This is a genomic window from Paenalcaligenes sp. DL 463 (assembly GCF_057475185.1).
In genome coordinates, this window is sequence record NZ_JBYBKX010000001.1 from 113,544 (window position 1) to 171,214 (window position 57,671).

Below are 57,671 nucleotides of genomic sequence, written 5' to 3' on the forward strand. Positions count from 1 at the left end.
CCCTTCTGATGCCTCAGCCCCCACTACCGACTCATCCGAAGGCAGCAAGCCCTCTGGTGGCGCTAAACCTTCACACTTAAAAATCATTAAATAAGACGGTGTAGTTGTTTCAAAAAGAAACCCAGTAGCATCCTAATGTTACTGGGTTTTTGTTGTCCTTTTGTTTGCCTATACGTCATTTTGTCTCCATACTGGTGTTTACACCTAGTAGACACAGCATTATCGCTGTAGGTAATATATTAGTGTTTTACTTTGAATGTTAATTTTGGCAGATGCATATGAGTACGATTGAGGACCTGAAACGTCTTCTAGAGCGCAATAACATTGATCCCGCGCATTTTGACCTAGAAGGTTTTCGTAATGACCAGCTCAACTTTGCGCAAAGCGTGGAGAAGATGCGTGCGTTGAATCCTGCCCAGACCCTAGCTCCCGTATTGTCAGTACACCAAGTGTTGAAAGGAAAGGCGTCATGAGCACACTTGACCTTTTGAAACTCAACATTTCAGAGCTAAGCCAACTTATTCAAAGCAAAAAAATCTCGCCAGTTGAGTTAACCAGCGCGACATTACAGCATATCGAAGCCTTAAACCCTGAGCACAATGCCTACGTAACCGTGATGGCTGAGCAGGCAATGCAAACCGCTCACAGCGCCGAGAAAGCGATCCTAGCGGGTGATTACAAAGGGCCGTTGCACGGGGTACCTCTTAGCCTGAAGGACGCTATTTTTACTAAAGGCGTGCGCACCACCTTTGGTTCAGAAACGCATAAAGACTTTGTGCCAGATCATGACGCCCACGTGGTGACGCGACTGTATGAGGCCGGTGCCATCATCCTTGGCAAAACGAATATGCAGTCTTTTGCCTTAGGCCCCACGGGCGACAAGTCCTGCTTCGGCCCCGTTCGCAACCCTCGCAGCCCGGGAAAAATCACGGCTGGTTCCAGCTCAGGGTCGGCCGGCGCCTTAGCGTCTTATCAATGTTTCGGCTCCATCGGTACAGATACGGGCGGTTCGGTTCGGATGCCCGCCTCGGCCTGCGCCGTAGTCGGCATGAAACCCACCTTCGGAAAAGTTAGCAAGCACGGCTCTCTGCCTTTATGTTGGACGCTTGATCACCTCGGCCCCATGACTCGCACCGTTGAAGACAACGCCTTGATGCTCAATGCGATTGTCGGTTTTGACGAGAAAGATCCGTACTCGGTGGAATCCGTATACGAGGATTACAGCCTCGGAATTAAATCCGGTGTGAAAGACAAGGTCATCGGGGTACCGACGAATTTCTATTTTGATATTGTCGAGTCCGGTGTGCAACGCGTGTTTGACGAAACCGTTAACACCTTAAGCAAACTGGGCGCCAAAATTGTTCCGATCGCCCTTCCTGAGATGGATGAGCTGCTGATCGCTCAACAATTAATTTTTGCATGCGAGTCGTACTCAACCATTAAAGACTACTTGCAGCAGTGCCCTGAAAAAATTGACATCGAGGTGCGTAACCGTGCCATCGCGGGCCTACTGCTTGATTCAGAGACCTACATTATGGCGCTGCAGGCGCGTAACAAGCTTATTTCCCAGCATCGCCTCGCCTTCAATCAGGTCGATGCGCTGATCACTCCAACATTACCGATTTTGCCATCTGATGTGGGCCAGCGCGACGTCATGATCGACGGTCAAGCCGGTCATACGCGTATTCTCTCGCGTCTAACCGGACCCAGTAATACGACCGGCTTTCCTGCTATGTCCGTTCCCGCTGGTTTCTCTGCCGAGGGCTTGCCCGTGGGCGTTCAACTGATCGGTAAACCTCATAGCGAACGTCAGCTCTATACCATCGCCTACGCGATTGAACAGCACACACCCTCTTTTTTCCCACAGCAATAAGACTATTACAGCAAAGGTAAATCAATTGAAAATATTCTCCCGTAAACTGTTCTCTGTTTTCGCCTTATCCTCATTAACCCTGTTTGCTGCTTGCTCGTCAGAAGACTCAAGCTCAACAGATACCGCCGCGGCCGATACCACGAAAACCTATTCCATTAATATTGCTTACGGCAATCAGCCGGGTGAGCCCATTGATCAACTCGCTCATAAATGGAAAGAATTGGTTGAAGCACGAAGCGACGGCAATGTCACGCTGCGTCTTTACCCTAGCTCGCAGCTGGGTTCCGAGCAAGACGTGCTGGAACAAGCCCGCATGGGAAATAACGTCATCATCTTGGCGGGCTATGGCTTCTTAATGAACTACGCGCCGGATGCGGGTATTTTTGATACGCCGTACTTAGTCGATGATTTCGACCAAATGATTTATCTGACCTCCACTGACTGGTATCAGAATATCGCTAAAGAGCTTAACGAGAAAAAACTCGATGTTGTGCTGCCCGCGATTGTATACGGCGAGCGTCATTTAATGACTAAAACACCCGTATTAAGCCCAGACGATTTACGTGGCATGAAAATTCGTGTTCCGAACACACAGATCGCTATTAACACCTTTACTGACCTCGGCGCTTCCCCCACACCGACGCCATTAAGCGACTTATACACGTCGTTGCAACAAGGTTTAGTGGACGGTGCTGAGAACCCCTTACCTGTACTGCAAGGTGTTAAAACGCAAGAAATCGCCAAGCACTTAAGCTTAACGGGTCACCAGAAATTTATTTTGGCCTGGATTGCTGGAAGCGACTTCTTCTCAACACTGCCTGAAGACGTACAAGAACTGCTACGCGAAACCGGTATCGAAGCCCGTGACTTCGGTCGCAAAGTGCTTGAAGAGCAAGATGCCGCCGTGCTAGAAGCCTTTAAAGCCGAGGGCGTTACCATCCACGAAGTGGATCAGCAGCCCTTTAAAGAAGCGGTTCGCAACGTATACGGTAAGTTCCCAACGTTTAGCCCCAACCTTTATGACACCGTTCAAGACTTATTAGCACAGCAATAAGCCTTAGCACATTCATCCTATCCGATGTTTCAGCTCCGCCTCAGCGTCGTTAATGATTAACGGCGCTGAGGCGCCCTCTGTTAGCGGATCATTAGTAAAAGACGCACAGTTCAAGTCGGCTATCTGCAATGACAAGAACTGGAGGAAACCATGAAAAACTGGCTCAAGAATATAGACGATATTATCGCCACCCTTGCCGTAGTCGGCGTCATTGGCCTTACGATTTTAAATGTCGTCAGCAGATACGTATTTAACCAACCTATTCAGTGGGCCGAAGAGCTCGCCATTGCTCTGTTTATCTGGTTTATTTTCATTGGCGTTAGCTCGTCAATGAAGCGAAATGGCCATGTAGGCGTGGACTACTTTGTAAATAAGCTTCCACGACCGCTCAAAATTGTCAGTGAGTTCATTCGCGCTGGTGCCATCTACTTTGTACTGATTTATGTGTTTATTTATTTAGGCTCTAAGTTAGCATTACAGGCCAGCGACAAAATCACCCCAATTCTAGGCATTAGTTACGAAATTATCGATATCGCCGTGCCCTTAGGGGGCCTACTCAGCGTCATTCACTTCACATTTCAGCTAGTGGACAAATACCGTAACGAATACCGCGCTAAAAAGGAGGCTTGAAATGGCACTTAGCATTATGCTTATTACGCTCTTAGTATTGTTTATGCTAAACGTACCCATCGCCTTTGCGATGATTTTTGGCACCACCCTCTATTTTTTATTCAGCGATGGTTTCACCACCATGGTGTTAATCCAGCGCATGGTAGGAGGAATGGAATCAGTTCCGTTGCTGGCGATCATTTTCTTCTTAACCGCTGGTATTTTGATGAATTACACCGGCATCACACAACGTGTGTTGCGTTTTGCTGTGATTGTCACGAGTCGTTTGCCTGGCTCGCTAGCCCAAGTGAATGTGTTACTCAGCACCTTAATGAGCGGGTTATCGGGCTCTAATATTGCCGACGCAGCCATGACGGCCAAGATCCTTGTGCCTGAAATGGAGAAAAAAGGCTATAGCCGTGGTTTTGCTAGCGCATTGACCGCCTCATCCGCCCTCACCACTGGGATTATCCCTCCCTCTATCGGCCTCATCATGTATGGCTATGTGGGGAATGTTTCCATTGGTGATTTGTTCCTAGCAGGCGTATTACCAGGATTAGCCCTTTGTGGCGTATTCATGCTTTACGTGCATTTTTATACAAAAAAACATAAGCTTGAAACCCAACCGACCGCAAGTATTAACGCTAAAGAGTTCCTTATCGCCCTACGCGATGCCCTATTGGCATTACTGATGCCTATCGCCATTATTGGCGGTATACGTGCAGGTATGTTTAGTGCCACCGAGGCGGGGGCCATCGCGATCTTGTACTCACTGTTTCTAGGACTAGTAGTTTATCGCGAGATGAAGCTGACTCAGTTAGTCAAGGCGCTGGTAGAAACCGTACACATTGCTTCATCTGTTCTCATCATTATCGCAGCAGGAGCAGCATTTGGGTGGGTACTAGCGTTTGAACAAGTGCCTCAACGTATGGCCGAAGTATTGGTGTTATATGTCAGCTCACCCGAATTATTCTTTTTGGTTGTACTGGCCTTCTTACTACTAATAGGCATGATTGTCGAAGGCAACATTAGTATTATTATTTTAACGCCGCTATTTATGCCAATGCTTGCACAATACGGTATTGATCCCGTTCACTTTGGTATCTTCTTTGTGCTCGCCATTGCAATCGGTACGCTAACCCCGCCACTGGGTACAATTATGTTTGCCACATGTTCAATCACAAAGGCAAAAGTGGAAGATTTTATTGTTGCTAGCATTCCATTTTTAATTATTTTGGCGTTGTTTACCTTAGCCTTGGCTTACATTCCGGCCTTATCGCTTTGGTTACCCCACTACCTCAAGTAATAGCCTTTGACGAAGCCGCATGCGAACCCATACGTGGCGTTACTATACTTCGATGATTCACTTGTGTTCGCATGAACAACGCCACCCGTGTATATAGAAATGACTACCAACATGACGCTCGATCGGGCACGACAGGCCGCCCCACAGCTCTACGAGCTATTACGTGAAAAAATTGTCTCACTGGAACTGGCGCCGGGCTTTGTGCTCTCAAGAGCTAAGCTCGCGTCGGCCTATGACGTTAGCCAAACGCCCGTGCGCGAAGCCTTGCTACGATTAGCCGAAGAAAGGCTGGTTGATGTGTTCCCGCAATCTTCAACCCGTGTCAGCCTCATCGACGTGTCGTTTGCACAAGAAACGCACTTTCTACGACGCTCTATCGAGTTAGAGGTCATACGCGAAGTTGCCTTAAATCACGATGCCACGCTAATTGACACCTTAAGGCAGCAATTAGCAGAGCAGGTGAAACTGCGCGATGCTGGCGACCTGTCAGGCTTTGCCCAAGCCGATAAAGCCTTTCACCGCACGTTGTATCGCTGGATAGGAAAAGACGAGCTCTGGAAGCTCGTTCGTAGCCGTAGCGGCGACTTGGATCGTGTACGTCGTCTACATTTACCGTTTATCGGGAAGCCCGAACGCATCATTGACGAGCACGTTCAACTATTAGACGCGCTGATCGAACGTAACCCTGAAAAGGCACAACAGTATTTACGTGATCATATGTCAGGCACACCAGCCTACATTGCTAAGATCCAAGCCGAGCACCCTTCGTTTTTTAAAGCGTATTAAGTGCTCTGTGAATAAGCTGTACAAATAAAAAATGCGAATCCGAGGATTCGCATTTTTTTATTCATCACTAACCGTTAAGCATTAACGATTTTTTGCTTTACGCCACGCCGCAAAATCAATGTTCGTTTGCTCATCCGTTGCTGGGTATAAACCAATGATGGATTTACCTGCTTGCACTTGCTCAAGCACAAAGTCTTCAAACACCGTCATTTGCACGGCTTCTTCAGCTACCTCATCCGCAATCTCAGCAGGGATAACAATAACGCCTTCCGCGTCGCCCACCACCACGTCGCCTGGGAAAACAGGGACATCACCACAACCAATAGGAATATTGATATCCATCGCGTGGTGCAAGGTTAGGTTGGTCGGTGCTGAAGGACGATTGTGATAGGCAGGAATCGCTAACTCAGCGATTTCTGGCGAATCACGAAAACCGCCGTCTGTCACAATTCCTTTTACGCCACGCTGCATCAAACGCGTGATCAAAATGGATCCCGCCGATGCGGCGCGCGCGTCTTTACGACTATCAATAACCATCACCGCGCCTTCAGGGCACTGCTCTACCGCAACACGTTGAGGGTGATCACGATCTTGAAAGGCCGATAAGGGGTTCAAGTCTTCGCGTGCAGGAATATAACGTAAGGTAAAAGCCTCACCCACCATATTCGCTAAGGACGCATTTAAAGGACGCACGTCTTGAATAAACTGATTGCGCAGTCCACGTCTAAAAAGGGCGGTGCAAAGTGTTGCCGTACTGACATTCGCCAATTTGGCACGAGTCTCTGGGTTCATAGCCATTATTACTACTCCGTTAATAAATTTCAGGCTCACCGTTGGGCTTGCCAAACTGGGTTTCTAAGAAATCAAAATCACAGCCTGTATCGGCCTGCTGTATATGCTGCGAGAACATCCAACCGTAACCTCGCTCAAAGCGCTTAGGCGGCGGGGACCACTGCGCACGACGCTGCTCTAACTCGGCCTCGTCTACTTCTAAATGGATGCTGCGGTTTTCGACATCCACCGTGATGTAATCCCCCGTTTTAACGAGAGCCAAGGGGCCACCCACATACGATTCGGGCGCCACGTGCAAGATGCACGCCCCATAGCTGGTGCCGCTCATGCGTGAGTCTGACAGTCGTAACATGTCTCGCACGCCTTGTTTTACAAGCTTGGTGGGGATGGGCAACATGCCCCACTCTGGCATGCCAGGGCCGCCTTGAGGCCCGGCATTACGCAACACCATAATGTGGTCTTCAGTCACGTCCAGATTTTCGTCATCCACGGCGGCTTTCATGCTGGGGTAATCATCAAACACCAATGCAGGGCCTGTGTGTTTGAGAAATTTCTGAGCGCAAGCACTGGGTTTAATCACGCAACCTGATGGCGCTAAGTTACCGCGCAGTACCGCTAAGGCGCCTTCGTGGTAAATGGGATTGTCTAAAGGACGGATCACATCATCGTTATAGACCTCAGCGCCCTCAAGGTGATCACCCATGGTGCCGCCGCTCACGGTCATTGCCGCTAAATGCAGTTTGTCTTTAAGCCGCGACATTAGCCCCGGTAAGCCACCTGCATAATAAAAATCTTCCATCAGATAGGTGTCGCCACTGGGTCGTATATTGGCAATCACCGGCACATGGCGACTGGCAGCATCCAAATCATCTAAGCTTAATAAGTGATCTGCACGTTTAGACATGGCCAACAGGTGAATCACCGCATTGGTAGAACAACCCAATGCCATGGCTACCACGACCGCGTTTTCAAAGCTTTGACGACTCAATACTTTCTTAGGGGTAAGGTCTTCCCACACCATGTCGACCACGCGGCGGCCACATGCGGCGGCCATGCGTATGTGGTTCGCATCCGCTGCGGGAATGGACGCCGCTCCCGCCAAGGTCATACCCATCGCCTCTGCAATGGAGGTCATGGTGCTAGCGGTGCCCATGGTCATGCAGGTTCCATGGCTACGAGCGATGCCTGACTCCACCTGCAACCACTGCGTTTTATCGATTTTCCCAGCACGCCACTCGTCCCAGTACTTCCACGCATCCGAGCCCGAGCCCAGCACCTGACCTTTTACGTTTCCACGCAACATGGGCCCTGCAGGCATGAAGATGCAGGGGATATCCATGCTAATCGCACCCATTAATAGCCCAGGTGTGGTCTTGTCACAGCCGCCCATCAGTACTGCCCCATCAACGGGGTGACTGCGCAATAACTCCTCAGTCTCCATCGCCAACATGTTGCGATAAAGCATTGTGGTCGGTTTTACAAAGTTTTCTGAAAGCGAGATCGCTGGCAACTCGATCGGAAAGCCACCATTCTGTACGATGCCTCGCTTCACATCCTCAACACGCTGTTTAAAGTGAGCGTGGCAGGGGTTGATATCTGACCATGTATTAATAATGGCGATAATGGGTTTACCGTTCCAATCGTCTGGACCATAACCCATTTGCATTAGGCGAGAACGATGCCCAAAGGTACGTAAGTCGTCGGGTGCCATCCAGCGAGCACTACGCAAAGATTCATAGGTTCGTTTTGACATTATTTTTTAAGCCTTTATAACTATCAGGGTGGTGCGCATAGACTTGGCGTGACGATGACAAACTCGTGAAAGCTCCTCCGTCCTTCTACGCAGGCGTCAGCTCGCACATGCCTACCATTTGACATACTAATATACTAGTGTTTTACTGATGTTGGCGCAACCCTTTTTGTGCCGTACCCAATTTCCCACCTTTACCGTACGTAAAAAGGCAGAAAAAACCATGAAACTAACTGGGCACATGATTATTGGCCAAGCGCTTGTCGCCGGCGCTGATCGCGATTTCCACGCCATCAACCCTTTCACTAATGATCAACTGGCACCTGCCTACGTCGGTGCCACCGCTTCGCAAGTGGATGACGCCGTGGCCTTAGCCAACGATGCCTTTGCGAGTTATCGCAGCACTACCCCCGAACAACGCGCTGTTTTTCTAGAAACCATCGCTGATGAAATTATGGAGCTGGGTGACGCGTTAATTGAGCGCGGCCAAGCCGAAACTGGCCTACCTCAAGCAAGACTTGTAGGTGAGCGCGGTCGTACGACCGGACAACTGCGTTTGTTTGCCTCAGTCGTGCGTGAAGGCGCATGGCATGGTGCCCGCATTGATTATGCACAGCCGGAACGCCAACCCATGCCACGCTCAGACATCCGTCTGCGTCATATACCCGTGGGCCCCGTTGCGGTATTTGGTGCCAGTAACTTCCCACTAGCCTTCTCAGTGGCGGGTGGCGATACCGCTTCAGCACTCGCTGCCGGCGCGCCTGTCGTTGTCAAAGCCCACTCTGCGCACCCCGGCACATCAGAATTGGTGGGCCAAGCTATTCAAAACGCGGTCAAAAAATGCGGATTACACCAAGGCGTATTCTCGCTAGTATTTGGCTACGATTACGCGGTAGGACAACAATTAGCTGCACACCCCTTTATTAAAGCCATTGGCTTCACCGGATCACGAGCCGGCGGTGTCGCATTGATGCAAACCGCCGCGGCACGCCCTGAGCCTATTCCGGTCTACGCAGAGATGAGCAGTGTGAACCCGGTGTTTTTATTACCGCAAGCGTTAAAACAACGTGGCTCTGCCATAGCAAACGGCTTCGCTGCTTCGCTGGTGGGCAGTGCGGGACAGCTTTGCACAAATCCCGGTTTGATTATTGCTGTTGATTCACCTGAGTTGGATGCTTTTATTGACACCGCCAAAGCCGCGCTAGAAGAAACCCAAAGCACAACGATGCTGACTCCGGGTATCTACAACGCTTACGTACAAGGCGTTAAGACGCTGTCTGAACATGCTGCCGTGAAGATCGAGGCACAAGGAAAGGTCGCTGAGGGCTGCAATCAATGTCAGGCGATTTTGCTAAGTACTACCGCCTCGGCCTTTATTAATGCCCCCGAACAACTAGGGGCTGAAGTCTTTGGTGCTTGCTCGCTGGTGGTTCGCTGTGACAATACCGAAGAGATGTTTACACTTATCTCGGTATTAGAAGGTCAGTTAACCGCCACGCTGCATTTGGAAGCCTCGGATGACGCGGAACTTGTACGCGAACTTATCTCAGCCTTAGAGTTAAAGGTAGGCCGAATTCTCGCAAACGGTTTCCCGACCGGCGTAGAAGTGGGACATGCCATGGTGCATGGTGGCCCCTTCCCAGCCACCTCAGACGGCCGCAGCACATCAGTCGGTACAAACGCGATCATGCGCTATCTACGTCCTGTCGCTTATCAAGACATTCCAAATGAGTACTTGCCTGAAGCACTCAACAACGAAAACCCATGGAATATTGTTCGTCGAGAAGATAAGTAAAACCACGTAGGCTTAGCGCCAACGCAAATCAGCCGCACTCGCCTTATAAGCGCAGTGCGGCTGATTTGCTTTTAGCCTGTGGATCTAAGCGTTAGTCGATTTAACGTTTAAAGCCCAATTCATTATCGCGCAAACGCCATTCAAGTATGCTTTTCAACGCTACCGTTAAGATGGCCATACATGCTAACAATGCCGCTGCCGTGAAAGCGGCTGCCGTTTTGTAATCGTTATTAAGCTGCTCGACCAACAACGCTAAGGTTAACGTTTGATTCATGATGGTGCCCGACACAACGGATACCGCACCGAACTCGCCAATAGCCCGGGCATTCGTCAACACCACCCCATAAACCAAACCCCAACGTATATTGGGTACGCTGACCTTCCAGAAAATTTGCCAGCCATTCGCACCTAAACTTAGTGCGGCTTCTTCGTAATCACTACCCTGTGCTTGCATCACAGGAATCAAGATACGCGCCACATACGGCACCGTTACGAAAATCGTAACTAGCAAAATACCAGGCCAAGCGAACATCAATTGAATGTTGTGATCAACAAACCAACGTCCTACGGCGGTCTCAACCCCATACACCACCAAATAACACAGGCCGGCCACCACGGGCGACACCGCGTAAGGGATATCAACAAATAAACTTAACAGCTTTTTGCCCCGAAACTGGTAGTGGGTCATGCACCACGCCAGTAATACCCCAAACAAGGTATTTAGTGGCACCGTTAACAGCGCTACGAATACCGTCAAGCCAATCGCATGCAACATAAAGTCTTCGCGTATGTTTTGCGAAAACAAGGCCCAACCGCCAGCGATGACCTGAGAGAAAATAAGCGCTAAAGGAATCACCAATAGCAAAATAACCAGCACAGCGCCCACTAAAACTTGAGCCCATTGCGCTAGGGTTTGTGGACTTTTTCTCATGATCGTTGACGCTGCCAACCCAGCAAACGTCCCTGTGCAACTTGAAGAATGAAAAGTAAAAGCAAGGAGGCCATCAGCACAACGGATGCAATGGCTGCCGCTGCAGGGTAGTTAAACTCTTGCAGACGAACAAAAATCATCAATGAGGTTACTTCCGTTTTGAAGGGAATGTTGCCCGCAATCATGATGACGGCACCAAACTCACCCAAACTGCGAATAAAGGCTTGAGACGCACCGGTTACCGTCGCTGGTATCAAAGGCGGCACAATGACACGCCAGAAAATCTGCCAGCGGTTTGCCCCTAAGGTTTGGGCGACCTCTTCGTATTCGGTGCCCAGCTCTTCAATCACCGGCTGCACAATACGCACCACAAAGGGCAAACTGGTGAAGGTCATGGCAATAAGAATACCAGGATACGCATACGAGATCTTAATGCCCCACTGCGCAAAGTACTGGCCCAACCATCCGCCCGGCACAAACAACGTGGCCAAGGTTAAACCTGCAACCGAGGTTGGCAACGCAAAAGGCAGATCAACCAACGCATCGATCATGCGTCGCCCGTAAAAGTTATAGCGGCTAGTAATCCACGCAATTAAAAACCCGATAAGCGTAGCCGCCACCGTGGAGTAAAAGGCGGCACCTAACGTGACCTTATAACTTTGCAGCACACGCGGGTGGCTGATCGCCCGCCAATACTGAGCCCATGTCATGTCGCTAACGTAAATCAGCAAGGCTGATAACGGCAGCAACACAATAATGGACAAATAGAACAGGCTAAAGCCAAAGCTGAGGCCAAAACCAGGAACGACGGGTTGTCTGAAAAAGAAACGTGGACGCGACTTGGGCGCAGCAAGTGCTGCGCCCGAAGTGGCCACCTGATTAGAGGTAGGCATAAGCTGCTTAAGGGTTATTGGGCTTGCAACTGATCAAGTATACCGTCGGTCGCGAAATGGGTTTCTTGAATTTCTGCCCAGCTACCTAACACTTCAGTAGGATTAATCAACTTCACGTCAGCAAATTTGCTGGCATTGGCCTCTACAACCGTAGGATCGGTAACACGGTAGTTAAAGTCGGCCAACAAGCTTTGAATTTCAGGCGTGTACTGAAACTTCAAGTACTCGGTAGCAATCTCGCGTGTGCCTTTGTCGTCAACCACTTTATCCACCACGGACACGGGGAACTCGGCCAATACGCTTACAGGCGGCACCACAATTTCAAGACCAGCAGACTTAAACTCGTCGCCGTTTGCAATGTTGATGACTTCGGATTCGAAGGTCAGTAACACATCACCTTGACCATTTTGCGCAAACGCTACCGTTGCACCACGGCCACCGGTGGGGAAGCTTTCAACGTTACGGAGCAGTTTTCCAACGAAGTCTTTAATTTGGTCCTGATCACCCTCGAATTTCTCGTTGGCATATAACCAAGAGGCTAAATACGTGTAACGGGCATTACCCGAAGTTTTAGGGTTAGGAAACACCACTCCAACGTCGTCACGAACCAAGTCATCCCACGTTTGGATGTTTTTAGGGTTGCCTTCACGCACTAAAAACGCAATGGTGCTGTAGTAAGGTGAGCTGTTATTCGGTAGGCGTTCGGCCCAGTCTTTAGCCACTAAACCACGATCAGCCAAAATCTCGATATCCGGTACCTGATTAAAGGTAACGATGTCGGCTTTTTTACCTTGAATAATGTCTTGAGCCTGACGTGACGTGCCCGCAAAAGATTGGTCGATTTTTACTTCTTCGCCGGTCTTTTCTTTCCAATACTCAACGAATTTAGGGTTTACCGCTGCGAAAGTTTCACGGGCCACATCAAAAGATGCGTTCAATAACGTGGTTTGCGCGCTTACGGTACCTGCAACAGCGCTTGCAACAATTGCGGCGGATAATACAACTTTTTTTAATGTCATCGTTTTGCCCTGAAAGCCTACGTCAGCAGGTAAAAGACCGCTGCCAAGCATAATGTGAATCGAAATATGGGTTAATTATGGGGAAGTGCCCAAAGAAACCGAACAATTTTGTACTCATTCACTTATAGCTAATAATTATATAGAAACGATATTTATCTGACTATTAATGATGAAACAAACTCACATTCATTGACCTACGCTTGCTTTGCAAAACGCCATTAACTGCTACACTTAATCGCAACTTAAAACACAGGGACCTTTCACCGTGAAGCCTTTCAAGCAAACGAGTCTTAATCCTCCCGTCTTTTACACTTCCTCTGCACTAATCCTGATTCTCGTTGGCTTTGCCGTATTTGCCTCCGATTTCACGCAACGGGTGTTCGGGCAGACACAAAGTTGGATTCTAGAAAACGCCAGTTGGTTCTATGTGGTTACGGTTGCCATTATTCTGTTGGTGACCATCTTCCTAGCGGTTAGCCGCTACGGCGACATCAAGCTCGGCCCTGACCATTCCCTTCCCGACTATAAAGACCGAACCTGGTTTGCCATGCTGTTTTCCACAGGCATGGGAATTGGTTTGATGTTCTTTGGCGTAGCCGAGCCCGTTATGCACTTTGTGGATCCGCCCATCGGCGTAGCAGGCAATGCACAAGCCGCACGCGACGCCATGAGCATTACCTTTTTCCACTGGGGTCTGCATGCGTGGTCAATTTACGCCATTGTGGGTTTAATTCTGGCCTTCTTCTGCTATCGACACGGCCTACCGCTGAAGCTTAGCTCTGCGCTTTATCCCATGATTGGTGATCGCGTTCACGGTCGTATTGGTCAAGCGGTGGATATCTTTGCTGTCATCAGTACCGTTTTTGGTGTGGCAACATCCTTAGGCTTTGGTGTCGCTCAAATCAACAGTGGACTGCAGTATTTATTTGGTTTTCCTGTCAGTATTAACAATCAAATTATTTTGATTGTTATTGCCTGCGGTATGGCCACGATTTCGGTCGCTAGCGGACTCGACCGCGGTATTAAGATACTCTCCGAAATCAACTTAGGTTTTGCTCTCGTTTTACTACTTTTTGTGTTGGTACTCGGCCCTACCGTCTTTTTGCTGCAGGCTTTCGTACAAAACACGGGTACGTATCTCGCCGATATCGTCAACAAAACCTTTAACTTATACGCCTACGAACCCAACGATTGGATCGGGGGCTGGACCTTATTCTATTGGGGCTGGTGGATAGCCTGGTCACCCTTTGTCGGTTTATTTATCGCCCGTATCTCTCGCGGTCGCACCATACGTCAGTTTGTACGTGGCGTGTTACTTGTGCCAGCTGGCTTTACGCTGTTATGGATGACCGTTTTCGGCGACACTGCCATTTATTACATTTTAGTAGATGGTCTTATTAGCTTCGGCGATATCGTCAAAGCCGATACGTCTCAGGCCTTATTCGTATTTCTTGAGGAAATGCCCCTAGCCAGTATCACCTCGACCTTAGCGATCGTAATGATCGTTGTATTCTTTGTCACATCGGCCGACTCGGGCGCACTGGTGATCGACTTACTAGCCTCTAAAGAAGGCTTGCCATCACCAGTATGGCAGCGTGTGTTTTGGTCCAGCTTAACCGGCGTGGTTGCCATCGCCTTATTACTTGCTGACGGCCTTCAAGCCCTACAAACGGCTACCATTGCCAGTGCGTTACCCTTCTCCATCATTTTATTACTGGCCATGCTCGGCTTGTTTAAGGCATTAAAAACCGATGCCACCAAACGGCAAATTCGTTATCAAACCATGACGCGTTCGCAACCCTTAGCGGCTGGTCAGTCTTGGCAGAAGCGCTTGCGCAACTTAATTGTGATGCCAAGCCGCGATCAAGTCACACGTTTTACAGAAACCACCGTTCACCCTGCCATGCAGGCCGTATCTAACGAGTTACGCAAGGCGGGATTTGATGCCAGCGTAACAAGGTCGGAAGCGGAAGACGACACGGAAGCCGGTTGGATGCTTAATGTAGAACATCATGGCGAATACCAAGACTTTCACTACATTGTGCGCCCCATCCCTGAAAACCGGCCTGCCCTAACACCCGCCGATGCCGAAAAAGACGGCACAGCGGTGTACTACAGAGCCGAAGTGTTCTTAAGTGAAGGCGGACAAGATTACGACATCATGGGTTGGACCGAAGATGAAGTCATCGGCGACATTCTTGATCAATACGAACGTCACCGACACTTCTTACACATGGTGCACGATAACGAGCCACAGCAAACTGAAGAACCTCCATCACAGTAAATTCAAATTGTGCCCGTCGCAATAACCAGCTTATAGCGATGGGCACAACGCGGTGTTGGAGAGTGCTTTTAAGTGATGTAAAAAAGGGCTTTGCTTTTTTTTTATTTCTTTGTATAATTCTTAATTCGCCGGCTTAGCTCAGTTGGTAGAGCAGCGCACTTGTAATGCGAAGGTCGAGGGTTCAACTCCTTTAGCCGGCACCAAAGATACATGCGGTTTACCGCAGAAGATGGCCTCCCACACGGGAGGCCATTTTTGTTTGTGTGTGGTGCTAAAAGTTATAGCTTGCAGCCTTCTATCAGGTATTAGCGCTGGGACGCTACGTCCGTGCACTCTGCGCAGATATTTATAATTGAAAGGCGCCTATCACGCAGTCCGAATTAGGTAGATATGAAAGAATAGTCGCTTACATTCGTCCTATAACCCCTAAAACTTCAATTCATCCACCCTATTTTCGTCATTTTGTAGCGATTCAATGCTTAAATCAGAGTTTAGGGTGAATTCGCACTCTTTAGGTGTCGAAGCGCTTTCCCTACTTTTTACGAAACGGAGTGTTTATGAATGGCTTCCTCATATTTCTGATTGTTTTAGCCATCGTTGTTATTGGTACGCTTTTTGCTGGCATCAAGGTGGTTCCGCAGGGGCAAAAATGGACGGTGGAACGTTTTGGGCGTTTTACGCGTACCCTTGAGCCGGGCTTGGGTTTGATTATTCCCTTCGTAGACGCCATCGGTAAAAAGCTAACGGTGATGGAATCGGTGCTGGATGTGCCCGAGCAAAGTGTCATCAGTATGGATAACGTGGCCGTTACCGCTGATGGTGTGGTGTTTTATCGTATTGATGAGCCCGAAAAAGCAGCCTACCAAATCAATAATCTGACTACCGCTATTGTTAACCTTACCACCACAAACTTACGCTCGGTATTAGGTTCGATGCAACTGGACGATATGCTTAGCAACCGCGAGTTGATCAATGCCAAATTGCTCGAAGCGGTGGATGAAGCCACGGCGCCTTGGGGCGTGAAGATTACCCGAATTGAAATACGCGATCTTAGTATGTCGCCCGAGTTACAAGAGGCCATGAATTTACAGATGACGGCCGAGCGCAGACGTCGCGCGTTAGTGACTGAAGCTAACGGTAAAAAAGAAGCCGAAGTGCTGAAAGCAGAAGGTGAGAAAAAGGCCGCCATCTTGCGAGCCGAGGGTGAGAAAGAAGCCGCCGTGCTTAACGCCGAAGCTCGTGAGCGCGAAGCGCAGGCAGAGGCTCAAGCCACACGCGACGTATCTGACGCTTTGAAAGGTGGCAATACTCAAGCCATACAATATTTTCTTGGTCTACAGTATGTAGAGGCCATCAAAGCCATTGGCGAATCCGAAAACAGCAAAGTGGTATTTATGCCTGTGGAAACAACGGCCATTACCAGTGCAGTGGGCGGTGTCGCCGAATTGTTAAAGGCGACGGGAATCACCTCGTCACCCTCAAAACCATAACAAGATAACGCGGATGACTCCGCTTTATCTTCATAAGCCCGTAGCTTCGTTTTCAGCATTAAAGGTATTGCACCATGGAATTGATTGACGCTCTGTTTAGCCACCCCTGGTACTGGTTAACCGCCGGTGCCATCTTAATGGGGCTGGAATTGATGGTAGCGGGGGTCTTTTTAATCTGGATTGGCTTAGGAGCCGTGGTGACGGGATTATCCGTACTGCTGTTTCCTGCACTACCCCTAACCGCGCAAATTGTGGTGTTAATCGTGGCCATGTTGGGCTCGGTACTGCTGGGGATGCGGGTACAAGCCAAGCGCACGAATGACGCGGCGTCCACTCTTAATGTGGGGTTGGAACAGTTCATTGGCCGCCGTGTCATTGCCGTGACCCACTTTGAGAATGGGCGGGGTCGCATCAAAGTCGAGGACACCACTTATAGCGCTCACAGCACCGAAGCAGTCGCTGCAGGCGATAGCGTCAGCGTGGTAGGGGTAGAAAACGGTGTCTTCCATGTTTCCGGCAAGCTCTGAGCCTAAGTAGAGCAAACGACTATACTTGTCGCACAACAAGTACGGGTTTGAATTGGGTGCTAAAGAGGGAAATTCATGGAGGTCGCATTTCGGATACTCGGCGGCTTAGGGCTGTTTCTGGTCGCTATGTCGCTACTAACCGATGGTTTGACGCATTTTGCCGGTGACTCGTTACGCCGAGGCTTGCTGCGGTTCACCGGCTCCCCTTTTAAAGCGTTTGTCTCAGGCTCCTTACTGACCCTTGTGGTGCAGTCATCGACCGCCACCACCGTTACCTTAATTGGTTTTGTCAGTGCCGGACTCATCACCTTTGCTCAGTCGCTAGGGGTAGTCATGGGTGCTAGTTTGGGTACCACCGGCACGGGTTGGATTGTGTCCACGCTTGGCCTAAAGGTGCAATTAGGCCTCTACACCTTACCCCTTGTTGGTACAGGTGCCTTACTGCGCTTGCTTGCGAAAGGGCGATGGCGCCATCTGGGTACGGCACTTGCGGGCTTTGGGATGTTGTTCGTCGGTATCGACACCATGCAAGAAGGCATGCGCGGGATGGGTGAGCAATTTACCCTGCCCGAACTTACAGCCGGAGACTGGATCGCTCGCTTTATCGCGTTAGGCATGGGCATTATCATGACGATTGTCATGCAGTCATCAACCGCTACCGTGGCCACAACGCTTACCGCCTTGGATGCCGGTGCGCTTAATTTTGAGATGGCAGCGATCGTGGTGATTGGCGCTGCCATTGGTACCACAATGACCGGCGTACTGGCTGCACTGGGTGGATCGCTTTATGCGAAGCGCACTGCGCTGGCTCATGTGCTGTTCAACCTGTCCAGCGGTTTGATCGCCATTGCGCTACTGCCGGTTTTATTGGCTGCTTTGCAATGGGCACAGACCCATCTGAACCTGCAAGCCGGTGGCGTTAGCCTAGCCGCTTTTCATACCCTTTTCATCGCCATAGGGGTAGCAGTATTTTTACCCCAAGCGCACCGATGCGCGCGCCAAATTGAGCGCTTATTGCCTGAACGCGGCGACTCGCCCACCCGCCTGCTCGATCAATCGCAGTGGCAAGTTCCTGCTCTAGCATTGGCTTCATCACATCAAGCATTACGGGCCACTACCACCCAACTGCTACAAGCGTTATCGACTGTGTATGTCAGCACACCCGGCGAGGCACCCCTACCGCGCCAACTGCCAGCTAAAGCCCTGCCTTCCACTGCCTTAGCCTTAGCGCAATTACAGACTTATTTATCTCATATCCCCTTCGAAGAAGACGATGCCAAGCTAGCCGAACACCGTTTGTATCAAATGCACGTGCTGGATCACCTATTGCGCTTGCACGGGCGAGCAGAACAACTGCCTGCGTTGCTTAACACCGAAGGCACCGCCGAGTTGCAAGCCGCACGCGAGTGCTTTACTGACATGTTAATCACCCTGCTGCCCGTGTTAACTGACACGGGAGATTTGACCGGCATTGACGTCTCGGCTCTGGCCAAGCAAAGCGAAGACATTGCGAGCCTGCGCCAGCACGCTCGACAACGGGTAATGCAACATAGCGAACCCAATCAGCGCGACCCAGGACAGGCGTTGCAAATATTGGATAGCATGCTGTGGCTGGACCGTACCGCGCATCACGTATGGCGAATCTGCCATTACCTTCAAGCCGATGAAGCCGCACAATTCACAGGCACGGGGTTGGTAGACACGGATATTGTGGCTGAGCCCCTGTAGGGTTCACGTAGTAAGCGATACTAAACACTAACTAGCCGTCTGGAATGCCATGCTATAGCGCACTCCAGACGGCTAGGCTTAAGGCCGAATGGTTACAGGCGTGATACTGCTGGTGCCATCAAGTTGAGGCACCGAGACCTGAAGCTGCAGCTCGCCGGAAAAATCCGCTGGCGGAGTACCGGATGCCGATGCAGAAAAATCAACCGTTAACGAGCTCGACGAACTGATCGCAGCAGATTGTGTAACGTCCCCGCCAGCCGTGATATTCACACCTTGCTCGGCGCTACCTTGCACGCCCGTTAGGCTGGTATTACCACCGGAAATAATATTGATGCAGCCACTTCCCGCATCGATGGTCGAACCGGTTTGAGTTTGGCTTTTTGACGTGCCACATGGCGACTCTTCGCCTTGCTCGCTCCGCTGTTGTTACTGATCGGACCATTAGTCGCCGTAACAGGCGGCATCAGTTTCATTGGCTTGGTTGTCCCCCATCTGGTACGACTTCTACTCGGTGCCCACCATCGGTACCTGCTTTTGATTTTGAAGTCAGCGAGGTGGTTGCCATGGGGGCCTACCCCTACCCTGAGCTTGAACCACACACTCTGGATGAGCCTACCTCCAGTTTGGACCCATTACATCAGCACCGCTTGCTGTGCAGCGTACGCAAGCTGGCTAGGGCCCATCGGCTTGGCATACTGGTCATTTTGCATGATGTGAATTTGGCCGCACAGTTCAGTGACCGCATAGCCTTGCTTTCTCAAGGACAAATTCTTGCCTGCGACACGCCAGCAAAAGTATTAACGGTAGATAACCTTAGAGAGGTGTACGGCATGGAAGCACACATCATGCCGCACCCTAAAACGCCGTATGCGCCGTTGGTGGTTTTTGGCTAGCGCCGACTACATCAAGGTTTGACTTTGCTCGCGCATAAACTGTGTCACGTAATGCGGACCTAAGCCCCCTTTTTGGCTAATGCCAGAACCTTTCCAACCGCAGAAGCTTTGTATGCCTGGCCAAGCTCCAGTGGTGGCGCCATGGGGACGATTCGCATACAAGGCACCCGCTTGGGCATTATCTAAAAACGTCTGCAACTCGTTTTCATCCTTGGTGTAGATCCCCGCCGTCAAACCATACTCCACGGCATTACCTTCAGTCAGAGCCTCGTCAAGCGAATCAATGGTCCGTAACGCAAGAATCGGGGCAAACAACTCATCCTTGGTTAGGGGATCGCCAGCGGGCACCTCGATTAAGGCAGGTAGACGATAGTGACCTTGCTCAAGCGCCGCCGGCATGTCGATTTTTCCACCCTTGATAAGTTGCTTTTGCTCTTTGGCAACGGCGATGACGTGATCGTAACGGTCAACGGCATCTTGATCGTAAAGCGGTCCCATGAACGTCGTGCGATCCTCCGGGTTTCCGATGCGTAAACTTTCTACGAAACGATCAAACTCTTGTAAAAACGCCTCTTTCACACGGCGATCCACATACACTACCGAACATGCGCTGCACTTCTGTCCTTGTAAGCCATAAGCCGAACGGGCCACGCCTTGAGCTGCCGCTTTAATGTCTGCCGATGCCATCACATAAGCTGGGTTTTTGCCACCCATTTCAGCCAGTACCGGCTTGGCATATGAGCTATTAGATAAGGCCCTAAAAATGCTCATGCCCACATCATGCGAGCCTGTAAAAGCAATGCCACTAATGTCAGGATGGGAGGTAAGGCTTTTTCCGGTTTCGTCGTGTCCGGCAACAATGCTGACGGCATCAAGCAGTTTTGCCTCTCGCATGTAACGTACTAATAGATGACCAGTTAAGGCAGAATTCGGGGCGGGTTTAAACACCACGGTATTTCCGCCTAGCAATGCGCCTGTCATCATTCCTACCGATAAGGCTAAGGGAAAATTAAAAGGTGCAATGACACCAAAAACACCGATTGGCCGAAGCACGTTACGCGTTTTCTCGTTCTCAAATGCCTGACGCATCGCGCATGTGTAGCCGTCATTGCGCTCCATCTCATCGCAGTAATAGCGAATCATGTCCAACACCTCTTCCACCTCGCCTAAGGCTTCCGATCTGGATTTTGCCACTTCGGCGATTGCCACCACCGCCAATTCGTACTTGTGCTTCTCAATATGGCTTGCCCACTCGCGTAATCGTTCTACACGCTGCTGCCACGGTGTAGACGACCACTGGGGAAAGGCCTTACGCGCCTGCGCCACAGCCTGCTCAACCGCTTGGGTCGTCGCTGAAACAAAACTTCCCATCACGGTGGTGTTATCAATTGGGCTCTTCACATCGTAGCGATCTCCCAATTCACTTTCCACGCCTCCAATAAGGTTGGGCCAGTGTTGTCCCAACATCGTTTTTTTAATCTGGGGAATTTCTGCATCTAAATAATCGTGAAGCGGTGTTAGGTCTACACCGATATTCGAATACGTGACACGAGGAAAAGTGGTCGTCATTAATGTCTCCAGTGTATGTACGTTGATCAGAAACCCATGCGGGTCGCTGGCAGATAAATTAAACATACTTAGTATTGCTATGCAATATACTAAATCATATAGCTTGACAGAGGTACCGTAAAGCAGCATAGTTTTACTAAATTGAATCATTGATGACGCCGTCTACGCCTTCTTTGTAATAAGCGTCAGCCCTCTTACGTCTTTAGCACTCAATTTTCACGAGGTAACGATGCCCGACTCTTCTGTTCTACGTGAAACCCACGAATCAATCGCCGTTATTACGCTGAACCGGCCGCAAAAACTCAATGCGTGGGACCAAGCCATGCGCGCGCGGCTGTTAAACATTTTTCAAGAAGCGAACACTGACCCTGACATCAAGGCCATTGTGCTAACGGGTGCAGGTGAACGTGCATTTTGTGCAGGTCAGGATCTCAACGAAACCAAAAGCTTCGATGGTGACGCCGGTGAAGCGTGGATTGAGGAATGGGACACCCTGTATTCATCGGTTCGAGCGTTCACTAAACCTTTTGTTGTCGCCCTGAATGGTATTGCCGCCGGATCGGCCTTTCAGCTCTCTCTTTTGGCCGATTTTCGTATCGGTCACGATGCGGTAAAAATGGGGCAACCTGAGATTAATTCAGGCATTGCCAGCACATTAGGCCCTTGGATCATGCGAGAAATTCTGGGCCTCGCACGCACCATTGATCTCACGCTCTCAGGGCGGATGATGGACGCCGAAGAATGCCTTCAACTGGGCATTATCAATCGGTGTGTGCCTCGCGATCAGGTATTGCCCGAAGCCTTACAACTGGCTAAGGAGCTTGCAGCGAAGCCTCCCGTTGCGATGCGTTTAAATAAGCAACGGTTTCGTGAAGTCACCGAAGCAGGATTTCGTGAAGCACTGGCGGCTGGCGCCAAAATTCAACGTGAAGCATATGCTTCTGGTGAGCCCGCCCGCATGATGGAGGCGTTTTTCTCGGTTAGACAGACACAAAAAAAGTCCGTTTAACCTTCACCTCAAAAACAGTGGACACAACTGATAAAAACAGGAGACAGTAACCATGAGCTTTTCACCCTCTCGACGCCACGTATTACGCGCAGGTACCGGTGTGATGTTAGCCAGTGCAATGCCTTTCTCATTTTCCGCCCGGGCCCAATCCAACCAACACATTACCGTTGCTGACCCCGGCGGCGCCTATCAAGAGGCCTTCCGAAAGGCGTTCTATGACCCTTTTGAAAAAGACACGGGCATACGTGTAGTCAGTGCAGCGCGCGCGCCTGAGCCTACCGCCCAAATTAAAGCCATGGTAGAGACCAAGTCTTACACATGGGACGCCTCAATTCTAACGGTGTCAGCACGTGATATTTTGATGGCTCAAGATTTACTTGAACCCTTAAATATTGGTGACGAGGTAACGGCTTCTTTCATACCGGGTGCTTTCACATCGCACTGGTTGGGCACTGACGCCTATGCCACCATCTTTGCTTACCGCACGGATAAATACGGCGATAACGGCCCCCAATCTTGGGCTGATTTCTGGGATGCAGAGAAATTTCCGGGCTTAAGGGCCATGAGCAATAGCCCAATCGATACGCTAGAACAAGCACTCATGGCTGATGGCGTTGCCATGGAAGACCTCTACCCTCTAGACATGGACCGAGCCTTCAAAAGCTTAGATCGCATCAAAGAACACGTTGCCGTTTGGTGGACCGGCGGCGCACAGTCAGCTCACGTTATACAAAGTGGCGAAGTGGATATGGTTGCAAGCTGGAACGGCCGGATGCAAGCCGTTGCCGACGGTGGGGCCCCCATTCGTACCGTATGGACCCAAGGCATTTATGCCGTAGAAGGCTGGGGCATTCTGAAAGGAGGCCCTAAAGTAGACCTCGTGCGTCAGTTTGTTGAATATTGCGCCGACCCCGAACGACAAGCCGCCTATACCGAAATGCTGTCGTACGGACCCACCAATCAAGATGCTTATAATTTTATCGACGCCGAACGTGCCGCCATCTTGCCGACCAACCCTGAGAACTTGAAGCACATGGTTAGTCAGGATACCGCTTGGTGGGCAGAAAACCGAGCCGACGCCGTGCAACGTTTTAATAGTTGGCTGATTTCATAACTGGTCTAGCGACCGCGTCTATTCTGTGAAAAGTGGCCAGGTTGGGAAACCGATCTGGCCGCTGCCACCACCAGACTCGAAAACTTCTCTTCGGCCTGCTCTGGCGTGTAACGTGAACGCGAAACCGATAAGGTAATGGCTGCCACAACTTTGCGGTGCGCATCAAATACGGGGGCAGAAATGGATAGATCGTCATGATAGAACTCTTCAAAAGCCGTTGCGTAGCCACGCGCTTTTGTGACGTCTAATTTTGCCAACAGATCATCCATTTCCCAACATGTGTTGTCGGTAATAGGTTTACGGTCACAGCGTTTTAATACCTCAACCGCTTCTTCACGAGGCGTATAAGCCAGCATCGCGATGCCTGGCGCCGTACAGTAAACCGGCATACGAGTCCCGATGGTGACATCGGTATTAAAAAGGTGCCTGTTCATAAAACGCGTTACAAAAATCACCTCCGTCCCTTCGCGCACAGTGATATTGATAGTCTCTTCAGTTGTTTTACTGAGATGCGTCAAATAGGGCATCGCACGACCAAACAGCTCATTTGCATGAAAGTAACCGTAGCTAAAGTCCAAAACTTTAGGAGCCAATGAAAATCGCCTTGTCTCGGGATCTTTCTCTAAGTAACCCAGCTCTTCCAGCGTGTGAGTGAATCGCTGGACGGTGCTTTTATTCATTCCCGTTGCCGCTTCTAAAGCCGTCAAACCCATCATAGATGTGCTCACACTCAATGCCTCGAGAATGCGAAATGCTTTTTCCACCGAATGCACCATTAGCGGATTTCGAGATGTTTCAGAATTAGGGATTGTCGTTTCAGTTGCTTTGCTCATTGTTGACTCATTAGAAGGGGATTTGTGCAGAGATATACCACAAAAGCATACCTCTTAGTTTATACGTAGTTTATCATCGGCCAAACAAATACATAGTATTGAATAGCAATACTTATATTGTCATAGAAATATCTCATGTGATATATTTAGATGAAAATGTGGAACGAGTTCTCTGCAATGATCTGCTTTTAAGGCCAATAGATTGGTTTTAGCTAGATGTGCACAGAGACCCATACAAAAACAGTTGGAGGAGTCCAAGATGAGCGTTGCCACACCCATCGCTGCCATATCAAAACTAGAAGTCGAAGGTCTAAGTAAGCGTTATGGAGACGCCTTAGCACTTGAACCCACAAGTCTGTCCGTTACGGAAGGAGAGTTTCTAACGCTGCTTGGCCCATCAGGCTCTGGGAAGACAACGCTTCTTATGATGATTTGCGGCTTAGTGCGCCCCACAGCAGGAAAAATTCTGATCGACGGACAAGACGAAACCCATACCCCCGTCCACCAACGTGACATTGGTCTAGTCTTTCAGCATTACGCCTTATTCCCGCATATGACGGTGGGAGAGAACGTAGGCTTTCCGCTAAAAATGCGTGGTGTTCCCAAAAAAGAGCTGCAACAGCGCGTCACTGAAGCGCTTGAAATGGTGAAAATGGCGCACTTAACGCATCGCCTACCGTCGGAGCTATCGGGTGGACAACAGCAACGCGTGGCGTTAGCCCGCTGTTTTGTTTATCAACCTTCCATTATTTTGATGGATGAACCACTGGGCGCACTGGATAAACGTCTACGTCAACACCTACAGATAGAAATCAAAGAATTACACCGACGCACTGGCGCCACGATCATTTACGTCACGCATGACCAAGAAGAAGCGTTGGCCATGTCAGACCGTATCTGTTTGTTGAACGACGCTAAGGTTGAGCAACTGGGCACGCCCCATGAAATTTACGCCGCCCCCAACACCACCTTTGCGGCCGATTTTATCGGTACTTCCAACATCTTCCATGGTGTGGCAACAGGGGGGGAGAATGGCGAGCCCACTCACATCACAACACAGGATCATTCGTTCGCCTTACCCGCACACCGCTTTACTCAAAATGACGACATTGCTCTGGTGGTGCGTCCCGAACACATGCAGCTAAATGATGTTCAACCAAACACCATAGAAGGCATTGTCGTTAACTCCATTTATGCCGGGACGGATACCAAAGTGATCGTTGAGAGTGAGCCTTACGGTTTGCTCACCATTCGCCTTGATGATCGTACACATGTACCCGAGGACGGCACTAAAGTGTGTGTCGGATGGGATCCTCAATGTTCTGTTGTGGTCGCGCCATGAATGCTTCTACTGTTTCCAACTCGCCCGCCCTACGACGACTGGGAATTATTAATCCTGTTTGGCTGGCAGTACCCGCCGTTGTCATACTGATCGTCTTTTTCGTTGTACCCGTTGTTCAACTGCTGGTACTCAGCATCAAAGACGCCACTACATCGGGTTTCACACTTGCTCATTTCGAGCGCATCTTTGCTCAGAACGTCTACATACAGGTGTTGCTGACCACATTGCGTGTTTCGTTGGCCACAGCGGTAGTGTGTGTGGTGGCAGGTTATCCACTCGCTTATTGGGTAGCCAAGATGTCGCCCAGACGAAGAGCTCTGGCTTTATTGCTCATTATGGTGCCGTTCTGGACCAGTTATCTCGTCAAAACTTTCGCCTGGATGCTTGTGCTGGGCAGGATGGGCGTGATTAATCAATTTCTGACCAGTGTAGGGATGGACAGAATACAACTGCTTAACAACGAAACAAGCGTCATGATCGGTATGGTCCACGGCATGCTTCCTCTGGCCGTATTGACCTTAGTGCCCGTGATGACATCCATTGACCAACGTTTAGTGTTTGCGGCCCGCACCTTAGGTGCGCCGCCCGCTCGTGCTTTTTGGTTAATTTATTTTCGGCTTTCTATGCCCGGCGTAGCCTCGGCGGGACTACTGACCTTCTTAACATCGATTGGTTTTTTTATTGTCCCCGCCTTAATGGGTAGCCCCAGAGAAACCTTTTTAGCGCAACTCATTATTACCCAAGTCCAACAAGTGCTTGATTGGGGTTTTGCGGGCGCGCTTTCCGTTTTTCTACTGATTGCTACGGCGGTGGCTTGCTTGTTTTACGACAGGGTCTTCGGCATGTCGAGCTTATCCGGCGTTGCCAGCGAGAAGAAACGCAAGCCCAGCGTACTCAGTGCGTTAAGCACGGTATTTCTGGAGAAGTTTTCCATGGTCGCTCAATTGCTAGCCCGAGTCACTGAGGCTGTGCTTCCTGCCGCAGTGCGTGCCAATGCTCTACATGGCTACTGCTGGCTAGCGATTCTTTTTCTTCTAGCCCCCATACTTATTATTGTTCCGATTTCGTTTACCAGCTCAGATTTTCTTTCTTTCCCGCCCACGGGTTTTAGCCTTCGTTGGTATCAAAACTACTTTAGCTCTGACCTTTGGGTTACTGCCACACTGCGCTCCTTTGGCGTGGCGTTCGCTGCAGCTTTCTTTTCCACTCTTATTGGAGGCTTAGCCGCTTTAGCATTAGCGCGAACCAACTCGCGTTGGAATTGGGTGGCTTACAACATGCTGCTTGCTCCCATGATCGTGCCGCGCATTATTCTGGCCGCTGGCCTGATGTATTTATTCGGCCACATGGGCCTTATAGGCACAGAAAGCGCGCTGGTCATTGGTCATGTGGTCATCGCCATGCCATTCGCCTTTGTCATGTTAGCGGCAGTGCTTAAAGACTATGACCATCGTCTGGATCAAGCGGCAAGCACCTTAGGCGCCAAGCCCTCTTCCGTGCTGCGTTTTATTACCGTTCCGCTACTGCGCGATGGGTTAATTGCCGCCTACTTATTTGCCTTCAATATTTCCTTTGATGAATTGACCATCGCTCTCTTTGTTTCCAGCGGTATGACCACCACGCTGCCAAAACAAATGTGGGACGAAATGTTCCTTCACTTAAACCCCACCATCGCCGCGGCCTCGACCGTCGTATTTATTATCGCAACCACACTGCTTTTATTATCCGAGCGGTTCCGTACCACGCGCCGTACTCATTAATTAACGAGAGCTAAAGTATGTCGTTAACATCCAAGGGTTTTATTCCAGCGCTTTTACATAAAGCGTCTGCTTGCGGTAATGCTACTTTCGTTTCCTTCGAGGGAAGGTCCTATGATTTTGATGAAATAGAACGAGCGTCAAGGGCCTTTGCACAGCGCCTGCGTAAAATGGGCTTGCATCAAGGTGACAGAGTAGCGGTGATGCTTCGTAATTCGCCGGAACTGATCGCCTGCATTTTTGGAGTGGCCCGAGCAGGTCTGGTGTGGGTGCCGATCAACCCCGAGTTACGTTCTAACAGCTTAAAGTACGTGATTGAACACGCCGAGCCCAGTCTACTCATTGCCTGCGACGACTCCCTATCAACGGTGCATCAAAGCCATACTGACCTCAGTCGTTTAACAACCGTCATACTGGATGAAAGCTGGTCGATGGACGCACTACTACAGTGTCAGTGCGCTCCTCTCAATGAGGCCCCGCCCTCGCCAGACTCGCTTTTTTCCATCATGTATACCTCGGGCACCACCGGCCAACCCAAAGGGGTATTAGTCACCCACAAAATGATTTGCTATGCCGCCGAAGCCGCCATACTGCTTGCTGACACGCAAGATGGTGACGTGCTGTATATGTGGGAGCCCATGTTTCATGTGGCTGGGGCTCAAGTTCTTTTTATGCCGCTACGACAAGACTTACGCATCGCGCTCACACCACGCTTTAGCGCGTCTCGCTTCTGGGACGACGTACGCAGCACAGGGGCAACGCATATTCATTATTTAGGGGGCGTGCTGCAAATATTGATGAAGCAGCCACCCTCAGAACACGACCTCAACCATTCGGCCAGAGTCGCCTGGGGCGCGGGTTGTGCCCCAGATATTTGGGAATCATTTCAACAGCGCTTTGGTTTAAGCCTTCGTGAATCTTACGGCATGACTGAAACCTCAAGCATCGCCTCCTTCAATGGCAGCGCTAAAGTTGCCAGCGTCGGCAACGCCGTACCGTGGTTTACTATCCGCGTTCTTGATGCACAAGGACAAGCCGTGCCACCCGGCGAATTAGGGGAAATTGTCGTCACACCTAAAGAGGCGGGTAGTGTGTTTGCAGGTTATTTCCGCAACGAAGAAACCACCCGCGACATACTGCGCAACGGTTCGGTCTACACCAAAGACATCGGCTCTTTTGATGCCGATGGCGATCTGTTTTTCTACGGCCGCATGACCGATAGCATTCGCTATCGCGGAGAAAACGTTTCAGCGTGGGAAATCGAGAGCATTGTCTCCAAACACCCTTCTATTGCGGCATGCGCTGTGATTGGTGTCAAAGCAGAAATTGGAGAGCAAGATATTAAGCTATTCGTTCAGTTTAAGGCCGAAGCCGATACTGCTCTTTCGTTTTATGCACTGTCCCAATGGCTTGAACAACACCTCGCTCCACATCAAAACCCGCGATACATCGAGCGGGTTGACGAGTTTGAACGCACACCCAGTCAACGCATCAAGAAGCACACCTTAAGTACCGCTACCACGCAGAGTTGGGACCGCCTACAGCATCCTTCACTACCATCCAATACAGCACAACAAAAAGCGAAGCTGTGATATGAGTGCATCCCTTAGCCCCCATTTCTCGACTACCCCCTTCTGGGCAGAAGAGGTCACGCCGTTTCAACCCACTCAACACCCCTCGCCTGAGTGCGCCGACGTACTGATTATTGGCGGGGGCTACGCTGGCTTATCTGCCGCCTTAACCCTTGCGCAAGCCGGTTGTAGCGTCGTGGTTTGTGAGGCCGCCCACCTAAGGACCGGGGCCTCGTCCAGCTCTGCCGGCTCGTTAGGCAATATTCCTAAAGCCAAATTGGATGACCTTTCAGCACGATACGGACACAACGATGCCCTACAAATTTACCGTGAAGCCCGTCAAGCCCGCGAGTATGTAGAACAACTGGTTGCCACCTTTAATATCGATTGTGATCTTGAACATAAGGGACGTATTATCGCGGCTCACAGTGCCAAAGCCTTCAAGAAATTTAGCGCTTCGCTTAGCGACATTCAGTCTGTGTGGGGCGAGGTTGCATTGTTAGAGCGCGACGCCCTGACGACAGAGATAGGCTCGACCGCATTTTTCGGTGGCTTGCGTATTACAGATTCTGCCACACTGCAACCCGCCAAATTTCGCATGGGTCTTGCCAAGGCGGCTCAATCAGCCGGTGCACAGATATTGGAGCACCAACGCGTCACGGGACTGCGTCGCATCGACCATCAGTTCGAAATCCAAACACCCACCCTGACGCTTTATGCCAAAAACGTGATCATGGCGACGAACGCTGAAACAGGCCCTGAACTAGAGCTAGGAAAGCAGCTACGAAAACGGATGACTATTGTGCCCGCCTATGCTTTAGTCACCGAAGTGCTATCTGACGACACCATGAAAGCCGTCTTACCACAGTATCGGTCATTCAGCGACACCTACAAACTGCTGCATTATATGGCGCCAGCCGGACGATCTGGCCGCCTTGTGATGAGCGGACGTGCTGGACGAACTGACGGTAACTTGGCGGTAAAAGCCGAACGCATTATGCGCTACTTCAGCACCCGCTTTCCCGCCCTAGCAGACGTTAAGGTTTCACATTGCTGGGGCGGAAGCTTCGCTGTCCCACACGACTGGATCCCACATACAGGCGAAGAGGATGGCCTGCACTACATTCTTGGTTGCAGCGGAACTGGCGTCCCGATGTCTACCTACCTAGGTCATAAGACAGCATTAAAAATACTGAAAATGCCCGATCACGAAACGGCATTTTGTCGATCGATGCCCCCCATTCCTTACTGGCCATTAAATAACTGGCTACTTCCGCTCGCCGCACGCGCCTATACCTTGCGCGACCACTTATTTCGCTGAACTCAGGAGACTTTTCATGCAGATAATCAACCTAGAACAAATTGAGAAACTCGATTGCAGCATCCCTGATCTGGCTCAAGCGCTACGTACCGCCTTTCTTGCTACGGTAGACGGCGGTATCGCATGGAAACCGAAGTCCATGGTGGGAGCAGCCGATGGCACCTTTCTGATGTCCACGTTCTGCTCGTGGGCCGCACAAAATCTAAACGTATTTCATTCGCTTACTGGCGCCACGTACCAAGCCCAAGAGCAAGGCGCACCTGCCTATCAAAGCCTACAACTACTCAGCGCCTATGACAACGCCCAACCCTTAGCGCTTATTGATGGCACCTACACCTCGAAAATGCTGCCAGCAGGCATCACGCATTTAATGACCCCACACCTTGCTATCTCTCGAACTCGTATTGCCACCTTCGTGGGCGCAGGCACACAGGCCAGAGTGAATTTGCGCGCGCTGGACGGCATTCTGCCGATAGACGAGGTGCGAATTATCAGTCGAACGCAAAAGTCGGCTGAAAGCTTTGCCGATTTCGTTCGCGAACGGGGACAAAAAGCAGTGATTATGCAGGCAGGACCTGCCGCTATGGAGGGCGCTGACATCGTTGTCTCGACCATTTCGGCCAGTCAGGGGTTAACGCCCTTTCTTGATCCTGCTTGGGTGACGCCTGGCACCTTTGTCAATGCCGTCGATCTAGGTAGAAGCTGGAAAACCGGATTCTCGGCTTTCGACTATTCCGTTATTGATGATCGCGGGCAAGCGGAAATTCAAGCAAAAGAGGGCCGACTACCGCATACCGGTCCCTTCCACAGCGAAATCGCTGACGTACTTTCTGGCAAGGCAACAGGCCGCACTCAGGATAATCAACGAAGCGTACTGATCCACCCCGGCAATGTCGTGGGCGTCATGGGTATCACCGCACTGCTGTATTCAAGACTGTCGTCTACCACCTAAATTTTGGCAGGTTTAATCATGCATACTAACCCTAGCAGCCAAGCATCAGCCTACGCCTCTCATTATTTAACGCCACGATTTAACTTCAATCGGCCACGTGCTGAGCGGGCTAAAGGTGTTTTTATTTATGACGAGAACGGCCGTGATTATCTGGATGCCTCAGGTGGGGCCATGACCGTCTCTATCGGTCATGGCGTGCCCGAGATTCTGTCTGCCATGCAAGCTCAAGCAGAAAAAATCTGCTTCAGCTACCGTACTCAATTCAGTAATCAGGCGGCAGAAAGTCTAGCCCAAGCCCTTACCAGCCTAGCGCCCAAAGAAATTACCCACGCCTTTTTTGTTAACAGTGGTTCTGAAGGGACCGAACTGGCGATGCGCACCGCCATTCAATACTGGCGAGAACGCGGGCAAGACGAAAAAACCAATGTGTTAGGACAGCGTATTAGTTATCACGGCATGACCATGGGTGCCCTATCCATGTCAGGGCACCCCACGCGACGTAACGATTACGGCAACCTACTGCATCCGTTTAGCCCGGGCCGCCCGCCCTATTTAGACTCTTCTTCAACGCCATCGTCTGAAACAGGCGAGTCGATGGTCGCGCAATGGGAACACATACTTAAGGAATTTGGTGCTAACCAAGTCGCCGCGATTATCGTTGAGCCAATTGTTGGGGCTGCTGGGGGGGTATTGATTCCTCCGGCAGGCTATCTCAAGGCCTTACGCGAACTATGCACCAAGCATGACGTACTACTTATTCTCGATGAGGTCATTACCGGCATGGGTCGTACTGGTACGTGGTTTGCGTGTGAATACGAACACATCGTTCCCGATATCATTGTTACCGCAAAGGGCATGAGCTCGGGTTACACCCCAATGGGCGCTGCTCTTATGCATCATCGCATTGTTGACGTATTACAAGCGGGCTCAGGTCTTGCCCCATCAGGCCACACCTTCAGTGCTAACCCATTAAGCGCAGCAACGTGCTTGGCGGTGGTTAATTACATGCGCCAACATAACATTCTAGAAAATGTACGCGCCAGAGCCACACAACTGGAAGCCGGGTTACACGAACTTTCTGCGCGTTTTGAATGGATGGCAGCCGTACGCGGCAGAGGACTGTTATGGGGTTTTGAGATCGTTACCAACCGCAATGAACTTACGCCCCCCAAACCCGAGCACAAGGCCAACGAGCGTCTTGTAGAACATGCTTTTAATGCAGGGCTTATCATTTACCCTGCCGGCATTGCCCCACGAAACAACGCCCTCATTCTCTGCCCACCGCTAGTGATTTCCGAAGCAGAAACCGACCTTTTGCTAAAGCGCTTAGAGACGGCATTTCAGAGCTTCGAAAAAGACGTCAGCGCTATGCGGCATGGTCTGCGAGGCACGGCGGAACAGCCCTGAACACTCAGTTCTCTAACTTCAATTAATTCGATTGTTCGACCCACTAATTCGAAGTAATCGAATCATGGCATCGGTTAGCATGAGCAATAAGAACTCAATAAAGGAGACATTATGTTCACATTGCTTTTGCGCCGAATGGCCGCAGGCGTAGTCGCTACGACCACCTGCCTTGCGCCTCATGCTTGGGCTTCACCCAAAGATGACACCTTGGTTGTGGCATTCCAACGCGAGGTTGTTAACCTCGATTACCTTTACACCACGTCCCAAGAACATATCATCTTGTCTGATCTCACTGACGATCGTCTGTTTGATATCGACCCCCAAACCGATGAGATTCTTCCCATGCTGGCCGTCTCATATGACTATGTGGATGATGTCACCATCGACATTACGCTGCGAGAAGGTGTGCAGTTTCATAGCGGAGAGCCGTTCAATGCTGACGATGTGGTCTACACCTACAACTGGGTATTGGCTTCTGAAAGCGGTAGCCGCGCGTCAGGCGCGCTTTCTCGCTGGCTAGACCGTGTGGAAAAAACCGGTCCGATGCAAGTCCGTTTTCACCTCAAAGGCGTGTACCCTTTAGCCTTACGTGACATGGCACGACGCATCCCTATTCGCCGTAATCATGCTTATCTTATCAATGACAAAGTCGATCGCGGCGCACAAGCCTTACAGCCTGACGGCTTAGGCCCCTACCGCGTAGTCAACTTTGAGCCCGGACAGCGTGTCGTTTTAGAGCGCTACGACAACTACTATGCGGAAAGCCCCAAAGGCCAACCCGCTATCGGCCGTATTATTGCCCGCACCTTACCCGACTGGGGTACACAACAAGCGGAGCTAATGAGCGGCGGCGTAGATTGGGCTTATGACATGCCCTTGGATGTGGCGCAAAGTATGGCCTCCACGAAAGCCATCAAACACATTTCAGGTCCTAGTTTACGACTAAGCTTTGTAGTTCTCGACGCCTCCGGTGTCACAGGGCCTAATGTACTTAATGACGTACGCGTTCGTCGCGCCGTCAACCATGCGATTAATCGTGAAGCCATCAGTCAGTATTTGGTGGGCGGTGTCTCCGAACCCATTCACACGGCCTGTCATCCCACGCAGTTCGGGTGTGATCAAAACGTGATGAAGTACGACTACAACCCAGACACGGCACGCGAACTGCTTAAAGAAGCGGGCTATAACAATGAGACGATCGATTTATGGGCCTACCGCGAACGCGCCGTGGCCGAAGCCGTCGCCGCTGATTTAACGGCAGCGGGCTTTCGCGTGAATTTACGCTATGGTCAATTAGCCTCACTAGACCAAGCTCGTGCCAATGGTCGTGTTCAATCCTATATCGGCTCCTGGGCTAATGGTGGCACACCCGACACGGCCATGATTGCACGCATCCACTTTTCTAAGACCGATCGCAACCTCGCTCGTGATCCTGAAGTCGAGAAACAAGTAATGCAGGCCGAGCAAACCAACGATAAGCAAGCCCGTCTTGCGGCCTATTCTAAAGCCTTGAATACCATTGCCGAAGAAGCGTACTGGGCCCCATTATTTACCTACTCCGTTAACTACCTCACCTCTCCCCAACTATCTTTCCCTGTCCCGCCAGATGGTTTACCCAGACTGTATCAAGCCAGCTGGACCGAAAACTAAGGAAGGGAAACGGAGATCGTCATGTTACATTTCGCCTTCCGCAGGCTAGGCCTCGCGCTGGCCGTGGCGTTAGCAGTTTCCATCGCTACGTTCGTACTCTTAAACATCGCCACGGACCCCGCTCAGGCAATTGCCGGAGAGAATGCCGAGCCTGAGCTCGTTGCACAAATTCGCGCCGAATACGGCTTTGATCGTCCGCTCATCGAGCAGTATGGAAGCTGGCTAGGAAATGCCGTTCAGGGTGACTTTGGCCGCAGCTACTATTGGCACGACACCGTCGACCGACTTGTGCTCAAGCATGCTCCGGCCACCATTCGCCTTGCTCTGATGTCCTTAGCCATCACCATCTTGATTGCTATTCCGTTGGGAGTGGCAGCGGCGCTACGCCCCAACTCTGCCGTGGACCGAGTGGCCCTAGCAGTCGCCGTTTCAGCGCAAGCAGTTCCCAATTTCTGGCTGGGATTGGTGTTGGTCATTTTGTTTAGCGTAATGCTGCCCATCTTTCCGGTTTCAGGGGATACCACATGGCTGCATTACATATTACCGGCCCTTGTTCTGGGAACGAGCTCAGTGCCTGCGGTCATGCGTTTAACCCGCACGGGACTGATCGAGGTCATGGGGTCCGATTACGTTAGAACCGCTCGTGCTAAAGGCTATCGGGGCTTGCAACTGTTAACTCGACACGCCATACGTAACGCCGTTTTACCCATCGTTAGTGTCTTAGCCGTGCAACTGGGTCAAAAATTTGGTGGCTCTGTGATTGTAGAGTCGATCTTCGCCATCAATGGCTTAGGTCGCCTCACCCTACAGTCCATTTTAGGCAGCGACATTCCGACCGTGCAAATGCTGATCTTTATTTTTGCCATGATTTTCATCTGTATGAATTTCATCGCCGATCTGCTTAATGCCTTGCTCGACCCACGTATTCGGATGAAATGACCATGCAAACAGAAAACTCTCTACGTTCAGGCGCCGACGGGGCAAGCCACGCCGACCCTGAAAGCACCTCCGTCTTGCTCGCTCAACGTCGACAGCTCTTTTGGAAACGCGTACGTGGCCATGTGGGCTTACAGATTGGGGCCGGCATTATTTTCACGCTGTTACTCATCGCTCTGTTCGCACCTTGGCTCGCACCACACGACCCCTATGTGCAGTCCTTAACGCACCGCTTGCTTCCTCCTGTGTGGAGTGAAGGCGGATCGTGGACCTACTTACTCGGTACTGATCAAGTGGGGCGCGACTACTTAAGCCGTCTGATTTACGGCACTCGAATCTCGTTATTAGTGGGGTTCGGGGCGGCGACTGTAGGCTGTGTTATTGGGGTCACCCTTGGCATCTGCGCTGGCTATTTCGGTGGCCGTGTTGATTCGGCTGTCAGTTTCTTACTGACCTGCCAACTTGCTCTACCTGGACTGCTCTTAGCCATGGCACTGGTATTTATTATCGGCCCTTCGCTTTGGGTTGTGATCGGCATTATTGGCGGACTGCATTGGACCTACTACTTAGTGGTGACACGCACCAGCACACTGCGTTTACGGCAACAAGATTTTGTGGCGGCAGCCACCGCTATTGGTAGTAACCGCCGCCAAGTTTTATTTCACGAAATTCTTCCTAATATGCTGAGCTCAATCATCGTGGTGTTCACCTTCGAGGTCGGAATCGCTGTATTAGCAGAGGCTGCTTTGTCATTCTTAGGCGTCGGCGTTCAGCCCCCTACCCCTTCTTGGGGCCTCATGATTGCAGAGGGCAAAGCGGCTGTTTTCTCCACACCCTCGCTGGTGGTGCTGCCGGGCATTGCTCTTTTCTTACTGGTCATCGGTGCCAACCTATTAGGTGATGGTTTACGTGATGTGACCGCTCCTGAAAGACGCAACTAAAGAAGGATAACAACCATGACAGAGCCTCTTTTATCGATCACAGAGTTACATGTACAACTTCCCACTAGCGTTGGCATGCTGCACGCTGTGCGGGGAATTGACCTTAGGCTAAACAAAGGCGAAGCCCTAGGCATCGTGGGCGAATCCGGCTCAGGTAAGTCCATGTCCGCGCTTGCCTTGATGAGACTACTGCCTACCGGTGCTCAAGTCAGTGCCTCCTCGATGGAGTATGAGCAAAACAACTTGCTCACCCTGCCTGAATCTACCTTCGCAAAAACAATTGCTGGGCGCGGCATCGCCATGATTTTCCAAGAACCCATGACCTCACTCAATCCCGTCTACACGATTGAGCGTCAAATGACCGAGTTGATGATTCTTGATGGCGCTACACCGGCTCAAGCACGTGAGCGTGCCTTGTATTTACTGGACCGTGTACGCCTACCCGACCCGATACAACGCCTATCCAGTTATCCACATCAGTTATCGGGCGGCCAGCGCCAGCGAGTCATGATCGCCATGGCCTTAATGACCAATCCGCAATTACTCATTGCTGATGAACCAACCACCGCACTGGACGTTACCGTACAAGCTCAAATTCTGGATCTATTAAGCGAGTTGCGTGCCGAGTTTGGCATGGCGATGATACTCATTACTCATGACCTTGCTGTGGTCGCCAATTCGGTGGATCGCGTCATGGTGATGTACGGAGGTGAAGCTCTGGAAAGCGGCCCCACTCGACAAGTGCTGCAGAACCCTCAGCATCCCTACACACGCGGATTACTCGGTTGCGCCCCCGATCAAGCTGGGCGTCATGGACGCCTGCGCGCCATTCCCGGCATTGTCCCCTCATTGACTCAACCGTGGACAGGCTGCATCTTCGCGCCGCGATGTTCGCACGCAGTCAGCGACTGTAGCGCGCAAGCCCCTGATAAAACAGCACGAGCACCCGACGGCTGGGTACGATGTTTTCACCCTCAAACCGAAACAGAGCCCGTCTTGCCAAGCACCGTTATCTCAACGCAAAAGCAAGATGCCGAGCTCGTCCCGATACTTACTGCCAAGCACATCCACCGCACCTTCGTGCAACGCAAAGGCTTCTTTGCTAAGCCCTATACAGTTCAGGCAGTGAAAGACTGTTCACTACACGTAGCCGCTGGGGAAACCTTAGCCGTGGTTGGCGAGTCTGGCTCTGGAAAAAGCACCTTAGCCCGCATTCTTCTCGGTTTGGATACCCCCGATTCGGGCGTGATAGCGCTGGGTGAACATGCTATTGGCAGTCTCACTGCTCGTGAGCGCGCAAGCTGGATTCAACCGGTGTTTCAAGACCCTTATTCATCGCTTAACCCACGCCACACCGTGGGGGACATCATTGCCCGTCCCTTGGTTCTGCATCACACCATCAGCGCCCAAGACGCACAGGAGCAGGCCGCAAAGATGCTATTACGCGTCGGCTTACCGACGCGGGTTTTGAATAACTACCCGAACCAACTTTCAGGCGGACAGCGGCAACGAGTGGCCATCGCTCGAGCCTTAATACTAGAGCCCCGGATGCTACTTTGTGATGAACCCACCTCGGCATTGGATGTCTCTGTGCAGGCGCAAATACTTAACTTACTGCAAAACCTTCAAGAAGAGTTTGGACTGTCCATGTTGTTCATCACCCATGACATCGGCGTCGTCAGAAAAATTGCAGATCGCATTGTCGTCATGAACCAGGGTTGCATCGTGGAAGTCGGCCGTGCCGATCACGTTCTTAACCAACCCTCGCACGCTTACACACAACGCTTACTTCAATCCGTACCTCGACTCGAAACCGCTTTTGCCGGAGACATCACAGCATGATCACAACGGATTTACTTCCTCCCTCTGTCAAAGCACTTTTCTCAACCGAACAAACGTGGCAGTCGTGGTTAGACGTAGAGGCAGCTCTCGCCTTAACGCAAGCCGAACTAGGCATGATTCCGGCCCATTGTGGCCAAGAAATTGCTAAGAAAGCCAACCTTGAGAACCTAGACCTTGAGGCATTGCGCATCGATATCAGTCGTACCATGGCCCCAGTGCTATCAGTGGTCAACGCCTTATCCAGCGTTTGCGAAGACGAGGCTGGCGGCTACGTGCATTGGGGGGGCACAACGCAGAATATTATTTTTACCGGCCGTGTGCTCCAAATGCGCAAGGCTCATAATTTATTGCTGGCTCGTATTGGCCGTTCGCTGGATCGCTTATCGGAAATGGCTCGCCAAGGAGCCGATGTGGTGATGGTGGGACGCACCAATCGCAAACACGCCTTACCCATTACCTTTGGGTTCAAAGTGAGCGGCTGGATAGAAGAGCTAGCTCGTTGCGTTCAACGCCTAGAGCAAGTGGAAGCACGCGCCTTCTCACTTATTTTTGGGGGTGCCATCGGAGCCATGCACACGTTTGGGGCAGACGGAACACGCTTAACTGAGGCCTTAGCAAAACGCCTGCAATTAAGTAACCCTCTCGTGCACTCTCGCAGCATGCTTGATCCATTCTGCGAGTATGTGGTTGCCCTCTCGCTCTTTGGCATGACCTGTTCACGCATCGGCAACGAGCTTTATCAGTTGATGAGTGAAGAGCTTGGTGAAGTCGCCGAATACTTACCCGAAAGCGTGGTAGGTAGCAGCACCATGCCACATAAAAACAATCCTAAATATGTGGTCACCCTAATTGCACAAGCGGCACGCTTACGTGCCATGGCAGCCCCAGCCCTTGAGGCGGGACAACCCAGTCACGAAGGTGACGCGGCCTGTAACCAGCAGCTGTACGCACTGATTGATGATGCTTGCCCGCTAGCTTACGATCTGGCTGTTAGGTTAGAGCAACTGCTGAACTTATTGCGTTTTGATCCGGCACGAATGGGCCATAATCTCTCACTGTCTAGCGATGTGATTGCCTCAGAACGTTTAATGATGGTGCTTGCCACAAAAATTGGTCGGCAACACGCACACGATAAGGTGCACGCTGCGATTCGAGAAAGCTTAAAACGAGAAGTACCCTTAGCGGCATTGCTGATCGAAGACCCACAAGTGAACGAGCACTTCTTAAAGACAGATTTGGTCGACGCCTTAGACCCAGCGCAATACACAGGCAATAGCCATGAAATCGCTGGTCGTGCGGCAAATCTGGCCCAATCCCTTGCGTATCGCCTCAGCTTTAGATAGCAAGCGTCACGCAATTGTCGGTTAACTTAATCCTGCTGAGTCTGCGGACTTAGCAGGCGAAAGCTTGATGCCGCCTCGCTGTTTTCACGGCATAACCGACTGACATAACTACGTAAGCTCGCAATAAATAAATCAGCCATCGGTGGGCGACCACCCGGTGGAAAAATACACGCATAGGTAACCCAGCGCTCGGGCTGGATAGGGCGCAATATCAGATCATCATCAAGATCTAAACGAGCACAGGTGCGATCCATTAGCGAAATACCATTTCCATCACGCACAAGCTGGTGCACCATCATGGTAGAAGTCGTTTCAATGACAACACGCGGTCGCGCCCCAGCCACAGCAAAAACTTCGTCTAAACGTCGACGCCAAAGCTGATGCGGAAGTAATGCAACAAAGTCTTCATCTAATAAATCATCAGGATGCACGCAGTCTTTACTTGCCAATCGATGGGTACGAGGCAACAACACTTCGACACGTGCTTGTAATACGGGCTCGATTTGTAAATCGACAATGGCATTGGTAATGGGTAAGGACACCACCCCTAAGTTATAGCGACGACGTGCCACTTTGTTTTCAATTTCAAAGCGCCCTTCGATATGAACACGACAATCAAAATCCTGACGCTGCTTACGCATGTCGCTAATAGCGGGTGATACCAAACAGGTGCCTAACGGGGCAGAAGTGACCAACGTAAAGTCATCACGGATTTTGTCGCGTATGTTCGCTGCAATACGGGGTAATTCATCCACCCCTAACAGAATCTGTTCGACTTCGCGAAAAAACACCTCGCCTTCCGGCGTCAAGAGAAGACGTCGACGCGCCCGAGTGAAAAGCTTTAGATTTAGCCTTTCTTCAAGTAAAGAGATGAGGCGACTGGCTGCCGACTGACTAATGTGCAACTGGTCAGCCGCACTTGCCAATGAGCCGTGCAGCACAATCAAGCGAAAGAGGCGCAGCGATTTCAAGTTCATGGCAGGGGCTTGCAACCTAAAATAGTGACATCAGTAGCGGGGGCAAGCTAACTTGCGTAAATTCGATCTATTCATCATGTAATTCGAATAATCGAAGCAGTCGTCGCGCCTACCATAACATAAGTGCATCGTTCAAACAATATACCGACTACATGCATAGAACATAAAGAAGGAGACATCATGAAACGTTCCGTTTGGACATCGGTGGCGTTGCTTTCCTGTATGGCAACAGCACAGGCAGCCCTACCCTCTGGCGCAGGAGACTATGTATTTCGCGACGCCAGTGGAGCCGAGATACCCGTTTATTACTACACCCCTGAAACACAGCAAAAAGACGCGCCCGTAGTCGTGGTGCTACATGGCTTAAAGCGTGATGCGGAGCAATATCGTGACGCATGGATTGACGCTGCCGCACGCTACGGCTTAACCGTTTTAGCCCCCACCTTTACCCGAGACCTATACCCCGGCGCCAACGGATACCACCTCGGCAACGTTTTTCACGCGGTAAGCGATGACGAACTACGAGGCCGCACAAAGCCAGAGAAAGTTAACCCCAAAGCAAACTGGAGCTTCACCCTACCGGATGCTGTTTTCGACGACTACAAAAAACGGCAAGCGACAAACGAGCAAGGCTATACCCTGTACGGCCACGGAGCAGGAGCCCAATTTGCTCACCGCTATGCGCTTTTTTACCCCACGTCTTCAGCCTGTCAGATTATCGCTGCCAACTCCGGTTGGTACACCTTCCCCGATCGCTCGATTGAATGGCCTTACGGTCTAAGCGAGGTCGCCATTCTTGACGACAATGCAATCGATGCCGCACTAAAAGCACCATTGCATTTACTGTTGGGTACGGATGATACAGCGCGCACGGGTGTGCTTCGCAAGACTGAAGAGGCTGATGCTCAAGGGTTAAACCGTAAAGTTCGCGGTGAAAACTTTTTTGCTTATACGCAGAAGCTGGCACAAGACCGAGGAATAGATAGCGGCTGGCAACTTAGCTACATTTCCGATGCCGCTCATCAAAACAATCAGATGGCTGATGCCACCGCCGCCATCATCCAAGCCTGCCCCCAATCCTAACAGGCGTGGCAACACGCTTCACGATAAAAAGTATAAACATTAACTGGAGACCACATGGTTATCTCAACAAGAGCGATGTATACGCTCGGTGCTTTATTGACCGCATTAAGCACAACGGCCGTTGCGCAATCACAGAATCAGATTGAACTCTACGGGGTCGTCGACATGGGATTCTTCCATGAACGCGATGATATCAACGGCACCAAAACGGGCGTACGCAGTGGCAACGAGGGTGGGTCCCGTTGGGGCTTACGAGGCTCGGAAGACCTAGGACGAGGATGGAAAGCCACGTTTAGGTTAGAAAGTGGTTTAGATGCGGCCACTGGCACGCTCGGCCAAGGGGATCGATTATTCGGCCGCTGGGCCCATGTGGGCCTAGAAAGCCCCTATGGCGGAATTCGTATTGGACGCCAGTGGTCATTAGGCCGTGAATGGGGGGGCGTTGCTTCACCCTTTGGCATCGGCTGGTCACGCTCTGGAATGAGCACCGCCTTTGGGTATAACGACGGCGATTTTGGCGGAAGTGGTATCGCAGACAATATGGTGATGTACCGCTCACCAACCGTTCATGGGCTACAAGCCGCAGTCGGTTATAGCTTTGAAATTAACGGCGATCAAGTACCGGGAGCATCCAATAACGCTCGCCTGTTAACCAGCGGTATCCGTTATCGAAGTGGCCCCTTACGGTTAGCGTTAACTTACGACCACTCGTATGCCGATAGCAATCGCATCGTAGCGGGTCAACCCGCGTCGAACAGCACGAACTGGCAATTAGGCGGATCGTATAACTTTAAAGTCGCACGTGTTTATGGCGGTATTGGACGTCTTAATCACTCGACCCGAGGACCCGCACGCCTACTTGAAAAAGATGTTGCGTGGACGGCCGGGGTACGTGTGCCGATGGGTCAAGGCTCGGTTCTTGCCTCGTGGCAACAAACGTCGAACTCCGGCATTAAAGCCGCCGCATTAGGCTATCAGCACGTGCTGTCAAAACGCACCGACCTTTACGCCTTTATCAATCGCAGCACCACCCTTGAGCGCGCAACTGGAAACGATACCAAACGCACGCAGTTCAGCGTAGGCATGCGCCACCAATTCTAAATCACGCGCTTCGTAGCGTCGTTAGCTAATCCTAAACCTCAAAACACGGCATTATTTTGATGCCGTGTTTTTTGCGTTCTTGCTACAACTAGAAGCCCAATTTCCATACCAGCTACAATTACCCCTAGGTTCACTCACCGTTTACTACAGGGGTACACCACCATGTCGAAGAGAGCAGTAGGTCGTTCAGGAATTTCCATTTCACCACTCGTATTTGGCGGCAATGTATTTGGTTGGACCGCCGACAAGCAACGCTCTTTCGAGCTACTCGATCGATTCGTTGAGGCGGGTTTTGAAACCATCGACAGTGCCGACATGTACTCGGCATGGGTGCCGGGAAACACCGGCGGTGAGTCTGAAACGATTTTTGGCGAATGGATGAAATCACGCGCTAACCGTGATCGCATGATCGTCATCACCAAAGTCGGCTTGGAAATGCCAAACCAAGGTAAGGGCTTATCCAGCGCGTGGATAGAACAGGCTGTGGAAAACTCACTACGCCGCTTACAGGTGGATTACATCGATGTGTATTTTTCACACATTTTTGACGAAGAAGTGCCCGTAGACGAAACACTAGCCGCCTACGATCGACTGATCAAAGCCGGTAAGGTTCGCACCATTGGCGCCTCTAACCACTCGGCCGAACAGCTCACTCAAGCGCTAAAAGTGGCTACCGATAACGGGTTACCGCGTTATGAAGTCCTGCAACCCGAATACAACCTTTATGACCGTAACAGCTACGAAGGCCCATTGCGTGACCTTGCCATTCGCGAAGAGCTGGGCGTCATCACCTACTTTAGTCTGGCCAGTGGTTTTCTAAGCGGTAAGTATCGCAGCACGCAAGATTTGGATAAAAGCCCGCGTGGTGCAGGCATTGAGCCCTACTTAAACCAGCGTGGTTTAGCCATTCTGGATGCCCTTGATGACATCGCTGCAGCCCACGCCGCTACACCCGCTGAGGTCGCCCTAGCTTGGCTGATGGCACAAAAAGGAGTCAGTGCTCCCATTGCTAGCGCAACCAACCTTGATCAGCTTGAAAGCCTAATTCGCTCAACCCAACTTAGCCTTTCTCACGAAGAGCTTAAGCGTCTGACTATTGATTAATGGGCCACAACAGGCCCAGTTAGCCAAACAGACAGCCCTGCTCACAGGGCTTCTGTCTAAGCACATCAAACTACAAGATTTGGCTTAAAAAGGCTTGGGTTTTGGGGTGTTGTGGGTTGTCGAAGAAATCGCCGGGTTTAGCCTCTTCCAGAATGTGCCCCTCGGCCATGAAAATGACTCGATCGGCTACGCTACGAGCGAATCCCATTTCATGGGTGACGCAAATCATGGTCATGCCGTCCTCAGCCAAGCCCATCATGGTTTCTAGCACTTCTTTGACCATTTCCGGATCAAGCGCTGAGGTAGGCTCATCAAACAGCATGGCTTTAGGGCTCATGCAAAGAGCACGGGCAATAGCCACACGCTGTTGCTGCCCACCAGACAGCTGGCTAGGAAACTTATCTGCCTGATTTTTAATGCGTACCCGATCAAGGTACTTTAGCGCCACCTCGCGGGCCTGCGCTTTGCTCATTTTTCGCGTACGCATCGGCGCCAGCATGCAATTCTCTGCCACCGTCATGTGCGGGAACAGATTAAATTGCTGAAACACCATGCCCACTTCACGACGAATGGCCTGAATACGAGCCGGGTCTTGATCTAAGGTGATCCCGTCTACGATGATTTCACCGGAATGGATGGGCTCTAAAGCATTAATGCATCGAATTAATGTCGATTTACCCGAACCCGATGGCCCACAAACCACGATTTTCTCGCCGGGGGTGACTTCTAAATTGATATCAACTAACGCGTGATAATCCCCATACCACTTATTAACAGCTCTCATCGAGATTAAGGGGGTCTGATTACTTTCGCTTTGGGCAGAAGTATTCAACGCAACATTTTCTTGTTCAATCATATACGCCTCTACTGGCTTAGCACTTAATTTACGTATTCGCTACTTGCTTAACTTCGATTAAATTTATTTTCCAATCTGGTGGCGTATAACGATAACGGCCAGCAAAGAATAAAATAAATGGCCGCAACCAAACTAAAAATAATAAGCGGCTGAAAGGTGGTGTTATTGGTAATTTGCCCTGCACGGGTTAACTCAATAAAGCCAATAATCGCGGTTAATGACGTTGCCTTAATAATCTGAACGAGATAACCCACAGTGGGCGGGATCGATATTTTGAATGCTTGAGGCAAAATAACATCCAGCATTTCTCGTCGATAGGTTAAACCCAACGCGGCGGCAGCTTCTGACTGCCCTTGTGGCACGGCCTGTATACAACCACGCCAAATCTCTGCTAAAAACGCCGAGCTATTGATAATGAGTGCAATCGAGGCGGCATACCAAATATTGACCTCTACCCCCATAATGGGTAAGCCAAAAAACACTAAAAATAGCTGTAGCAGTAACGGTGTGCCTCTAAAGAACTCGATATACACCTTTGTGGCGATACGCAGCCAGCGTTTTTTTGAAACTCGACCTAGCGCGATCAGCAGGCCCACAACCCCTCCCCCGATAAACGCGATAAGAGAGAGCAGTATTGTCCATTGCGTAGCTTCGACAATGAACCAAAAATCGTCAATGTTAAATGTACGCATTATTTACGGTCCGGATAGTCGAGGGTGTACTTATAAATCAAGGAAAATAGCGCCGAAAACGCTAAGGTCATCGCAAGATAGATGAAGGTGACGACAATATAGATTTCAAAACTTCTAAACGTAAGCGACTGCAAACTTGCTGCGACCGACGTTAAGTCGTCGGCAGAAATCACAGACACCACACTTGAGGCCAACATTAAATAAATAAATTGGCTCGTCAGCGCAGGATAAATCGTGCGTAACGCGGGCTTCAGAATAATGAATCTAAAAACCTCAACACCCGACAAACTTAAAGCACGACCGGCCTCAACTTGTCCTTTGGGGATCGATTCAATTCCTGCCCTGACAATTTCACTGGCGTAAGCCCCTAAGTTCACCGTCATGGCTAACAATGCAGCCGTATGGGCGGACCATTTCACGCCAATTGACGGAAAAACGAAGAAGAAGACAAACAACTGAATAATAAAAGGCGTGTTTCTGATTATCTCGATATAGCAATTCACCAGAAAACGCAGTAGCCCATTGCCATTAATTTTTGCGGCAGCGCAAATCACCGCAATAATCAGACCGAAGACCATGGACATCACTGACAGTTGAATCGTGACCCAAGCGCCCTCAAGCAGCAGTGGCCACGCCTCAAATACCGGCCCAAACTGAAAAACATAGTTCATCACAACATCCCATCTTTTTGCATAAAAACCATGAGACGCTGCCTAACACTTAAGCAGCGCTCATGTTTTTTTAGATACGCTTTCGCCCTCTATTTAATTAGATGGTGCACGTACCGACTCAGGTAAGGGAGTACCCAACCATTTCTCAAAGGCTTGGTCTAGGGATCCGTCAGCCACTTTATCTTTGATGAAGGCATTCACCGCCTCCAATAACTCAGGGCGATCTTTTTGCATGGTCACTGCCATCACTTGCTCGTTGATCACGTACTGAATCTCAAACTTGCCTGGGTGCCTTTTCTGCACTTCAGAGGCAATCACGGTTGACGTTCCCGCCACATCCACTTGACCTACGATCATGGCCTGCAAAGCAGACGCGTCATCATCAAAACGACGGATGTCTGTCCCTTCAGGGGCCACTTTCATCACACCGATATCTGTGGTGCTGGCACGAGGCACACCAATTTTGTATTTGGTTAGGTCAGAAGCATCATTAATTTCAACGCTCTCTGGGCCCAATAACACCATGCTGGCTGCCGAGTAGGGGTTTGAGAACTGAACCTGTTCTTTACGCTCGGGGGTAATCGCTAGCGAAGCAACCAGTACATCAGCTTTGTCGGTTAACAAGTAAGGGATGCGGTTAGGACCAGTGGTGACCACAGGAACCATTTTTACGCCCAAGTAATCGGCCAACATTTGCGCGACTTGCGCATCGTAGCCATCGGGTTTATTGCCCGCACCTGCGCTGGCATAAGGTGGGAAGTCGATCATCAAACCGATTTTGATTTCCCCTCTATCTTTGATTCGCTGCAAGCTGTCATCGGTCTGAGCCGAAGCGACGCTACTTAGGCCAAACATCAACGTTAAACCCAGCGCTACACATAGTTTTTTCATGTCGTAATTCCTTAATTGCTGTGCTTAATCCAGCAACTCGCTTGTCCAGTTAAAAACTTCTTGGCGTTGTTCGCCCAAGCCCTCAATGCCTAACTCCATGACATCGCCGTTTTTCAAGTACACAGGTGGCTTCTGTCCCAAGCCCACTCCTGGAGGCGTACCGGTGGAAATCAAATCGCCCGGGTAAAGCGTTGTGAATTGGCTGATGTAATGAATTAAGTACGCCACGTCATACACCATGGTGTTGGTGTTGCCGTCTTGAAAGCGCTTACCGTTTACGTCTAACCACATGCCTAAGCGCTGTGGATCTGCCACTTCGTCACGTGTCACTAACCAAGGACCAATCGGACCAAAGGTGTCGCAACCCTTACCCTTATCCCATGTTCCGCAACGCTCTAGCTGATACTCTCGTTCTGAAATGTCGTTCACCACGCAATAACCGGCCACATGGTTTAACGCCTCTTCTAAACTGACGTAGCGTGCTTTCTTACCAATCACCACACCCAACTCAACTTCCCAGTCGGTTTGCTTAGAATCTTTAGGTAGGACCACAGCGTCGTTAGGGCCTGTGGGCTTTGACCATTTCGTAAATAACACGGGTTCTGCAGGCACTTCAGCACCGGTTTCAGCTGCATGATCGCTGTAGTTAAGACCGACGCAAAGAAACTTTCCTAAACCAGTAAAAGGGGTTCCCAATCGCTCGACATGCTCCACCACGGGCAAGCTTTCTACGTCAACATTTCGCAGAACGGATAAGGCCTCGTCACTTAAGTGCTCGGGGGTCAAATCAGCAATCACACCGGATAAGTCTCGTACCTTGCCATTCGCATCAAGCAAGCCAGGCTTCTCGTTACCCACAGGACCAAAACGTAATAATTTCATTTACTTTCTCCAGCTAACTATTAATTAGACCAGCCACCGTCAACAATCATATTGGTGCCTGTCGTGAACCTTGACTCGTCTGAGGCCAAGTACACCGCCATTGCCGCAATTTCTTCGGGACGCCCCAAACGACCGACGGGTTGTCGGTCAACGAAGGCCTGTTCCACCTCTGCTGTACTGCGTTCTGACGCTGATGCTTGATTGGCAATACGTTGACGCAACGAGGGTGACTCGATAGTTCCTGGGCAAATCGTGTTGCAGCGTATGCCACTTGCCACGTAGTCGGCTGCAATGGCTTTACTTAGGCCAATGACAGCAGCTTTAGAGGTGCCATACACAAAGCGATTCGGTACGCCCTTAATGCTAGAAGCTGCCGAAGCCACATTGATAATTGAGCCACTTTGGCGTTCAATCATGCTGGGTAGTACGGCTTTAATCGTGTAGTACATGGAATCCACGTTCAAGCTCATGGACTGGCGCCATGCGGCCTCGTCACACTCAAGAATCGTTCCGTGGTGCACAAAGCCCGCACAATTAAATAGCACATCGATCTGACCTAAAGCCCCGATGAAGCTCTCTACAGCCTGTGCGTCGGTAACGTCAAGCTTCGCAATCTGTGCGCCAGCTAAATCGTTTAATAGCTCTGGGTTTAGGTCCGTCGCGATAACGGTGGCGCCTTGCGCCAAGAAAGCTTCTGCCGTTGCTCGACCAATTCCCTGTCCTGCCGCCGTAACCAGCGCCGTTTTTCCTTCCAAGCGTCTACTCATAAACGACATCCTTTGATAAGAATAAACTCACTAACAAAAAAACTTTTTATATATGATTGATACAAAGTTTATGGATGGATTGACGCTATTACTACGTATTAAAGCTAGTAGAATCCCTATAATCGAATAAAAAGCATAAAAAACCACCAATTTTTACACCACATACAAAAAGAACTTTTTACACATGAAATATTGGTTGTCTGATTCAACGGAGGCAAGAAATCAATGACTGAACAAAGCACGCCAGAGGCCAACACAACAAATCGCCGCTACAGCGCGCCAGCACTAGAGAAAGGGCTGGACATTCTGGAGGCGCTCAGCACCTCCAACCAAGGCTACAGCCTGAATGAGCTAAGCTTGCAGCTAAAGCGAAGCGTGAACGAAATATTTAGAATGGTAAGCACGCTGCATCATCGCGAATACATTCAGATCTCGGATAACGATCGATACACCTTAACGCTAAAGATGTTCGAGCTTGCCCATCGACAGGACCCCATTAAAACGCTGATCCAAGAAGCCATTCCTTTGCTAACCGAACTGGCTGAACGAAGCATGCAATCGTGCCATTTAGCGCTCTACCAAAACGGACGTGTCATTGTGATGGCGCAATGCGATAGCCCTGAGCGTTGGTCATTCGGCTTAAAAACCGGTGCGCTCATCGGTTTAACTGACACCTCATCTGGTCATGTATTACTGGCCTTTTCTGACGAAATCACACGCGCCCGAATGTTAAACCACCACGTTAAAGTCGATGGCGAAGTGATCTACGACCCTGGTCAGCTTTTTTCAATACTGGAAACGGTACACGCGCAAGGCTATGCGACGATGCCCAGTGCGCAAATCATGGGCGTGACCAATATTGCTATGCCTGTACGAGGTCTTGGGGGCAAGGTGTGTGCGGCCATTAACGTACCCCATATCGCACGTATTGATGGGCTAAGGCGCCCAGACCCAGAGCAAATCAAGAATAACCTGTTAGATATCACTACTCGCTTATCTAAGAAGCTGGGTTTTGATGCCCTCAACCCCCTGGAAAGCTAAAGCCGTTGTCATGCTAACTCTCATTTCTGTTTATGTTACGGCTCTGGCCACGGTCGCACCCTTAGTCATGTGCGGCGGCGTCGGTTTTATATGGGGCAAACGCAAATTAGCTTTTGATGCCGAATTCGTTTCTACGCTGGTTACGCTTGCTGGGGTGCCTGCACTGATCTTTCATACGCTCTACACCACCAGCATCGATAACGCCGCACTACTCGATATCAGTTATGCCTCGACTCTCGCTATCGCCCTGTCGATTGGGTTTTGCTGGGCTGTGCTTAAAGTAACAAGAACACCCGTTCGAGAGAACTGGCAGCTTGCCAGTTTTCCTAACTCGGGTAATTTAGGTTTACCGCTGTCCGCGCTGGCCTTTGGCGAAGTGGGTTTATCTGTCGCCATCGTGTTTTTTGCAGTGTGTACGTTTATACATAACACCGTCGGTTTACGCACAATCTCTAGCGACGAGCAAGGCGCTAGCGGCAAGCTTCTGGTGGTGGGTTCAGCCGTTTTAGCAATTGTCGCTAGAGTCAGTGGGATCACGCTTCCGGAATGGAGTTTGAATGGATTATCGTTAATTGGCAGCATTACCGTACCGTTAATGCTATTTAGCTTAGGCGTGACCTTATCAACGATTTCTACTAAAGGCTTAAAAGCCGGTTCCTTCGTAGCAACGCTTCGATTAAGTGCCGGTTTACTTAGCGCCATCATCGCCTGCTGGCTGCTTGGTACACCCACAACGCTGGCTGCGATTATTGTGCTGCAAATGGCCATGCCATGCGCCGTCATTGGCTACGTGTACGTTGCCCGATTCGCGCCCGCTAATGGGCACGTTGCTGCCAGCGCAGTCTTAGTGTCCACACTCATCTTTTTAGCCACTTCACCGTTGCTAATTGCTAGCCTTAAACGCTTTTATATCCCCTAGGTAGTCAACACAACCGATGCTTCGCTTAGGCTACGCCCACTCGGTGGGCGAGCATCGCCCCCCCAAAAGGTGAAAAGCATGCAACGGTATTGCAATTTTTTTGTGCTAATAAAGCCTATACAACGCAAAAATGGGCATTAGAACTCTATAATCGTTGCAAACGGTGTCACATCCGCGCTGTGCCTGCTAGTATAGATAGTTCGTTTAATAGAAATCTATTCATGCTGTCGGTAGCAGCTGACGGGCATCGAGGCTTCTTGCCAAAACATAGATGACGACCATTGCAGTCCCACATCGGGCCACCCTCGCTGTGCTTGCGGCTCAATAATTCGTAAAAATCCGCATGCTCGATCAGCATCGCCTTACATCGATTGGCTTTGGGAAGAGGCCATCAACATCTTTTTTATTCCACTGCACAGGCACTCGTGTCTTGAACCAATCAATCCTATGAGCACTTCCAACCTCTCACGCATCGAATACGACCTACTTGGAACACGAGACATCCCCGGCGATGCGTATTACGGCATCCAAACTCTGCGTGCTGCTGAAAACTTCTGTTTAACTGGCATCACCCTAGCCAACTACCCGAAATTCATCATGGCGTTGGCCATGGTTAAACAAGCCGCCGCAGCGGCTAACCATAAGCTGGGCCATCTTGACGAAGAAAAATACAACGCCATCCGTCAAGCGTGCAAGCGAATTATTGACGGCGATTTTCATGATCAGTTTATCGTCGACATGATTCAAGGTGGGGCTGGAACCTCAACAAATATGAATGCCAACGAGGTGATTGCGAACGTTGCATTGGAAATCATGGGGCATAACAAAGGTGATTACCAACACCTGCATCCCAATAACCACGTCAACATGGCGCAATCAACCAACGATGCCTACCCCACAGCGATACGCGTGGGTTTGCTATTAAGTGTTGACGCTTTACTTAACAGCCTAAGCCAACTGATCGACGCCACCGAAGCCAAAGCGCAAGAGTTTGCCACCGTATTGAAAATGGGCCGCACACAGATGCAAGACGCCGTGCCCATGACCCTAGGTCAAGAGTTTCATAGCTTTGCAACCACGCTCGCTGAAGACGTATCGCGTATGCGCGTCATGGCTCCTGAACTACTCGACGCCGTCAATATTGGGGGTACCGCTATTGGTACGGGCATTAATGCCGACCCTGACTACCAAGCCGCAGCCGTTGATTTCTTAAGCCAAGTTAGTGGCTTAAACATTAAAGCCGCCCCTGATTTGATTGAAGCTAGCTCTGATATGGGCGATTTTGTGCTGTTCTCTAGCATGCTTAAGCGCACGGCAGTGAAGCTCTCTAAAATCTGTAACGATTTACGCTTACTTTCAAGCGGTCCACGTGCAGGGATTGGTGAAATCAATCTTCCGGCTCGCCAGCCAGGTAGCTCCATCATGCCGGGTAAAGTAAACCCTGTTATTCCTGAAGCCTTAAACCAAATTGCATTTGAAGTTATCGGTAACGACACCGCCTTAACCATGGCTGCCGAAGCGGGTCAGTTACAACTGAACCCCATGGAGCCGTTAATTGCCTACAAACTGTTTAGCTCTCTGGATTTATTAGTACGCGGTATTGATATGCTGCGCACCACCTGCATCGAAGGCATCACGGCCAATACCGCCCATTGCCAAGAGCTTGTGCACAAGTCCATCGGCTTAATCACAGCATTGAACCCCTACATCGGTTACGAAAACTCAACACGTATCGCCAAAGAGGCGCTACAAACGGGTCGTGGCGTTCTGGAACTCGTGCAAGAACAATGCCTGCTGGACGAAACCATGTTGGCTGACATCTTGCGCCCAGAAAACATGATTGCTCCGCGCAAATGCAAGTAAAAAGGCCCTAACAAGCCCCAAAAAAGCCACTGTTTAACAGTGGCTTTTTTTATGTTCTTTAACAGGGAAAACCCATTACCCTTAGACCTACCGTTGCGACAACAATAATCCCGCACGCTCACAACGTCATTTTTCTAGTCGCGTTATGATGGGGAGGCAATAACGCATCACATCATTACGGTTAACTAGCATGGGCTTTGAAGCGATCATTTTCGATTGTGATGGGGTACTCGTAGACAGCGAGCCCGTCACGCTGGGGGTATTACGCGATATGTTGGCAGCCCTAGGATGGTCACTTAGCGCAGACGAGTGTGAGGCATTATTTGTCGGAAAATCCAGCGCCAACGAACTACTCATCATTCAAAACCGTATTGGTAGAAAGCTAGAGCAAGACTGGATTGACGAGTTTCAATTACGCCGTAATCAGGCTTTACGACAAAAGCTTATCGCTGTTCCCGGTATTCAAGAATGCCTTCGTACACTAAGCCCACACTGGCCAGACAAACTGGCCTGCGCATCGGCCGCCGAGCTGTCAAAAATACAACTACAACTGACAATGACGGGCTTAGATCGCTACTTTAACGATCATTTATACAGTGGCGTCGATGTAGCGCTTAACAAACCCTACCCAGACGTTTACCTTAAAGCCGCCGCCAGTCTTGGGGTTGATCCCAAACGATGCGCCGTCATCGAAGACAGCATTACCGGCATTGAGTCTGGCGTTAGCGCGGGCGCAACCGTACTGGCTTACGACAACAAAAACAAGCCAGAGCCGTTGTTAAAGGCGGGTGCCAGCATGATCTTTAACGACATGAAGCACCTACCCGACTTATTACTACGCTGCGCCCAACCACTCTCTAAGGCCTAAGTTACTGAGGAATGAAGCTTTGGTACTCGGGCGATATCGGCTCGTCAGCCAGATGCTGAACCAACGCCTCTGCGCTACCGGCCGCTAAGGTAAAGCCTAAAGCCCCCTGCCCTACATTTAGCCAAAGGTTTTTCAAACGCGGGTGCGCCCCAATAATGGGTTTACCTGTAGGCGTAGCCGGTCGCAACCCAGCCCACTCTGTGGCCTCATTAAAGGACAGCGCAGGAAAGGTTTCACTGGCATGTCGACGAAGTAAGCGCAAGCGACTAGGGCTTAAGCGGGCATCCGTTGCGCCAATATCCACCATGGCGGCAATACGCAGGCGCTCAGCCAATGGTGCATAGACAATACGGCGCTCGTAGTCGGTAATGCTGACCCGTGGCGAGACGCCTGCAGCAACGTTAGTGTGAAGCGGTAAGGTCAGGCTGTAGCCCTTTAAGGGATACACCAACGGCGTATAGCCCGTGTCCTTTAATAACGCCACGCTGCGCACACCCGCCGCAATCACCACATGATCCGCATCGATGTCGCCATCCGATGTTTTCACCCCCACAACACGCGAACCCTCACGACGTAAACCCAGCACCTCGGTGCCCATGTGCGCCGTAAAACCAGATTGCTGCTTCAACCAGTTGAACATTTGCTGGGTGTATTGCTGGCAATCCCCCACCTCTTCGTGGGGTGTAAAAACACCACCCGCTAAGGAGGCCGCAATGGGGGATAAGGAAGGTTCTAGCTCAAGCACCTGTGCCGCTGTCAAAACTTGCTGCGCCGAGCCCAGACCCGCTTGGAACTCGGCCTGCTGGCGCGCCTTATTGAACGCGCTGTCGTGGCGATAGATGATGAGTTTCCCGGCATCGTTCCATGAATACTCAAGCTGCAACGCCTGGCTGTTTTCATGGACAAGCGTTTTACTACGCAGCGCTAACCCCAAAAGCTGTGCTGTACTACGCTCGCTTTGCCGTTGGGTACACGCCGCGACAAAATGCGCTAGCCAGCGCCACTGCTGCCAATCAAGACGCGGGTAAAACCGTAAGGGTGAGTTCGGATTAAACAACCACTTGGGGAGGTCGTTAAACACTGCGGGCGAGGCCAATGGGGCCACATAGTTGTAACTTAACTGACAACCATTCGCGAAACTCGCTTCTTGAGCTGGGTCATCGTGACTGTCAACGATGCTGACTTGAAATCCTTTTTTTAATAACAAGTAAGCACTGTTCACACCCACGACCCCAGCACCAATAATGACGACATGCATTTGAGAGCTCCTGCGCTTTTTTGGCTACGATTTTTATTTAAAAAAGATAAAAACCCGTTTTTTATCAACCTATTAACTTTAAAATATCGAAAAAATAAAAAACATATATCAGCGTTCTTGAGAATGCTCAAGCAGGGGTTTATACCTGTCCAAGAAAGCATATAACGGACATCATGAATCAGGAATAAAAAAAAGCAAAATTCTGGTTATAAAGAAAGAATGTGTTATTAGGCTTAAACTAATACGCAATGGAGAAGCTAACAGGGCGTTAAGTCGTCTGCAAGAACGATGATATCTGTAATATAAGTAACTGTGTCACGCTTGACTCGCTAACCCACGCAACGCCTTCTTTTAGACACCTAATAACGATCTAATAATTAACCATAAGTGAGAAAATGATATGAGTCAGGGGACATTTCATTATCCATGGTTCAAAAAAACGGATGTAGACGCTTTTTTTGCACTATTCCAAAACAACATTGCCAACTTTATCGTGATTGCCATCACGATGTTGGGGATGGGGTTTTCAACCGAAATTGTATTCGGAAAGGTCTTGCCTGGGGCAGCCATTGCTGTCATGTCGGGAAACTTCTACTACGCCTACATGGCTAACCGACTTGCACGCAAAGAACAACGCACCGATGTAACCGCACTGGCCTACGGTATTAGTACGCCGGTCATGTTTGTGTTTTTATTCGGGGTTTTGCTTCCCGCCAAAACAATCACGGGCGACCCGGATCTGGCTTGGAAAATTGCAGCAGGTGCTTGTTTCTTAAGTGGCCTAATTGAAGCCTTGGTGGCTTTTATTGGCCCATGGATGCAACGTAACCTACCTCGTGCGGCGATGCTAGGTGCTGTCGCTGGGGTAGCGCTTACCTTTATTGCAGGCGAGATGCTGTTTAAAACCCTAGAAATGCCAATCGTCGGCATTATCGTATTGGGTATTATTATTTTGGGCTTGGTCGCACGGGTAGTGATGCCACTGCGCCTCTCTTCCACTGTTTTCGCTATCATTATCGGTACCGGTCTTGCTTACGCACTGGGCGAATCCGACACCAACAACTTCAGAGAAGGTATTAGCCATCTAGGCTTTTATCCTCCTACTTTCACCATGGCTCCTTTTGAAGGCATGAGCTTATTGTTCACCACGATGGTCGCGATTTTAACAGTCGTTCTACCGATTACGCTCTACAACGCCATCGAGACCATGAACAACGTCGAAGCCATGAAAGTACTGGGCGACGACTATCACGTTGGCGAATGTCAGGCGGTGGATGGTTTAGGTACTGTTCTTGGCGCTATGTTTGGTGGCTTGTTCCCAACCACGGTTTACATCGCCTCTGCCAGCTCTAAATGGATGGACGCAGGACGCGGCTACAGTATTGCTAACGGTGTGGTCTATCTTATCGCGACAACCTGCGGTTTGATTGCTGCCATGGCCGCTGTCATTCCCGTTTCCGTTGTGGCTCCGATCCTGGTGTTCGTTGGCATTTCAATGGTTTCAACGGCTTTCCAAGCCAACTCAAAGAAATACTACCCAGCCGTTGCTATCGCGATGTTACCTTACTTAGGTAACTACGTCATGACGCGTTTCAATAACGCCGCCGGAGAAGTGGTTTCGAATATTTCGGCAGGTATCGTGCCCTTAGGCCAGGGTGCTATGTTTACCGCCATGATGCTGGGTGCCATTACAGTTAGCCTTATTGACCATCAATTCAGACGCGCTGCCGCTTTCGCGTTAATTACTGCAGGGATGTCCTTTATTGGCTTGATTCACGCTCCGCGAATGGGCTTTAATGCCGCGCCGGACTTTGTGATCGGTTACGTAATATTGGCCGCACTGTTCTTTTACTTTTCAGTTTTCAAGCCGGCTATTTTGCCTACACCTCAAGGTTTATCGTTAAGCGATAAAGACGATGACTAGATCGTTCTAAGGCATGCAGCAAAAAGTCCCGCTCTACGCGGGACTTTTTGCTTCTACAGAGCGTTACTCATCATCTAAATGAAACTTATGGATCACACGATGAATGATAGGTGCCAGAATCAAACCAATTGAGGCCACAAAGAACAAACTGGTCACAAAACCATATAAAGCGATAAAAACCTTTCCTGACACCGTGCTGGGCACAATCAGCGTGCCAATACCTCCCAATAAAAAGGCCGTATTTAACAAGGCGTCATGTAAGGTGATGTCATCAAAAACCATATGCCCCAGCACCCCCAGCAGCATCACCACAATCACTAAACAAAAGGCAGCGAACACATGCCAGAAAAGCCGCTTAAGAAAAGCAGCCCGACTAAGTAAGCCATCATTTTTAGACTCGTACACAACGCTTTCCTTTTGCCATTAACCATTCCGTACCGGTTGCAAGATTCACACACTGACACGTATGCGTAGTGGTGCCCATAGTGTCTCTACCCATTGGGCCTTATGATAAGTGCTCGCTTTATCTGCTCTACGTTATTGCTGCCACATTGCACCTATAGGCCTTACCATCATGATGAGCCCAATGCTGTTGCTGTTCCTCATACTGATTGCCACTATCTTAATGTTTTTATTCGGCCGGTGGCGCCATGACATGGTGGCGATCGCTGCATTACTAACGTGCACTGCCGTAGGCCTTGTTAACCCTGCCGATGCCTTTTCCGGCTTTAGTCATCCAGCAGTCGTTACCGTGGTCGGTGTGCTGGTGCTAAGTTACGCGCTACAGCAAACTGGCGCTGTCGATGTGTTGGCAGAACGCATTCTACCCTCTAAAGCCTCGCCAACAATCTCCATCACGGCACTCTGCGCATTAGCCGCCCTGCTATCCAGTTTTATGAACAACGTGGGCGCCTTGGCCCTATTAATGCCCATTGCTCTACAAATGGCTGTTCGACTCAACATCCCACCAGGCCGCACGCTCATGCCCTTAGCCTTTGCGACAATGCTCGGTGGCATGACCACATTGATCGGCACGCCTTCTAATCTGCTGGTATCAAGCTTTAGAACCTACGACGGCCACCGTGGTTTTGCCATGTTTGATTTCAGCCCCGTGGGTGTGGCGGTTGCGGTACTGGGTGTGATTTTTTTGGGCACGTTGGGATGGCGCTTGGTGCCTGCACGCGAACGTCAACATACCGATAGCTTTGAAACCGGCGCTTATTTAACCGAAGCTCGGGTGCCTGAAGAATCTAAAGCCATTGGCGTGACGTTAGGCGAGGCCGAAAAAGCCCTTACCGATGCTGAGGCCCAAATTCTGGGGTTGATTCGAAACGGGATACGGCTAAACGCACCAGACTCCCGCCTTGCCTTAAGGGCTAACGATGTCGTGCTGCTTGAGGCGGATCCCAACACCTTAGCCAAGTCCTTAGAAACCTTAGGTCTCGTCTTCGAAGAGG

Annotated in this window: 51 protein-coding genes, 1 tRNA gene and 2 pseudogenes (2 of these 54 cut by a window edge); 37 read left to right on the forward strand and 17 right to left on the reverse strand. The window is 50.4% G+C overall.

The genetic code is table 11. The features are described from left to right. From AC2UZI_RS00570 to AC2UZI_RS00600, 7 genes are all read left to right on the forward strand, one after another. Window positions 1-94 carry the end of a ClpXP protease specificity-enhancing factor gene (locus tag AC2UZI_RS00570; RefSeq protein WP_486941889.1) on the forward strand. 341 nt of this gene lie to the left of the window's left edge, so the window shows 94 of its 435 coding nt (coding positions 342-435); its start codon lies off the left edge, out of view; the stop codon is at window positions 92-94. Window positions 95-278: 184 nt separating this feature from the next. After that, window positions 279-473 (forward strand): hypothetical protein, encoded by a 195-nt coding sequence (locus AC2UZI_RS00575; protein WP_486941890.1) that lies wholly within the window; start codon window positions 279-281, stop codon window positions 471-473. After that, a complete protein-coding gene (locus tag AC2UZI_RS00580) occupies window positions 470-1,873 on the forward strand; it encodes an amidase (protein ID WP_486941891.1) in 1,404 nt (467 codons plus the stop codon). Before AC2UZI_RS00575 ends, AC2UZI_RS00580 begins: the two co-directional genes overlap by 4 nt. Window positions 1,874-1,898: 25 nt before the next feature. Continuing rightward, a complete protein-coding gene (locus AC2UZI_RS00585) occupies window positions 1,899-2,927 on the forward strand; it encodes a C4-dicarboxylate TRAP transporter substrate-binding protein (protein WP_486941892.1) in 1,029 nt (342 codons plus the stop codon). Between the two features lie 150 nt (window positions 2,928-3,077). After that, a complete protein-coding gene (locus tag AC2UZI_RS00590; RefSeq protein WP_486941893.1) occupies window positions 3,078-3,557 on the forward strand; it encodes a TRAP transporter small permease in 480 nt (159 codons plus the stop codon). Between the two features lies 1 nt (window position 3,558). Next, window positions 3,559-4,842 carry a TRAP transporter large permease gene (locus AC2UZI_RS00595; RefSeq protein ID WP_486941894.1) on the forward strand — a complete coding sequence of 428 codons (1,284 nt, stop codon included), beginning with the start codon at window positions 3,559-3,561 and terminating at the stop codon, window positions 4,840-4,842. A 99-nt stretch (window positions 4,843-4,941) separates the two neighbouring features. Beyond that, window positions 4,942-5,628, forward strand: coding sequence for a GntR family transcriptional regulator (locus tag AC2UZI_RS00600; RefSeq protein ID WP_486941895.1), 687 nt, complete (start codon window positions 4,942-4,944; stop codon window positions 5,626-5,628). 81 nt (window positions 5,629-5,709) lie between these two features. Here AC2UZI_RS00600 and AC2UZI_RS00605 read toward each other — a convergent pair whose 3' ends face one another. Both AC2UZI_RS00605 and araD read right to left on the reverse strand, forming a co-directional pair. Continuing rightward, on the reverse strand, window positions 5,710-6,420 hold the full coding sequence (locus AC2UZI_RS00605) for a ribonuclease activity regulator RraA (RefSeq protein ID WP_486943684.1): 711 nt from the start codon (window positions 6,418-6,420) through the stop codon (window positions 5,710-5,712). 19 nt (window positions 6,421-6,439) lie between these two features. Continuing rightward, window positions 6,440-8,173: an L-arabinonate dehydratase gene (gene araD, locus AC2UZI_RS00610; RefSeq protein ID WP_486941896.1), complete on the reverse strand. Its 1,734-nt coding sequence runs from the start codon at window positions 8,171-8,173 to the stop codon at window positions 6,440-6,442. A 220-nt stretch (window positions 8,174-8,393) separates the two neighbouring features. Here araD and AC2UZI_RS00615 point away from each other — a divergent pair, with 220 nt between their 5' ends. Continuing rightward, window positions 8,394-9,965 carry an aldehyde dehydrogenase (NADP(+)) gene (locus AC2UZI_RS00615; RefSeq protein WP_486941897.1) on the forward strand — a complete coding sequence of 524 codons (1,572 nt, stop codon included), beginning with the start codon at window positions 8,394-8,396 and terminating at the stop codon, window positions 9,963-9,965. A 100-nt stretch (window positions 9,966-10,065) separates the two neighbouring features. Here the strand turns inward: AC2UZI_RS00615 and cysW are convergent, their stop codons facing one another. The 3 genes from cysW to cysP are packed head-to-tail and all read right to left on the reverse strand — an operon-like array spanning window position 10,066 to window position 12,808. Further along, window positions 10,066-10,896: a sulfate ABC transporter permease subunit CysW gene (gene cysW, locus AC2UZI_RS00620; RefSeq protein ID WP_486941898.1), complete on the reverse strand. Its 831-nt coding sequence runs from the start codon at window positions 10,894-10,896 to the stop codon at window positions 10,066-10,068. Beyond that, window positions 10,893-11,789, reverse strand: a complete 897-nt coding sequence (gene cysT, locus AC2UZI_RS00625; RefSeq protein WP_486941899.1) for a sulfate ABC transporter permease subunit CysT — start codon at window positions 11,787-11,789, stop codon at window positions 10,893-10,895. Before cysT ends, cysW begins: the two co-directional genes overlap by 4 nt. A gap of 14 nt (window positions 11,790-11,803) precedes the next feature. Further along, window positions 11,804-12,808: a thiosulfate ABC transporter substrate-binding protein CysP gene (gene cysP / locus AC2UZI_RS00630; RefSeq protein ID WP_486941900.1), complete on the reverse strand. Its 1,005-nt coding sequence runs from the start codon at window positions 12,806-12,808 to the stop codon at window positions 11,804-11,806. Between the two features lie 265 nt (window positions 12,809-13,073). Here cysP and AC2UZI_RS00635 point away from each other — a divergent pair, with 265 nt between their 5' ends. From AC2UZI_RS00635 to AC2UZI_RS00655, 5 genes are all read left to right on the forward strand, one after another. Continuing rightward, complete coding sequence (locus tag AC2UZI_RS00635; protein ID WP_486941901.1) at window positions 13,074-15,092, forward strand: BCCT family transporter; 2,019 nt, start codon at window positions 13,074-13,076, stop codon at window positions 15,090-15,092. Between the two features lie 127 nt (window positions 15,093-15,219). Continuing rightward, window positions 15,220-15,295 (forward strand) — tRNA-Thr (locus AC2UZI_RS00640). A gap of 354 nt (window positions 15,296-15,649) precedes the next feature. Continuing rightward, window positions 15,650-16,582, forward strand: coding sequence for an SPFH domain-containing protein (locus tag AC2UZI_RS00645; protein WP_486941902.1), 933 nt, complete (start codon window positions 15,650-15,652; stop codon window positions 16,580-16,582). A 74-nt stretch (window positions 16,583-16,656) separates the two neighbouring features. Then, complete coding sequence (locus tag AC2UZI_RS00650) at window positions 16,657-17,109, forward strand: NfeD family protein (protein ID WP_486941903.1); 453 nt, start codon at window positions 16,657-16,659, stop codon at window positions 17,107-17,109. A gap of 75 nt (window positions 17,110-17,184) precedes the next feature. After that, entirely contained in the window at window positions 17,185-18,837 is a 1,653-nt protein-coding gene (locus tag AC2UZI_RS00655) for a Na/Pi cotransporter family protein (RefSeq protein ID WP_486941904.1), read from the forward strand. A 78-nt stretch (window positions 18,838-18,915) separates the two neighbouring features. Here AC2UZI_RS00655 and AC2UZI_RS00660 read toward each other — a convergent pair. After that, a pseudogene (locus tag AC2UZI_RS00660) lies at window positions 18,916-19,212 on the reverse strand (hypothetical protein); the annotation flags it as partial. Between the two features lie 33 nt (window positions 19,213-19,245). Between AC2UZI_RS00660 and AC2UZI_RS00665 the strand changes: the two are divergent. Together AC2UZI_RS00665 and AC2UZI_RS00670 are read left to right on the forward strand one after the other, a co-directional pair. After that, window positions 19,246-19,398: pseudogene (locus AC2UZI_RS00665) on the forward strand (iron chelate uptake ABC transporter family permease subunit); the annotation flags it as partial. A gap of 152 nt (window positions 19,399-19,550) precedes the next feature. Then, entirely contained in the window at window positions 19,551-19,730 is a 180-nt protein-coding gene (locus tag AC2UZI_RS00670; RefSeq protein WP_486941905.1) for an ATP-binding cassette domain-containing protein, read from the forward strand. A 6-nt stretch (window positions 19,731-19,736) separates the two neighbouring features. Here the strand turns inward: AC2UZI_RS00670 and AC2UZI_RS00675 are convergent, their stop codons facing one another. After that, a complete protein-coding gene (locus tag AC2UZI_RS00675; RefSeq protein WP_486941906.1) occupies window positions 19,737-21,299 on the reverse strand; it encodes an aldehyde dehydrogenase family protein in 1,563 nt (520 codons plus the stop codon). Window positions 21,300-21,528: 229 nt separating this feature from the next. Here AC2UZI_RS00675 and AC2UZI_RS00680 point away from each other — a divergent pair, with 229 nt between their 5' ends. Together AC2UZI_RS00680 and AC2UZI_RS00685 are read left to right on the forward strand one after the other, a co-directional pair. Next, on the forward strand, window positions 21,529-22,308 hold the full coding sequence (locus AC2UZI_RS00680) for an enoyl-CoA hydratase/isomerase family protein (RefSeq protein ID WP_486941907.1): 780 nt from the start codon (window positions 21,529-21,531) through the stop codon (window positions 22,306-22,308). Window positions 22,309-22,360: 52 nt separating this feature from the next. Then, on the forward strand, window positions 22,361-23,422 hold the full coding sequence (locus AC2UZI_RS00685; protein WP_486941908.1) for an ABC transporter substrate-binding protein: 1,062 nt from the start codon (window positions 22,361-22,363) through the stop codon (window positions 23,420-23,422). 5 nt (window positions 23,423-23,427) lie between these two features. On the opposite strand, the gene AC2UZI_RS00690 is transcribed toward AC2UZI_RS00685, so the two are convergent. After that, window positions 23,428-24,255 carry an IclR family transcriptional regulator gene (locus AC2UZI_RS00690; RefSeq protein WP_486941909.1) on the reverse strand — a complete coding sequence of 276 codons (828 nt, stop codon included), beginning with the start codon at window positions 24,253-24,255 and terminating at the stop codon, window positions 23,428-23,430. 259 nt (window positions 24,256-24,514) lie between these two features. On the opposite strand from AC2UZI_RS00690, the gene AC2UZI_RS00695 reads away from it, so the two are divergent. The 11 genes from AC2UZI_RS00695 to AC2UZI_RS00745 all read left to right on the forward strand — a co-directional run bounded on the left by AC2UZI_RS00695 (window position 24,515) and on the right by AC2UZI_RS00745 (window position 39,317). Continuing rightward, entirely contained in the window at window positions 24,515-25,597 is a 1,083-nt protein-coding gene (locus AC2UZI_RS00695) for an ABC transporter ATP-binding protein (protein ID WP_486941910.1), read from the forward strand. Beyond that, a complete protein-coding gene (locus AC2UZI_RS00700; protein ID WP_486941911.1) occupies window positions 25,594-27,357 on the forward strand; it encodes an ABC transporter permease subunit in 1,764 nt (587 codons plus the stop codon). Before AC2UZI_RS00695 ends, AC2UZI_RS00700 begins: the two co-directional genes overlap by 4 nt. 17 nt (window positions 27,358-27,374) lie before the next feature. After that, a complete protein-coding gene (locus tag AC2UZI_RS00705) occupies window positions 27,375-28,946 on the forward strand; it encodes a class I adenylate-forming enzyme family protein (protein WP_486941912.1) in 1,572 nt (523 codons plus the stop codon). 1 nt (window position 28,947) lies between these two features. After that, a complete protein-coding gene (locus AC2UZI_RS00710; RefSeq protein WP_486941913.1) occupies window positions 28,948-30,246 on the forward strand; it encodes an NAD(P)/FAD-dependent oxidoreductase in 1,299 nt (432 codons plus the stop codon). A 16-nt stretch (window positions 30,247-30,262) separates the two neighbouring features. Further along, the gene (locus AC2UZI_RS00715; RefSeq protein ID WP_486941914.1) at window positions 30,263-31,198 is read left to right on the forward strand and encodes a hypothetical protein; all 936 of its coding nucleotides are present in this window, start codon (window positions 30,263-30,265) and stop codon (window positions 31,196-31,198) included. An 18-nt stretch (window positions 31,199-31,216) separates the two neighbouring features. Next, the gene (locus AC2UZI_RS00720; protein ID WP_486941915.1) at window positions 31,217-32,605 is read left to right on the forward strand and encodes an aminotransferase family protein; all 1,389 of its coding nucleotides are present in this window, start codon (window positions 31,217-31,219) and stop codon (window positions 32,603-32,605) included. 111 nt (window positions 32,606-32,716) lie between these two features. Then, complete coding sequence (locus AC2UZI_RS00725) at window positions 32,717-34,255, forward strand: ABC transporter substrate-binding protein (protein ID WP_486941916.1); 1,539 nt, start codon at window positions 32,717-32,719, stop codon at window positions 34,253-34,255. Between the two features lie 21 nt (window positions 34,256-34,276). Further along, entirely contained in the window at window positions 34,277-35,194 is a 918-nt protein-coding gene (locus AC2UZI_RS00730) for an ABC transporter permease (RefSeq protein WP_486941917.1), read from the forward strand. Between the two features lie 2 nt (window positions 35,195-35,196). After that, complete coding sequence (locus tag AC2UZI_RS00735; protein ID WP_486941918.1) at window positions 35,197-36,132, forward strand: ABC transporter permease; 936 nt, start codon at window positions 35,197-35,199, stop codon at window positions 36,130-36,132. 15 nt (window positions 36,133-36,147) lie between these two features. Next, entirely contained in the window at window positions 36,148-37,974 is a 1,827-nt protein-coding gene (locus AC2UZI_RS00740) for an ABC transporter ATP-binding protein (protein ID WP_486941919.1), read from the forward strand. Then, the gene (locus tag AC2UZI_RS00745) at window positions 37,971-39,317 is read left to right on the forward strand and encodes a class-II fumarase/aspartase family protein (RefSeq protein WP_486941920.1); all 1,347 of its coding nucleotides are present in this window, start codon (window positions 37,971-37,973) and stop codon (window positions 39,315-39,317) included. The genes AC2UZI_RS00740 and AC2UZI_RS00745 overlap by 4 nt, the downstream gene beginning before the upstream one ends. Window positions 39,318-39,343: 26 nt before the next feature. On the opposite strand, the gene AC2UZI_RS00750 is transcribed toward AC2UZI_RS00745, so the two are convergent. Further along, window positions 39,344-40,294, reverse strand: a complete 951-nt coding sequence (locus AC2UZI_RS00750; RefSeq protein WP_486941921.1) for a LysR family transcriptional regulator — start codon at window positions 40,292-40,294, stop codon at window positions 39,344-39,346. Between the two features lie 180 nt (window positions 40,295-40,474). On the opposite strand from AC2UZI_RS00750, the gene AC2UZI_RS00755 reads away from it, so the two are divergent. The 3 genes from AC2UZI_RS00755 to AC2UZI_RS00765 all read left to right on the forward strand — a co-directional run bounded on the left by AC2UZI_RS00755 (window position 40,475) and on the right by AC2UZI_RS00765 (window position 43,582). Next, the gene (locus AC2UZI_RS00755) at window positions 40,475-41,377 is read left to right on the forward strand and encodes an alpha/beta fold hydrolase (protein WP_486941922.1); all 903 of its coding nucleotides are present in this window, start codon (window positions 40,475-40,477) and stop codon (window positions 41,375-41,377) included. 54 nt (window positions 41,378-41,431) lie between these two features. Continuing rightward, entirely contained in the window at window positions 41,432-42,478 is a 1,047-nt protein-coding gene (locus AC2UZI_RS00760; protein ID WP_486941923.1) for a porin, read from the forward strand. Window positions 42,479-42,640: 162 nt separating this feature from the next. Then, entirely contained in the window at window positions 42,641-43,582 is a 942-nt protein-coding gene (locus AC2UZI_RS00765; protein WP_486941924.1) for an aldo/keto reductase, read from the forward strand. A gap of 70 nt (window positions 43,583-43,652) precedes the next feature. Here the strand turns inward: AC2UZI_RS00765 and AC2UZI_RS00770 are convergent, their stop codons facing one another. The 6 genes from AC2UZI_RS00770 to AC2UZI_RS00795 form a co-directional block, all read right to left on the reverse strand. Continuing rightward, the gene (locus AC2UZI_RS00770) at window positions 43,653-44,366 is read right to left on the reverse strand and encodes an amino acid ABC transporter ATP-binding protein (RefSeq protein WP_486943685.1); all 714 of its coding nucleotides are present in this window, start codon (window positions 44,364-44,366) and stop codon (window positions 43,653-43,655) included. 119 nt (window positions 44,367-44,485) lie between these two features. Further along, window positions 44,486-45,130, reverse strand: a complete 645-nt coding sequence (locus tag AC2UZI_RS00775) for an amino acid ABC transporter permease (RefSeq protein ID WP_486941925.1) — start codon at window positions 45,128-45,130, stop codon at window positions 44,486-44,488. Continuing rightward, window positions 45,130-45,801: an amino acid ABC transporter permease gene (locus tag AC2UZI_RS00780; RefSeq protein WP_486941926.1), complete on the reverse strand. Its 672-nt coding sequence runs from the start codon at window positions 45,799-45,801 to the stop codon at window positions 45,130-45,132. The genes AC2UZI_RS00775 and AC2UZI_RS00780 overlap by 1 nt, the downstream gene beginning before the upstream one ends. 93 nt (window positions 45,802-45,894) lie before the next feature. After that, a complete protein-coding gene (locus AC2UZI_RS00785; RefSeq protein WP_486941927.1) occupies window positions 45,895-46,692 on the reverse strand; it encodes a transporter substrate-binding domain-containing protein in 798 nt (265 codons plus the stop codon). Between the two features lie 24 nt (window positions 46,693-46,716). Next, on the reverse strand, window positions 46,717-47,574 hold the full coding sequence (locus tag AC2UZI_RS00790) for a fumarylacetoacetate hydrolase family protein (protein ID WP_486941928.1): 858 nt from the start codon (window positions 47,572-47,574) through the stop codon (window positions 46,717-46,719). Between the two features lie 20 nt (window positions 47,575-47,594). Next, window positions 47,595-48,341, reverse strand: coding sequence for an SDR family oxidoreductase (locus AC2UZI_RS00795; RefSeq protein ID WP_486941929.1), 747 nt, complete (start codon window positions 48,339-48,341; stop codon window positions 47,595-47,597). A gap of 225 nt (window positions 48,342-48,566) precedes the next feature. On the opposite strand from AC2UZI_RS00795, the gene AC2UZI_RS00800 reads away from it, so the two are divergent. The 4 genes from AC2UZI_RS00800 (at window position 48,567) to AC2UZI_RS00815 (ending at window position 53,032) form a co-directional block, all read left to right on the forward strand. Next, window positions 48,567-49,382 carry an IclR family transcriptional regulator gene (locus AC2UZI_RS00800; protein ID WP_486941930.1) on the forward strand — a complete coding sequence of 272 codons (816 nt, stop codon included), beginning with the start codon at window positions 48,567-48,569 and terminating at the stop codon, window positions 49,380-49,382. Between the two features lie 10 nt (window positions 49,383-49,392). Beyond that, complete coding sequence (locus tag AC2UZI_RS00805) at window positions 49,393-50,301, forward strand: AEC family transporter (RefSeq protein WP_486941931.1); 909 nt, start codon at window positions 49,393-49,395, stop codon at window positions 50,299-50,301. Window positions 50,302-50,748: 447 nt separating this feature from the next. After that, on the forward strand, window positions 50,749-52,164 hold the full coding sequence (gene aspA, locus AC2UZI_RS00810) for an aspartate ammonia-lyase (protein WP_486941932.1): 1,416 nt from the start codon (window positions 50,749-50,751) through the stop codon (window positions 52,162-52,164). 190 nt (window positions 52,165-52,354) lie between these two features. Further along, window positions 52,355-53,032 (forward strand): HAD family hydrolase, encoded by a 678-nt coding sequence (locus tag AC2UZI_RS00815; protein WP_486941933.1) that lies wholly within the window; start codon window positions 52,355-52,357, stop codon window positions 53,030-53,032. Window position 53,033: 1 nt separating this feature from the next. Here the strand turns inward: AC2UZI_RS00815 and AC2UZI_RS00820 are convergent, their stop codons facing one another. Beyond that, complete coding sequence (locus AC2UZI_RS00820) at window positions 53,034-54,290, reverse strand: D-amino acid dehydrogenase (protein WP_486941934.1); 1,257 nt, start codon at window positions 54,288-54,290, stop codon at window positions 53,034-53,036. A gap of 400 nt (window positions 54,291-54,690) precedes the next feature. Here AC2UZI_RS00820 and AC2UZI_RS00825 point away from each other — a divergent pair, with 400 nt between their 5' ends. After that, complete coding sequence (locus tag AC2UZI_RS00825; RefSeq protein ID WP_486941935.1) at window positions 54,691-56,214, forward strand: hypothetical protein; 1,524 nt, start codon at window positions 54,691-54,693, stop codon at window positions 56,212-56,214. A 63-nt stretch (window positions 56,215-56,277) separates the two neighbouring features. Here AC2UZI_RS00825 and AC2UZI_RS00830 read toward each other — a convergent pair whose 3' ends face one another. Next, complete coding sequence (locus AC2UZI_RS00830) at window positions 56,278-56,619, reverse strand: two pore domain potassium channel family protein (RefSeq protein WP_486941936.1); 342 nt, start codon at window positions 56,617-56,619, stop codon at window positions 56,278-56,280. 169 nt (window positions 56,620-56,788) lie between these two features. On the opposite strand from AC2UZI_RS00830, the gene AC2UZI_RS00835 reads away from it, so the two are divergent. Continuing rightward, window positions 56,789-57,671, forward strand: the start of a protein-coding gene (locus AC2UZI_RS00835) for an SLC13 family permease (RefSeq protein WP_486941937.1). Its footprint extends 971 nt past the window's final position; the window shows 883 of its 1,854 coding nt (coding positions 1-883); the start codon lies at window positions 56,789-56,791; its stop codon lies off the right edge, out of view.

What these genes read in the sequence shown, in the direction of transcription:
- AC2UZI_RS00575 (WP_486941890.1), top strand. Translation starts at nt 279, where the DNA reads ATGAGTACGATTGAGGACCTGAAACGTCTTCTAGAGCGCAATAACATT.
- AC2UZI_RS00580 (WP_486941891.1), top strand. Translation starts at nt 470, where the DNA reads ATGAGCACACTTGACCTTTTGAAACTCAACATTTCAGAGCTAAGCCAA.
- AC2UZI_RS00590 (WP_486941893.1), top strand. Translation starts at nt 3,078, where the DNA reads ATGAAAAACTGGCTCAAGAATATAGACGATATTATCGCCACCCTTGCC.
- AC2UZI_RS00595 (WP_486941894.1), top strand. Translation starts at nt 3,559, where the DNA reads ATGGCACTTAGCATTATGCTTATTACGCTCTTAGTATTGTTTATGCTA.
- AC2UZI_RS00600 (WP_486941895.1), top strand. Translation starts at nt 4,942, where the DNA reads ATGACTACCAACATGACGCTCGATCGGGCACGACAGGCCGCCCCACAG.
- AC2UZI_RS00605 (WP_486943684.1), bottom strand. Translation starts at nt 6,420, where the DNA reads ATGAACCCAGAGACTCGTGCCAAATTGGCGAATGTCAGTACGGCAACA.
- araD (WP_486941896.1), bottom strand. Translation starts at nt 8,173, where the DNA reads ATGTCAAAACGAACCTATGAATCTTTGCGTAGTGCTCGCTGGATGGCA.
- AC2UZI_RS00615 (WP_486941897.1), top strand. Translation starts at nt 8,394, where the DNA reads ATGAAACTAACTGGGCACATGATTATTGGCCAAGCGCTTGTCGCCGGC.
- cysW (WP_486941898.1), bottom strand. Translation starts at nt 10,896, where the DNA reads ATGAGAAAAAGTCCACAAACCCTAGCGCAATGGGCTCAAGTTTTAGTG.
- cysT (WP_486941899.1), bottom strand. Translation starts at nt 11,789, where the DNA reads ATGCCTACCTCTAATCAGGTGGCCACTTCGGGCGCAGCACTTGCTGCG.
- cysP (WP_486941900.1), bottom strand. Translation starts at nt 12,808, where the DNA reads ATGACATTAAAAAAAGTTGTATTATCCGCCGCAATTGTTGCAAGCGCT.
- AC2UZI_RS00645 (WP_486941902.1), top strand. Translation starts at nt 15,650, where the DNA reads ATGAATGGCTTCCTCATATTTCTGATTGTTTTAGCCATCGTTGTTATT.
- AC2UZI_RS00650 (WP_486941903.1), top strand. Translation starts at nt 16,657, where the DNA reads ATGGAATTGATTGACGCTCTGTTTAGCCACCCCTGGTACTGGTTAACC.
- AC2UZI_RS00655 (WP_486941904.1), top strand. Translation starts at nt 17,185, where the DNA reads ATGGAGGTCGCATTTCGGATACTCGGCGGCTTAGGGCTGTTTCTGGTC.
- AC2UZI_RS00675 (WP_486941906.1), bottom strand. Translation starts at nt 21,299, where the DNA reads ATGACGACCACTTTTCCTCGTGTCACGTATTCGAATATCGGTGTAGAC.
- AC2UZI_RS00680 (WP_486941907.1), top strand. Translation starts at nt 21,529, where the DNA reads ATGCCCGACTCTTCTGTTCTACGTGAAACCCACGAATCAATCGCCGTT.
- AC2UZI_RS00685 (WP_486941908.1), top strand. Translation starts at nt 22,361, where the DNA reads ATGAGCTTTTCACCCTCTCGACGCCACGTATTACGCGCAGGTACCGGT.
- AC2UZI_RS00690 (WP_486941909.1), bottom strand. Translation starts at nt 24,255, where the DNA reads ATGAGCAAAGCAACTGAAACGACAATCCCTAATTCTGAAACATCTCGA.
- AC2UZI_RS00695 (WP_486941910.1), top strand. Translation starts at nt 24,515, where the DNA reads ATGAGCGTTGCCACACCCATCGCTGCCATATCAAAACTAGAAGTCGAA.
- AC2UZI_RS00700 (WP_486941911.1), top strand. Translation starts at nt 25,594, where the DNA reads ATGAATGCTTCTACTGTTTCCAACTCGCCCGCCCTACGACGACTGGGA.
- AC2UZI_RS00705 (WP_486941912.1), top strand. Translation starts at nt 27,375, where the DNA reads ATGTCGTTAACATCCAAGGGTTTTATTCCAGCGCTTTTACATAAAGCG.
- AC2UZI_RS00710 (WP_486941913.1), top strand. Translation starts at nt 28,948, where the DNA reads ATGAGTGCATCCCTTAGCCCCCATTTCTCGACTACCCCCTTCTGGGCA.
- AC2UZI_RS00715 (WP_486941914.1), top strand. Translation starts at nt 30,263, where the DNA reads ATGCAGATAATCAACCTAGAACAAATTGAGAAACTCGATTGCAGCATC.
- AC2UZI_RS00720 (WP_486941915.1), top strand. Translation starts at nt 31,217, where the DNA reads ATGCATACTAACCCTAGCAGCCAAGCATCAGCCTACGCCTCTCATTAT.
- AC2UZI_RS00725 (WP_486941916.1), top strand. Translation starts at nt 32,717, where the DNA reads ATGTTCACATTGCTTTTGCGCCGAATGGCCGCAGGCGTAGTCGCTACG.
- AC2UZI_RS00730 (WP_486941917.1), top strand. Translation starts at nt 34,277, where the DNA reads ATGTTACATTTCGCCTTCCGCAGGCTAGGCCTCGCGCTGGCCGTGGCG.
- AC2UZI_RS00735 (WP_486941918.1), top strand. Translation starts at nt 35,197, where the DNA reads ATGCAAACAGAAAACTCTCTACGTTCAGGCGCCGACGGGGCAAGCCAC.
- AC2UZI_RS00740 (WP_486941919.1), top strand. Translation starts at nt 36,148, where the DNA reads ATGACAGAGCCTCTTTTATCGATCACAGAGTTACATGTACAACTTCCC.
- AC2UZI_RS00745 (WP_486941920.1), top strand. Translation starts at nt 37,971, where the DNA reads ATGATCACAACGGATTTACTTCCTCCCTCTGTCAAAGCACTTTTCTCA.
- AC2UZI_RS00750 (WP_486941921.1), bottom strand. Translation starts at nt 40,294, where the DNA reads ATGAACTTGAAATCGCTGCGCCTCTTTCGCTTGATTGTGCTGCACGGC.
- AC2UZI_RS00755 (WP_486941922.1), top strand. Translation starts at nt 40,475, where the DNA reads ATGAAACGTTCCGTTTGGACATCGGTGGCGTTGCTTTCCTGTATGGCA.
- AC2UZI_RS00760 (WP_486941923.1), top strand. Translation starts at nt 41,432, where the DNA reads ATGGTTATCTCAACAAGAGCGATGTATACGCTCGGTGCTTTATTGACC.
- AC2UZI_RS00765 (WP_486941924.1), top strand. Translation starts at nt 42,641, where the DNA reads ATGTCGAAGAGAGCAGTAGGTCGTTCAGGAATTTCCATTTCACCACTC.
- AC2UZI_RS00770 (WP_486943685.1), bottom strand. Translation starts at nt 44,366, where the DNA reads ATGAGAGCTGTTAATAAGTGGTATGGGGATTATCACGCGTTAGTTGAT.
- AC2UZI_RS00775 (WP_486941925.1), bottom strand. Translation starts at nt 45,130, where the DNA reads ATGCGTACATTTAACATTGACGATTTTTGGTTCATTGTCGAAGCTACG.
- AC2UZI_RS00780 (WP_486941926.1), bottom strand. Translation starts at nt 45,801, where the DNA reads ATGAACTATGTTTTTCAGTTTGGGCCGGTATTTGAGGCGTGGCCACTG.
- AC2UZI_RS00785 (WP_486941927.1), bottom strand. Translation starts at nt 46,692, where the DNA reads ATGAAAAAACTATGTGTAGCGCTGGGTTTAACGTTGATGTTTGGCCTA.
- AC2UZI_RS00790 (WP_486941928.1), bottom strand. Translation starts at nt 47,574, where the DNA reads ATGAAATTATTACGTTTTGGTCCTGTGGGTAACGAGAAGCCTGGCTTG.
- AC2UZI_RS00795 (WP_486941929.1), bottom strand. Translation starts at nt 48,341, where the DNA reads ATGAGTAGACGCTTGGAAGGAAAAACGGCGCTGGTTACGGCGGCAGGA.
- AC2UZI_RS00800 (WP_486941930.1), top strand. Translation starts at nt 48,567, where the DNA reads ATGACTGAACAAAGCACGCCAGAGGCCAACACAACAAATCGCCGCTAC.
- AC2UZI_RS00805 (WP_486941931.1), top strand. Translation starts at nt 49,393, where the DNA reads ATGCTAACTCTCATTTCTGTTTATGTTACGGCTCTGGCCACGGTCGCA.
- aspA (WP_486941932.1), top strand. Translation starts at nt 50,749, where the DNA reads ATGAGCACTTCCAACCTCTCACGCATCGAATACGACCTACTTGGAACA.
- AC2UZI_RS00815 (WP_486941933.1), top strand. Translation starts at nt 52,355, where the DNA reads ATGGGCTTTGAAGCGATCATTTTCGATTGTGATGGGGTACTCGTAGAC.
- AC2UZI_RS00820 (WP_486941934.1), bottom strand. Translation starts at nt 54,290, where the DNA reads ATGCATGTCGTCATTATTGGTGCTGGGGTCGTGGGTGTGAACAGTGCT.
- AC2UZI_RS00825 (WP_486941935.1), top strand. Translation starts at nt 54,691, where the DNA reads ATGAGTCAGGGGACATTTCATTATCCATGGTTCAAAAAAACGGATGTA.